Genomic DNA, 55,433 nt, shown 5'->3' on the forward strand with positions numbered 1-55,433 from the left:
GCTCGCCGGGAGACCCGGCGAGCGCGATCTGCGTCGATCCTGCGGCGGGTCAGCGCTGGGCGCTGCCCTTGACGTCGGAGGCGGCGGACTGGCCGTGGTCCTTGACCTCGGAAGCAGCCGACTGGCCGTGGTCCTTGACCTCGGCGGCGGCGCCCTGGGCGTGCTCCTTGACCTCCGCCGCGGAACCCTGCGCGTGCTCCTTGACCTCCGCCACGGCGCCCTGGGCGTCCGAGCGGACGGTGTCGGCTGCACCGCGGGCGGTCTCGGCGACGGCCTGCGCCGCCCCCTTGGCCTGCTCCTGCACCGACTCGCGCACGTCGAGGACGGTGTCCTTGACCGCGTCGAGGGCGCCGGAGTCCTGCACCTTGTGCTTGGCGGCCGCGGCGACGTCGGCCTCCTTCTGGCTGGCGGGCAGCAGGGAGGCGATGAGCCAGCCGGCGCCGAAGGCCACCAGGCCGGCGGCCAGCGGGTTGCCGCGCGTCTTGGCCGTGGCGGCCGCCCGCGCGTCGCCGACCGAACCGGCCGCGGAGCTGGTGGCCGACCCGACGCCGTCCCTGGCCGAGGAGACGCGGTCGGCCACCGAGTGGCCCGCGCCGGAGACGCCGCCGGCCACCGAGTGGCCCGCGCCGGTGACGCGGTCGGCCACGGAGTGGCCCGCGCCCGAAGCGGCGCCGGCGACGTCGTGGGCGGTGCCCATGACGCGGTCGCGGACGCTGCCGACGGCACCGACGACGCGGTCCTTGGCGTGCTCCTTGGCGCGGTCGGCGACGTTGGAGGGGCTGAGGCGGTCGGTGAGCTCGTCGAGATCGGCGCTCAGCGACGACCGGGTCTGCGCGATCTCCCCCTCGAGCTCGCGGCTGCTCAGCTGCTGGTCGGGTGCTTCACCCATTGCGCGTCCTCCTTCAGAGTCACGGTGGTCCGCTCCAGCGGAGGCGGAACCTGCTTGAGGGCCTTCTGGCCGGACTTGGCGAGCACCGCCGCCACGACGCCCCAGACGACGGTCACGATGAGCGCCGCCCAGGCGTGGCCGATGAGGTGGCCGATGGCCAGGATCGCCAGGGCGGTGAGCGAGATGAGGAACAGGTGCCCGGCGACGCCGGCGCCCGCGAGCAGCCCCGCGCCGCGACCGGCGTTCTTGGCGTCCTGGCGCAGTTCCGTCTTCGCGAGCGCGATCTCCTGGCGGACCAGCGTCGACAGCTCGGTGGTGATGCTGGAGAAGATCTCGCCGATCGAGCGCTCCTGCCGCGGGGCACCGGCGCCGGTCTCCTCCGGCCCGGCGGCGTGCGAGCCCGAGGTCGGCGCGCTCACGGGCGGGACCCGTGCGCCGGGGCGTCGGACACCGAGGGGACGTCGCTGCGCAGGTGGTGCGGCAGCAGGTCCTCCTGGGTGTTCTCGCCGTAGACGTCGACGTCGTGCTGGACGCCCTGGTCCGCGTGCTGGCCCGCGTACTGGGTCCCGGTGCGCTGGCCCACCCCGAAGTCGGTGCCGTGGGCGGCGACCCCGGTGCCGACGCCGACCGGGGGCAGCCCGGCGGTGCCGTAGGTGGGGGTCGGGGCGGTGCTGAGGGGCTCCAGCTGCCGGCCGGTGCCGGCCGGGCTGTCGCTGGTGTGCGAGCTCGCGGCGCTCACCCCGCGGGTGGCGCGGCCGGCGAGGACGCCCGCGGCCAGCGCACCCAGCAGGAACGTGCCCGGCTTGCGGCGGGCGAAGCTGCGCACCTGCTCCAGCAGGTCGGTGGTGCTGCTGGACTCCAGGGAGGAGCCCCACGACGTGGCGCGCTGGCCCGCCTGGCGCACGAGGTTCGTGGCGACGCCCGAACCCTCGCTGCTGCGGCCCATCTGCGCCAGCTCGTCACCGGCGGAGCGCAGGAAGGCGGCGAGCCGCCCGCGCTGGGCCTCGGACTGCTCGTCGACCTGCCGGCGCAGCTCGCCCAGCAGGTCCATCGCCTGCGTCCTGGCCTCGGCCACGACCTCGCCGGCCTGCTCCTTCACGCTGCCGGCGACCGCGCCGGCCTGCTCCTGGGCGTGCCCGGCGACGGCGCTCGCCTGCTCCTTGGCGTGGCCGGCGACCGCGCCGGCCTGCTGCTGGGCGTGCCCGGCGACGTTCCCGGCCTGCTCCTTCGCGTGCCCCGCGACGTCCCCGGCCTGCTCCTTGGCCGTCGAGGCTGCCTCGGCCGCGCGGCCGCCACCGGAACCACCGGTGCTGCTGCTGTACGCCATGCCGTCCTCCTTCGTCGATGATCCGTGCGCCGGGCGGGTGGACCCGCCCGCGCACGAGCGGTTCACCGTTCACCCGGGTCTTCGACCGGTCAGCGGTTCGAAAGATCACCTACCCGCCCCTCCGCTGCTCAAACGTCCGATCGGTGCGCGGGACGGGACGGGCGCCGCCGGGAGCGTGCTCCCACCCGTTCAGCGGGTGCGGGCGGACCCTCCCGGTGCCGATCCCCCTGACGAGAGCGGTCGAGCGGAAGGAGGAGACGTGTCCCACCCGTCAGCGCAGGCACCGGCCCGCGGCAGCCGTCGGCGCGCCGCGGCGCACGTGCTGCTCCTGCTGCCCCCGGCGCTGTTCGTGCTCACCACGGTGCCGGGGGTCCGCGCGCTGCTGGGCACCGCGCCCGGCTACGACCCGTTCCTGGACGGCTTCCTCAACAACGCGGCCTACCTGTGCGCCGCGGCGCTGTGCGCCGTGCGCGCCCACCGCGGGCGCCGACCGCGCCGCGGCGGGTACCTGCTGGCCGCCGGGCTGGCCGTCTACGGCACCGGCAACGTCGTCTGGTCGCTGTTCGAGCGCGGGCCGTCGGCGTCCTTCCCCTCGGCCGCCGACGCCTTCTTCCTGGCCTCCTACCCGGTGACGTTCGCGGCGCTGGTCCTGCTGGCCCAGCGCCGGGACGCCCGGCACGGGCGCGCCCTGTGGCTGGACGGGGCCGTCGGCGCCCTCGCCGTGGCCGCCGTCGCCTCCGCGGCGCTCGTCGCCCCGATCCTGTCGGTGCAGGGCTCGTGGGCGGCGGTCGCCACGACCAGCGCCTACCCGGCGCTCGACCTCGCGCTGCTCCTCGTGCTCGCCGCGGTCGTCTCGCTGTTCGGCTGGCGGCCGCCGGCCGGGCTGTGGCTGGCGGCCGGCGGTCTGCTGCTCTTCGTCGTCGCCGACGTCGCCTACCTGTTCGCGACCGCCCTGGGCACCTACGTCTCCGGCGGGCCCGGCGACGGCGTGTGGGTGCTCGGCGTCGTGCTCACCGCGTTCACCCCCGGCTGGGCCGCCACCCCCGTCGGCCCGCGGATGCCGCCCTGGGCGCGCACGGCGCTCCCGCTCGCCTGCGCCGCCAGCGCGCTCGTCCTGCTCGTCGTCGACCACGTGCACCGGCTGCACCCGGTCACCGTCGCGCTGGCCGCCGCGACCGTCGCCCTCGCGCTGGCGCGGCTGGTGGACACCTACCGGCAGGTCAGCGAGCTCGCCGAGAGCCGCGAGCTGGCGCTGACCGACGAGCTGACCGGGCTGGGCAACCGGCGGGCGCTGTACCGCCGGGTCTCCGAGCGGCTGCACCGCGCACCGGCCGAGGAGGAGGTGGCGCTCGTGCTGCTCGACCTCGACGCGTTCAAGGACGTCAACGACAGCCTCGGGCACACCACCGGCGACGCCCTGCTGCACGCCCTCGGGCAGCGCCTGCAGCACGTGGGCGGCAGCGCCGTCCCCGCGGGGGCCGGTCCGCAGCACCGCGCGCTCGTGGTGCGGCTGGGCGGCGACGAGTTCGCCGTCGCGCTGTTCGGCGACTGCGCGCGGCAGGCGCACGCGGTCGCCGAGGCCGTGCACGCCTCGCTGCTGGAACCGGTCGAGCTCGACGGCCTGCAGGTGCGCGCCCGCGCCAGCATCGGCATCGCCGTGATGCCGGCCGCGGCCGCCGAGCCGGCGGCGCTGCTGCGCCAGGCGGACGTGGCGATGTACCACGCCAAGACGCGCCGGCTGGGCACCTTCACCTACGAGCTGGCCGTCGACGAGTTCGCCTCCGGCGACCGCTTCAGCACCGCCGAACTGCTGCGCACGGCCATCGACGAGCGGGCCCTCGCGCTGCACTACCAGCCGAAGGTGGACCTGCGCACCGGCCGCGTCGACAGCGTGGAGGCGCTCGTGCGCTGGCAGCACCCCACCCGCGGCCTGCTGTTCCCGGACGTGATCCTGCCGGTCGTCGAGGCGGCGGGCCTCATGGAGGACCTCACCACGGCCGTCCTGGAGCAGGCCGTGGACCAGGCCGCCGCGTGGCTGGCCGCCGGCCGCCCGCTGGCCGTGGCGGTCAACCTGTCCGCGACCTCCCTGGACGACGCCGGGCTGCCCGAGCGCGTCGCGGCGCTGCTGGCCTCCCGCTCGCTGCCGGCGCAGCTGCTCGAGGTGGAGATCACCGAGGACTTCCTCATGGCCGACCCCGAGCGGGCGCGCGGCATCCTCGACGGCCTGCGCCGGCGCGGGGTGCGGGTGGCCGTGGACGACTACGGCACCGGCTACTCCTCGCTGGCCTACCTGCGCCAGCTGTCCTTCGACGACCTCAAGCTCGACAAGAGCTTCGTCACCGACCTCGTCGTCGACGGCGTCGAGGACCCGCGCGCGCTGGCGATCGTCAGCTCCACCACCGCGCTGGCGCACTCCCTGGGCCTGCGGCTGGTGGCCGAGGGCGTGGAGGACGCCGCCACCTGCGCGGCGCTGGCCGCGGCCGGCTGCGACCTGGTGCAGGGCTGGCACTTCGCCAAGGCGCTGCCGGTGCCGGCGCTGGAGCGGTGGCTGGCCGCCCGCGACCGCGAGCCCGCCGGCGCCGCGGCGCCGACCCCCGTGCGCGGAACAGCGCCCGCCGGCGCCGGGTTGCCGCGGGGGTGAGCACCCCGCCGGACCCCCCGCCCGACCCCGCGCCCGTGCCGCTGTCCGTGCTGGACCTGTCGCCGGTGGCGTCCGGGTCGAGCGGCCCGGCGGCGCTGCGCGCCAGCGTGGAGCTGGCACGGGCCGCCGAGCGCTGCGGCTACCACCGCTACTGGGTCGCCGAGCACCACAACGCCCCCGGCACCGCGAGCGCCTCCCCGCACGTGCTCATCGCGACGGTGGCCGCCACGACCTCGCGCATCCGGGTCGGCGCCGGCGGGGTCATGCTGCCCAACCACTCGCCGCTGGCGGTGGCCGAGACGTTCCGGGCGCTGGAGGGGCTGCACCCGGGGCGCATCGACCTCGGCCTCGGGCGGGCACCGGGCACCGACGCCCGCGCGGCGCTGGCGCTGCGGGGCTCGCGCGAGGCGCTCGCCGCCGACGACTTCGACGAGCGGTTCGCGCAGCTGCTCGGCTTCGTCGACGGCTTCCCGCCCGGCCACCCGTTCGCCTCCGTCGCGGCCGCACCGGTGGACGTGCCGCTGCCGCCGCTGTGGGTCCTCGGCTCCAGCGAGCACGGTGCGCGCACGGCCGCGGCGCTGGGCACCGGGTACGCCTACGCGGGGCACTTCGGCACCGCCGACCCCGTCGCCGCGCTGCGCGACTACCGCGAGCGCTTCCGGCCCTCCGCGCGCCGCTCGCGGCCGCACGCCCTGCTGGCCGTGGCCGCGGTCGTGGCCGACAGCGACGAGCGCGCCCGGCAGCTGGCGGCGGCGAGCCTGCTGGCGACGGCCCGGCTGCGGCAGGGGCGCCCCGGGCCGCTGCCCAGCCCGCGGGAGGCGGCCGAGCACCGCTGGACGCTGCTGGAGCGCAACCTCGCCGCGCAGGCGCGCGAGCAGCTGGTCGCCGGCACCCCGGCGGAGGTGGCGACCCGGCTGCGGGAGCTGGTGCGGCGCACGGGAGCCGACGAGCTGGTGGTGGTCACGGCGGCGCACGACCCGGCCGAGCGGGTGCGCTCCTACGAGCTGCTGGCGCGCGCCTGGGGGCCGGCGGTCACGCCGGGTGCGGTCGACGACCCGGCGTCAAGCCGTCCGGGTGGAACCGTGCTCCGAACGGGTGAACACCTGTAACGCGCTCAGCCACCCGCGGTGAGCGGCCGATCTTCTAGACATGATCAGCCTCTCGAGCAGCGGGTGGGGCTCCCTGCAGGTCGTGCGGCCCGCCGAGGCCGCGCCCCGCGAACGCCCGTCCTCCGACGCGGAGGACCGGTCGCAGGACCAGCACGAGCGCGACGAGCGGGCCCGCCGCGCCCGCCCCGCCGCGGTGCGGCGCGCCGCCGCGGTGGACGGGCCGACCGGGGCCCCGGCACCGCCCGGGCGCCTGGACATCTACCTCTGAGACGCGCCCGGCTGCGAGGGGCGGCCGGCTCCGGGGCCCGCCGGCGGGGCAGCGCGGCGGGCGGGCGCGCGGAGCGGCAGGTGGTGGAGCTCCACCTCGTGCAGCCGGCCACCCGCGGCGATCGCCGTGAGGTAGGTGCACGTCGGCATCCGCCGGCGGTCCGTCGGCGAGCCGGGGTTGAGCAGCCGCAGCCCGGAGGGCGTCGTGGAGTCCCACGGGACGTGGCTGTGCCCGAAGACCAGCACGTCGCAGCGCTGCGCGTACAGGGCGTCGCAGCGGCGTTCGCGGCCGGGCGCCCCGCCGGTCTCGTGGACCACGCCGAAGCGCACCCCGCCCGCCTCGAACCGCGCGAACTCCTCCAGGTGCCGGCGCACGGGCGGGCCGTCGTTGTTGCCGGCGACGCCCACGAGGCGGCGGGAGCGCTCGCGCAGCGCGAGCACCGTCGCCTCGTCGCACCAGTCCCCCGCGTGCACGACGACGTCGGCGGCGTCCACGGCAGCCCACACCGGCGCCGGCAGGTCCTTGGCCCGCCGCGGCAGGTGCGTGTCGGAGACGAGCAGCAACCGCACGCCGCCCGCCCGCTCCGGCGACCGCTCCGGCGACTGGTCCACGGGGCCCCTCAGCTGAGCTGGCGCACCCGGACGGTCTCCGGCAGCTCCTGCAGCCGGCGCCCGACCTCGTCGGCGGCCGGGGCCGCGATGTCGGTGACGACGTAGCCGAGGTCGCCGCGGGTGGCCAGCTGCTGGGACTCGATGTTCACGCCCGCCCCGGCCAGCACCCCGTTGATGGCCGCCAGCACCCCGGGCACGTTGCGGTGCAGGTGGGCCAGCCGCACCCTGCCCGGCGAGGTCTCCGTCGCCAGCGCCGGCAGGTTCACCGACAGCGTCGTGGCGCCGTGCAGCGCGTAGTCGCGCAGCTTCGCGGCGACGAAGCGGCCGATGTCCTCCTGGGCCTCCTCGGTCGAGCCCCCCACGTGCGGGGTGAGGATGACGTTGGGCAGGCCGCGCAGCTCGGAGTCGAAGGACTGCCCGCTGCCCTTGGGCTCGCTGGGGAAGACGTCGATCGCGGCGCCGGCGATGTGGCCGGACTCCACGTGCCGGCGCAGCGCGCCGTGGTCGACGACGAAGCCGCGGGAGAGGTTCAGGAAGATCGAGCCCGGCCGCATGCGGGAGAACTCCTCCTGGCCGAAGAAGCCGCTGTTGGAGCTGCGGCCGTCCACGTGCAGCGTCACGACGTCGGCGATCTCCAGGACCTCGCCCAGGCTGCCGCAGCGGCGCGCGTTGCCCAGCGCCAGCTTGTCGGTGGTGTCGTAGAAGAAGACGCTCATGCCCAGCGCCTCGGCGACCACCGACAGCTGCGAGCCGATGTTGCCGTAGCCGACGATGCCCAGCCGGCGCCCGCGCACCTCGTGCGAGCCGGTGGCGGACTTGTCCCACACGCCCTCGTGCATGGCGCGGTCCTTGACCGTCAGCCGGCGCGTCAGCGCGATGATCTCCGCCAGCGCCAGCTCCACGACGCTGCGGGTGTTGCTGTAGGGGGCGTTGAAGACCGCCACGCCGTGCGCGGCCGCGGCGAACAGGTCGATCTGGTTGGTGCCGATGCAGAAGGCGCCGACCGCCCGCAGGTCCGGCGAGGCCTCGAGGACCCTCGCGCTCACCTGGGTCTGCGAGCGGATGCCCAGCAGGGACACCCCGGCCAGCCGCTCGACGAGCTCCGCCTCGTCGAGGGCGCCGGACGCCGTCTCGACCTCCCAGCCGGCCTCGGACAGCAGCGCCTCGGCGTCGGCGTGGATGTTCTCCAGCAGCAGCGCACGGCCCTTGCGGGTCGGCGCGGTGTCGGGGGCGGGCACGGCTCCTCCTGCTTCCAGCGGACGGGTTCTCGCGGGGCCAGTCTGGCGCACCGCGGACGTGGCGCGGACCACGCCCGCCGCCACCGCTCAGGCGGCGGCGACGGCCTCGTCCACCGGGCGCTCGCCGCCGACGAGCTCCAGCACGCGCGCGGGCGCCGGCCCGGCGTGCAGCCGGTCGAGCAGGCCGGCGCACACGGCCGCCACGTCGGCGCGCGGCACCGCACCGCGGGGCACCGACGGCGCCAGCAGCACGCGGCCGGTGGGCTCGTCGTCGGTGAGCGCCCCCGGCCGCAGCACCGAGACCAGCAGCCCCTCGCGGGCCAGCAGGTCCTCCTCGGCGGCGAGCTTGGCGCGCAGGTAGGCCGCGAACACCTCGTCGACCCCCTGGGGGGTGGCGCCCGCGCGCACCGCGTCGACGCCGTACGAGGAGACGAGCAGGTACGCCGGCACCCCGGCCGCCTGCGCCGCGTCGGCCAGCAGCACGGCCGCGGCGCGGTCGACGGTGTCCTTGCGGGCCGCGCCGCTGCCCGGGCCGGCGCCGGCGGCGAAGACGACGGCGTCCGCCCCGCGCAGGTCGCCGGCGAGGTCGCCCGCCGCGACGGCCTCCAGGTCGCGCACCAGCGGGGAGACCCCGGCGGCGGTGAGCTCCTGCACGTGGGCGGGGTTGCGGACCAGTCCGAGGACCTCGTCCCCGCGGCCGGTGAGGCGGGCCGCCAGCAGTCGGGCGATCTGGCCGTGGGCTCCGGCGATGGCGATGCGCATGCGGCGACCGTAGGGCCGCGCGCCCGCGCGCGCACCGGCGGCCGGTGCGGCTAGAGCTCCTCGTCGACCAGGGTGGCGGCGTCGGGCAGGGCCTCCAGGCGCTCCTCGGGGATGGGCTTGCCGGAGACCACGGAGATGCCGTAGGTGCCCTCGTCGATGCGCCGCAGGGCGTCCTCCACGCTGTTCAGGCGGCGGCGCACGCCGTCGAGCAGCCCCTCCTCCTCCGCGGCCTGCTGCTCGTGCGCGCCGCGGTCGCCGAAGTCGGCCCCGCCCGCGGGGTCGTCGGAGTAGACGCCCCGCTCCAGCCGCGCGGTGATCCCCTCGATGCTGGCCCGCAGCTCCTGCTGCAGCGCCAGCAACCGCTCGCGCGCGACCTCGGTGTCCATGTGCGTGTCTCCTCGTCTAGGGGCCCCCGTGCGGGGCTCGTCCGTTCCTACCCTGCGGCTGCCGGTCCGGCACCACGGGGGCAGGGTGGCAGATCGTGCGCACCACCCCGGGCACCCTGGCCCGCCGACCGGTCGGCGAACCCGTCCCCGAGGACTCCGCCCCGGGCGTGCCGGGGATGACCGCGCGGGTCGGCCTGCTGCGGGGGGCCAGCACGGGGAAGACGGTGGCGCGCGCGGGCTCGCGCTGAACGCGGGCGGCGTGGCGGCGACCGGGTCCGCGGTCCATGCTGGTGCGGTGATCTCCGTCGATCTCGCGCTGCAGCTCAAGGACGCCGGCCTGGAGTGGCACCCGGCCTCCGGCGACCGCTTCGTCATCCCGCACCGGGACATGGACGACGACGTGTTCACGCTCAGCGACATGACCGTGGAGGTCCACGACCACCCCGGCGGGCGCATCATCGGCTTCAACGGCACCACCGAGTGGGCGCTGGACTCCGTGGACCAGCCGGAGGCCTGCTGGCTGCCGGCCGAGCACCAGCTGCGCGAGCTGCTCGGGGAGCGCTTCACCCGGCTGGAGCGGCGCGACGTCGGCGAGGCCGTGGTGCACCGGGTGCTGCTGCTCGACGAGCACGGCGCAGACGCCTTCGAGGCCGAGGACCCCTCCGACGCCTACGCGCGCGCCCTGCTGCACCACCTCTCCGGCGCCCGCGGCGGCACCAGCGGCAGCGCAGGGGCCACGACCGGCGCCTGAGCCGGAACCCGGACCGGGCCCCGGCTCGAGCGCCGCGCGTCAGGGCGTGCCCGGGTCCTCCTCGCGGCCGGCCAGGAAGCGCTCGAACTCCTCCCCCAGCTCGTCGGCCGTGGGCAGGAAGGCGCTGCCGGCCTCCGTCCCCCGGCCGGCGTCACCGGAGGCGTCGTACTGCTCCTCGAGGGCGCGCACCACCGCCGCGGCCTCCGGGGAGTCCGCCACCTGGGCGTCGACCTCCACGCGCGTGCGCGAGGCGGCCTCCAGCAGCTCCTGCACCGAGGCCGCGACGCCGGTGGCCCCGGAGAGGGTGCGCACGAGCACGGCAGCGGCGTCGGGGTACTCGTTGCCGGCGAGGTAGTGCGGCACGTGGGCGAGCACCGAGAGGACGTCGCGGCCCGCCTGCGCGCCGCGCAGCGCCAGCAGCGCCGCGGCGTGCCCGGGCACCTGGGCCTCGACGTCCCAGGTGCGGTACCCCTCGAGCAGCTCGGGCCGGCTCGCGCTGGCGGTCACCCCGCTGGGACGGGTGTGCGGCACGGCCGTCGGAGCCGCGTTGAGCACGATCGTCAGCCCGACGCCGAGGTCGTCCGCCAGCTGCCACACGGCGGCGGTGAAGCGCTCCCACTGCACGTCCGGTTCGGGGCCGGTGAGCAGCAGCAGCGAGGACCCCTCCTCGTCGTGCAGGCGGTGCAGCTGCAGGCGGGGGGCCTCGTAGTCGGTCCAGCTGGTGCCGCCGAAGGTCATGGTGGGGCGGCGGGCGCGGTAGTCGTGCAGCTGGTCGACGTCGAAGGTGGCCACGACCTCGTGGTCGCGGGTGCCCAGCAGGTGCTCCACCGCCAGGCGGACCGCGCTGCCGGCGTCGACGAAGCCGGACAGCGCGACCACGAGCGGCGGTTCCACGAGCACCGGGCGCTCACCCTCGTAGGAGTACAGGGATGCGGGATCCAGCATGGGGACATCATCCCCGCCCCCGGCGCGCCCGGCGGCCCGAGCAGGCGGCCGGTGGCGCGTCAGCCGCGGGCGGGCAGCGGCCGGTCGCCCTCGGCGAGCGCTGCGAGGGCGGCCTCGCGCTCGGTGCGCAGCCGCTCGATGGCCTTCTCGAAGTCGTCCAGGGAGTCGAACGCCTGGTAGACGGAGGCGAAGCGCAGGTAGGCCACCTCGTCGAGCTCCTGCAGGAACGGCAGCGTCGCCAGCCCCACCTGGTGAGCGTCGATCTCGGCGGCGCCCTGGGCGCGCACGGCCTCCTCGACGCGGTGCGCCAGCAGGGCGATGTCGTCCTCGCTCACCGGCCGCCCCTGGCACGCCTTGCGGACCCCGCTGGCGATCTTGGCGCGGCTGAAGGGCTCGGAGGCGCCCGAGCGCTTGGTGACCGTCAGGCTGGCCGTCTCCACCGTGGTGAACCGCTTGGAGCAGTTCGGGCACTGGCGCCGGCGCCGGATGGAGCTCCCGTCGTCGGTCGTGCGCGAGTCGACCACGCGCGAGTCCTCGTGCCGACAGAACGGGCAGTGCACCCCGACGTCCTCCCCCGGATCCGGCAGACAGGTGTGGTCCAGAGTGGACGGTACGTCGAGAGCGACACGCCGGGCAAGCGACACGCCGTCGGGCGCGTCACCGCACCCGCCCCCGGGCGGCGCGGGCGGGGGCGGGCCGGGGGGCACGAGCGGCTCAGCCGCGTGCCGGCAGGGTCAGCCGCTGACCGGCGCGCACCACCATCGTGGGCAGGTCGTTGACGTCGGCGATGCGCGTGGCGACCTCGCGCCAGTCCTCGTGCGGGGAGACGTCGGCGGCGATCTCCGAGAGCGTCTGCCCCGGCAGCACCGTGACCACGGTGGGCGTGGCCACCGGCTGCGCGTCGGCCGCGGCGCCGCCCAGGGCGCCCGCCACCGCCACGACCGCCGTCGTCACGAGCGTGGCGGCGGTGCAGGAGACCACCAGCCGCCCGCGGCGGGTCAGGCGCAGCGGCCGGCGGTCGGGGACGGGCGTGGCGAGCGGTGCCGCGAGCGCCTCGCAGCCGCCGCGGCGCCGGGCCGCGGCGGGACCGCCGCCGGCCCGTGCGGACCGGGCACCCCCGGCGACCAGGGCGAGCGGGCGCGACGCGGAGCGGGCGCGCGAGGGGGGCGCACCCCGGCGCGGGCGGGGCAGGCGCACGGCGTCGAGAGCGGGCTCGCACGGGACGAGGGTGAGGGCGGTGGTGCTCACGGGCAGGGACCTCCAGCTCGGGCGCCGCTTCGAACGGGTGTTCGAAGCGGCGGGCCTGTTCTACCACCGCCACGGCGGTGGTGCACGCCCCCGGCGGCTCTCGGCCGCTCCGGGGACAGGCAGCGCACGCTGCCACCGACCACCGACACGTGCGCCGACCTGCGACGACGCCGCGCAGCCCCCGCCGGCCCGCGCGAGCCGGGCCCCCGGCCGACCTCAGGAGGCGAAGCGGCGAGCGCTGCGCTCGCGGGCGCGCGCCGCCTCCACCTCCCGGTCCCTGGGCGGCGCGGCGGTCACGAGCTCGCCGAGCAGCTCGCGCGTCGCCGCCGCGACGGCCTCCACGGCGCGCTCGAAGGCGGCCTGGTTGCGCGCCGACGGCCGGGTGGTCCCGGCCACCTTGCGCACGTACTGCAGCGCCGCGGCGCGCACCTCCTCCTCCGTCGCGGCGGGCTCGAAGTTGTGCAGCTGGCGGATGTTCCGGCACATGGCGGGCACGCTACGCAGCCGGTGCGACACGCCACCTTCGAACAGGTGTTTGATCCTCCGGGGCGGGGTGGCTACCGTGACCGGGACCGGGCGCCGGGACGGAGCCCGGCGGACGAGCGAGCAGGGAGCAGACGTGGCCGACGTGCTGGACGGGACCGACGACGCCGCCGACGCGGACGGGACCGCGCCCACCGCCGCCGTCGCCTCGGTGCACCAGTTCCCCGACACCCCCTTCGGCCCCGACGGGCTGACCGCCCGCCAGCGCCGGGTCCTCGCCGCCATCACGGAGTGCGTCGAGGCGCGCGGCTACCCGCCGAGCATGCGGGAGATCGGCCAGGCGGTCGGCCTGACCAGCCCCAGCAGCGTGGCGCACCAGGTGAAGACCCTCGAGCGGCTGGGCTACCTGCGCAAGGACCCGCGCCGGCCGCGGACCCTGGAGGTCGTCGCGCCGCCGCAGCCGCTGGGAACCTCCGACGACGGCGGCGCGCAGGACGAGCGTCCCGCCCCGCGCTACGTGCCCCTGGTCGGGCGCATCGCCGCCGGCGGGCCGATCCTGGCCGAGCAGCTCGTGGAGGAGGTCTTCCCGCTGCCGGCCCAGCTGGTGGGCACGGGTGAGCACTTCATGCTGCGCGTGGTCGGCGAGTCGATGATCGAAGCGGCCATCTGCGACGGCGACTGGGTCGTCGTGCGCCAGCAGCCGACGGCCGAGAACGGTGACGTGGTGGCCGCGATGATCGACGGGGAGGCCACCGTGAAGGTCCTCCAGCGCAAGGACGGGCACGTCAGGCTGATGCCGCGCAACCCGCTGTTCGAGCCCATCGACGGCGACGAGGCGACGATCCTGGGCCGCGTCACGGCGGTGCTGCGCAGCCTCTGAGGCCGCGCCCCCGGCGGGTCAGCGCCCGGCGGGGACCACCGGCACCACCGCCTCGACCGCGGCCTCCACAGCCAGCCGCGGCGAGGTGAGCACCGGCACGTGCAGGTCGCGCAGCAGCGGCGCCGCGTCGAGCATGCTGGCCTGCGCCAGGACGACGACGTCCACGGCCGGCTGCAGGGAGGCGACCGCTCGGCGGACGGCCTCGGCGACTCCCGTGGTGTAGGTGAGCAGGTCCCCGGACTCGAAAGCCGTCCACGTGTCGGTGCAGCGCACGTCGAGCAGCTGCACGTCGCGGCCGGTGTCGCGAGCGCACTCGCGCAGCAGCGGGAGCAGGGTGTCGGCGGCCTCGCCCAGCGAGGTCACCACCGCGATCCGCCGGCCCGCGAGCACGGCGGCCTCGGCCATCGGCCGGTCCACGCGCACGACGCGCACGCCCGTCCGGGCCCCGACCTCCTCGGCCAGCGCACCCGTCGTCGAGCAGGTGCACACGACCACCTCGGCACCCTCGGCGACCAGCCGGCGCAGGCGGTCGGCCATCGCCGGCCGCGCGGCCTGCAGCCCGTGCGAGCGGGCGGTCGCCAGCATGCCGGTGTCGACCAGGTGCCGGGCGGCGACAGAGTCGTCGCGCTCGGCGAGCAGGTCGCTGAAGGAGCGCACGTGCGCGTGCGCGGAGTGCAGGAAGCCCACGGTGGCCACGCGCCGAGGATGCCACCTCCCACCCGTCCCGTCAGCACCCTCGCGGGAGTCCGGCGGGGGAACGCCCCGGGAACGACCCGGTCGGCTCAACCGGCGCTGCTCGTCAGCCGTCGCAGCGCTTCCAGGGCGACCTCCGCGGAGGTCGTCGGCCAGAAGCCCGGCAGGCTCTCGCGCAGGAACCCGCCGTAGCGGGCGGTGGCCAGCCGGGAGTCCAGGACCGCCACCACGCCGCGGTCGCCCGCGGCCCGCACGAGGCGGCCCGCGCCCTGGGCCAGCCGCACGGCCGCGTGCGCGGCCGACACGGTGAGGAAGCCGTTGCCGCCCGCGGCGTCGACCGCCCGGGCGCGCGCCGACATCAGCGGGTCGTCCGGTCGCGGGAAGGGGATGCGGTCGATGACCACCAGCGAGCAGCTGGGGCCGGGCACGTCGACGCCCTGCCACAGCGAGAGGGTGCCGAACAGCGACGTGGCCGGGTCGTCGGCGAAGGCGCGCACCAGCTTGGGCAGCCGGTCGTCGCCCTGGCACAGCACCGTGCGCCCGGTGCGCGAGCGCACGGCGGCCGCCGCTTCCTCGGCCGCGCGCCGGGAGGAGAACAGCCCGAGCGTGCGGCCGCCGGCGGCCTCCACGAGCGCGGCCAGCTCCTCCAGGACGAGCTCGCCCGCCCCCGCCCGCCCCGGCGCCGGCAGGTGCCGGGCCACGTAGAGGATGCCCTGCTTGGCGTAGTCGAAGGGGCTGCCGACGTCCACGCCCGTCCAGGCCGTGCCGCCGCGCCCCCCGGCCGCGCCGTCGCTGCGGGCGCGCGCCAGGCCGAAGGCACCGGCGACCGCGTCGAAGGAGCCGCCGAGGCTGAGCGTCGCCGACGTCGCGACGACCGTGCGGTCGGTGAAGACCCGCTCGCGCAGCAGCCCGGCGACCGACAGCGGGGCGATGTGCAGCGACGGCGGCCGCGCGGCCGGGCCGGAGCCCGCCGTCACCCACGCCACGTCGTGACCGTCCGCGCCCTCTCGGCCGGCGTCCTCGGCCAGCCGCTCGGCCACGGAGAAGACCTCCTGCACGGCGGCGCGCGCCAGGTGCCGCGCGCCGCGGCCCTCGACGTCCTCCTTGTCCGCGCCGTCGGCGGCCTCCTTGAGGTCGCTCAGCGCGGTGCGCGCGGCGTCGCGCACGGCGACGACCGCGGCGGCCAGGGCGCCCGGCCAGCGGTCCAGGCGGCCCGGCGGCGCGGTCTCCAGCGCGCTCTCCAGGGCGACGGCGGCGTCGTCGAGCGCCTCGGAGACGATCCCGGCGGAGCGGCGCAGCCGGCGCGAGGCCGCCGAGAGCACGGTCGCGGACAGCTCCGCCGTCGCCACGGCCGTCACGCGGTCGGCCAGCTCGTGGGCCTCGTCGACGACCAGGACGTCGTGCTCGGGCAGCAGCTGGCCGCCCTCGAGGGCGTCGATGGCCGTCATGGCGTGGTTGGTGACGACGACGTCGACCGTGCGCGCCCGCGCCCGGACCCGCTCGGAGAAGCACTCGGCCGCCACGGGGCAGCGCTGCGCGCCCAGGCACTCGCGCGCGGAGACGGACACCTGGCGCCAGGCCCGGTCGCTGACCCCGGGGTCGAGCTCGTCGCGGTCGCCGGTGCGCGTGGTCGCCGCCCAATCGCGCAGCCGCACGACCTCGCGGCCCAGGCGCCCGCCGTCGGCACCGCCGGCCTCCGCGGTGGGTGCCGACACGTCGAAGAGGGCCGCCTCGTCGGCCGGGAAGCCGCCGTCGAGCTTGTTGCGGCACAGGTAGTTGGCCCGCCCCTTGAGCAGCTCCCAGGTGGGTTCGCGGTGCAGCACCGGCGCCAGCGCACCCGCCAGCCGCGGCAGGTCGCGGTCCACCACCTGCGCCTGCAGCGCCAGCGTCGCCGTGCTCACCACGACCGCCCGCTCGGCGTGCACGGCGTGCGCGACCGCCGGCACCAGGTACGCCATCGACTTGCCCGTCCCGGTGCCCGCCTGCACCAGCAGGTGGCGGCGGGTGCGGATGGCGTCGGTGACCGCCCCCGCCATCCGCGCCTGCCCGTCGCGGCGCTGACCGCCGAGGGCGTCCACCACGCGCTCGAGCAGCTGCGCGGCCTCGTGGCCGTCGACCTCCGCCTGCTCGACGACGTCCTCGGTGCTCGGTGCGCTCACGGGTCCATCCTCTCGCGCGGCACCGACACGACCCGCCGCACGGAAGCAGCCCCCCACCGCTGCGGCAGCGGTGGGGGGCTGTGGGGACGGCGCCGACGGCCCGGCGGGACCGGGCCGGCGCCGCCTCAGGCCGTGCGCGCGGAGCGGTACTGGTCCAGCTCGGCGGCCAGCCGCGGGCGCACGCGGGCCAGCATCCGGGTGCCCGCCGCGGTGTGCTCCTCGGAGAGCACCTGACCGGTGGTGTGCACCCGGTGGACCAGCTCGCCGCGGTCGTAGGGCACGCACACGTCCATCTCGACGTCCGGCACCGGCAGCATCTCGGCGATGCGCGCCAGCAGCTCCTCGACGCCCTGGCCCGTGCGGGCCGAGACGGCGACGGCACCGCGCTCGCGGCGCAGCAGCCGGTCGACGACCTCCGGGTCGGCGACGTCGGCCTTGTTGACCGCCACCAGCTCCGGCACGTCCTGGGCCCCGACGTCGGCCAGGACGGCGCGCACGGCGGCCAGCTGCCCCTCGGGGTCGGGGTGCGAGCCGTCGACGACGTGCAGGACGACGTCGGACTCGGCCACCTCCTCCAGAGTGGAGCGGAAGGCCTCCACGAGCTGGTGCGGCAGCGAGCGGACGAACCCGACCGTGTCGGCCAGCGTGTAGGGGCGCCCCTCGGGTGTCTGCGCGCGCCGGACCGTCGGGTCCAGCGTCGCGAAGAGGGCGTTCTCCACGAGGACGCCCGCACCCGTGAGCCGGTTGAGCAGCGAGGACTTGCCCGCGTTGGTGTACCCGGCGATCGAGACCGCCGGCACCGCGCGCGCCACCCGCAGCGAGCGCTTGGCGTCGCGGGCGGTGCCCATGCCGCGGATCTCGCGACGCAGCTTGGCCATCCGCGTGCGGATGCGGCGGCGGTCCAGCTCGATCTTCGTCTCACCGGGACCGCGCGAGCCGATCCCCGCACCGCCGGCGACGCGACCACCGGCCTGGCGGGACATCGACTCGCCCCAGCCGCGCAGGCGCGGCAGCAGGTACTCCAGCTGCGCCAGCTCGACCTGCGCCTTGCCCTCCCGGCTCTTGGCGTGCTGGGCGAAGATGTCCAGGATCACGGCCGTCCGGTCGACGACCTTCACCTTGACGATGTCCTCCAGGCCGCGGCGCTGCGAGGCCGACAGCTCGCCGTCGCAGACGACGGTGTCGGCGCCCTCGGCGGCGACGAGGTCGGCCAGCGCCGCCGCCTTGCCGGCCCCCAGGTAGGTGGCGGGGTCGGGGGTGGAGCGCCGCTGCAGGACGCCGGCGAGGACGTCGGAGCCCGCGGTGGCGGCCAGGGCGGACAGCTCCTGCAGGGAGACCTCGGCCTCCTCGCGGCTGGAGTCGGCGCTGGACCACACCCCCGCCAGGACGACGCGCTCGAGGCGCAGCTGCCGGTACTCGACCTCGGTGACGTCGGTCAGCTCGGTCGACAGGCCGGCGGCCCGGCGCAGGGCGCGGCGGTCGGCGAGGTCGAGCTGGTCGCCGTCGAGGTCGGTGTGCCCGTCCTGCCGCCCGTCCGCGCGGCCGGGACCCTCGTGCTCGTGGTCCAGGGCGTCGGCGCCGTGCCCGCGCAGGATGCGCTCGACGGCTCGGTCGAACTCGCGGTCACGCTCGGTGCGGGTCGCGGCGCTGTCCTGGTCGGCGACGACGTCGCGGTCGTGCTGGAGCTCCGCGGACTGCGGTGTCGCGGGAGCGGGGCGGTGGTTCATGGACCTCCTCGGTCGTGCCGGCCGGTCGATCTGACAGGTCCAGCATCCCTTCCAACGACGTGCGGGGCGACGGTATTTCGCCACCGGTGCCCGCGTGTCGCCGCCGGGCGGGCGTCGGGCCGTACCCTGCGGGCGTGGTCCAGACCGACGGTGAGCACTACTTCACGGCCCGGCCCGCGACCGCCGACGAGCGGCGCGAGGTGCCGGTGCAGCTGGCCGGGCGCACGGTGACCGTCCAGACGGCGCGCGGCGTCTTCAGCGGCGAGCGGCTGGACCCGGGGACCTCCGTGCTGCTGCCGCTGATCACCGACGGCGACGCGCCGGGGGACGTCCTGGACCTGGGCTGCGGCTGGGGCCCGATCGCCCTCACGCTGGCGCTGCGCCGCCCGCACCAGCGCGTGCACGCCGTGGACGTCAACGAGCGGGCGCTGGACCTGGTGCGGCGCAACGCCGAGCGGCTGGGGGTGGCCGTGCGGGCGCAGCTGCCCGACGAGGTCGACGAGGGCCTGCGCTTCACCGAGATCTGGTCCAACCCGCCCATCCGGATCGGCAAGCCCGCCCTGCACGCCCTGCTGCAGCGCTGGCTGCCGCGGCTGGCCCCGGGCGGCACGGCGCACCTGGTGGTGCAGAAGAACCTGGGCGCCGACTCGCTGCACCGCTGGCTGGAGCAGGGCGCGGTGCCCGGTACGAGCACGACGCGGACGGCGACGGCGAAGGGGTTCCGCGTGCTGTCGGTCAGCCGGCCGGCGTGAGGCGCGGGGCCAGCAGCGCCGGGGCGATCGTCCCCGAGGCCACGAGCACGGCCGGGCCGGTGAGGTGCACCGTGCCCGCGACGGCGCTGGAACCCTCCCCCACCGTCACGAGGAGCTGACCGCCGGGGACCTCCACCCGCCACACGTCCGGGGCTCCCGCCCCGGCCCAGGCCCGGGTCGCCAGCGCGGCCGCGCAGGCGCCCGTGCCGCACGAGCGCGTCTCGCCCGAGCCGCGCTCGTGCACGCGCATCCGCACGTCGCCCACGTCGGCGACGGAGTTCCCGGTCGTGTCCACCCCGAACTCCGGCACCACGAGCTCCACGTTCGTGCCGGCGGGCGGCACGGGCTCGACGGAGGGCGCGCGCGTGAGGTCGGCCTGCTCCAGCTCGCCGTCGTCGGGCAGCGCCACGACGGTGTGCGGGTTGCCGAGGTCCACCGACAGCGCGGGGCGCGCGACGCCGTCCAGGCCGGGCACGTGCACGAGGGCGTCCGAGCCGGCGCGCAGCGCGGCCTCGCCGCCGACCAGGCGCCAGGCGCCCATGTCGGCGGTCCAGCGCCCGTCGGCCTCGCGGCGCACCCGCTTCAGGCCGGCGCGGGTGCCCACGGGCACCCACCGGCCGTCGCCCGCCTCGGCGGGCAGGTGACCGCCGGCGAGGAGGAACTCGGCGAAGACCCGCACGCCGTTGCCGCACATCTCGGCCAGCGAGCCGTCGGCGTTGCGGTAGTCCATGAACCACTCGGCCCGGCCGGCCAGCGCGGCACCCTCGGCGATCGCAGCGGTGCGCACCGCGCGGACCAGCCCGTCGGCGCCGATGCCCGCACGGCGGTCGCAGACCGCGGCGACCTGCGCGGGGTCGGGGTCCCAGGAGCCGTCCGGGTCGGCGACGAGGACGAAGTCGTTCTCGGTGCCGTGGCCCTTGACGAAGGCGACGCCCTCGGTCGCGGCGGCGGCGGACGGCTGGGTGCTCACGCGGGCGATGCTACGGGCAGCGCCGCCAGCACCCGGCGCGCCAGGTCGGCGGGGTCGGCGCCGTCGGGCGCCTCGATCCAGCGCACCCGCGGGTCGCGGCGGAACCAGGACTCCTGCTTGCGCGCGAAGCGGCGCGTCAGGCGGGCCGTGAGCTCGACGGCCTCCGCCGGCGTGCAGCGCCCGTCGAGGGCGTCCAGCGCCTGCGCGTACCCCAGCGCGCGCGAGGCGGTGCGGCCCTCGCGCAGGCCCCGGCCCTGGAGCCGCTCGACCTCCTCGAGCAGGCCGCCGGCGAACATGCGCTCCACCCGGGCGTCGATGCGCGCGTCGAGCTGCTCGCGCGGCACCGCGAGGGCGACCTGGACGGCCGGCCGCACGTAGCGCTGCTCGGGCAGCGACGCGGCGAAGGGCCGTCCGGTGATCTCACCGACCTCCAGCGCGCGCACGACGCGCCGCCCGTTGGTGGGCAGGATCCGCGCCGCCGCCTCGGGGTCGCGCGCGGCCAGCTCGGCGTGCAGCGCCGGGGCCCCCCGCTCGGCCAGCGCCGCCTCCCACCGGGCCCGCACCCGCGGGTCGGTGCCCGGGAAGCGCAGGTCGTCCAGTGCCGCGCGCACGTACAGCCCGGAGCCGCCGACGAGGACGGGCACGCCGCCGCGGGCGGTGACCTCCTCGAAGGCGGCGCGCGCCGCGCGCTGGTAGGTGGCCACGTCGGCGGGTTCGGTGACGTCGAGGACGTCGAGCAGGTGGTGCGCCACCCCCTGCCGCTCGGGCGGCGTCAGCTTCGCCGTGCCGACGTCCATCCCGCGGTAGAGCTGCATGGCGTCGGCGTTGACGACCTCGCCGGCGCGGCCGGTCCGCTCGGCCAGCAGCCGGGCCAGGGCGACGCCCACGTCGGACTTGCCGGTGGCGGTGGGGCCGACGATCGCGAGGAGAGGTTCCGGGTGGCCCACGCACGCATGGTGGCAGACAGTGGTGCGCACCCGTTCGCCCCTCGCCCGCCGCTCGTGGCGCTCGCGCGGGGGTGGAGCGCACCGGCGCGGGCTGGTAGGACGGGCGGCAGCAGCAGCGACCAGGGAAGGAAGCACTCGTGGGCACCATGCAGTTCTTGAAGGGCAAGCTGACCGAGGCCGCCGGCCAGGCGTGGGAGGTGGCCGACCAGGCCCGCGGCCGCGTCGGCTCGTTCGCCGCCGAGCACTCCTCGACCGCGGGCGGGGCGATCGACAAGGCGGCCTCGTTCGTCAACGCGCGCACCGAGGGCAGGTACGCCGACAAGGTCGTGCGGGTCGGCGAGTTCGCCCGCAAGGGCGTCGACCTGGTGGCCGAGCAGGCCAAGTCCTCGCCGTGGGCCGGTGGCGGCACGCCGATGCGCGGTGGTGCGGGTGGCGACGGCACACCGATGAGCGGCCCGCGCCGCTGAGGCGCCCCCGCCCGCAGCACCCGCCCGCACGCAGCGCAGCACCGACCCGGAGGTGATGGCATGACCATCCCGACCCCGCCGCCCACGCCGCCCACGCCGCTCCCGCCGAGCCCGGTCCCCCAGCCGGGGACGCCGGGCGAGCCGCTGCCCGACCCGGGCCCGGTGCCCGGCCCGGAGCCGGTGCCGCAGCCGGCGACACCGCCGGCCAAGTAGCACCTGCGGGGGCCGGGTCCTCCTGCTGCGCGCAGGAGGACCCGGTGGTGCCCTCAGCGCACCCGGATCGCGGGCAGCCCCAGGCTGACCGGCCGCGGACCCGCCTCGGCGGCGGGCTCGGGCCGGGCCTGGCGCGCCTGCCAGGCGTCGCCGGCGCGGGTGCGGCGCACCGCGAAGGCGCTGGTGTCGTCGGCCTCGAGGTAGTGCGGCGCCCCGCGGGTGATCGTGACGGTCGCCACGTCGCCCGGGCGGGGCACCTGCGCGCCCTGCGGCACCGCGAAGTGCACGAGGCGGTTGTCGGGGGCCCGGCCGGAGAGCCGCTGCGTGCTGGCGTCCTTGCGCCCCTCGCCCTCGGCCACGAGCACCTCGAGGGTGCGGCCCGCCTGCGCCTGGTTCTCCTCCAGGGTGATGCGGTCCTGCAGCGCGGTGAGCCGCTCGTAGCGCTCCTGCACGACGGCCTTGGGCACCTGCTCGCCCATGGTGGCGGCCGGGGTGCCGGGGCGCGGGGAGTACTGGAAGGTGAACGCGGAGGCGAAGCGGGCCTGCTCGACGACGTCGAGGGTCTGCTGGAAGTCCTCCTCGGTCTCCCCGGGGAAGCCGACGATGATGTCGGTGGTGATCGCGGCGTCCGGGATGCTCGCGCGGACCCGGTCGATGATCCCCAGGAAGCGCGTGCTGCGGTACGAGCGGCGCATCGCCTTCAGCACGCGGTCCGAGCCGGACTGCAGCGGCATGTGCAGGCTGGGCATCACGTTCGGCGTCTCGGCCATGGCGTCGACGACGTCGTCGGTGAAGCTGGAGGGGTGCGGGCTGGTGAAGCGCACGCGCTCCAGCCCCTCGACGCCGCCGGTGGCGCGCAGCAGCTTGCCGAAGGCGAGCTTGTCGCCGAACTCCACGCCGTAGGTGTTGACGTTCTGCCCGAGCAGGGTGACCTCGAGGACGCCCTCGCCCACGAGCGCCTCCACCTCGGCCAGCACGTCGCCGGGGCGGCGGTCCTTCTCCTTGCCCCGCAGGCTCGGCACGATGCAGAACGTGCAGGTGTTGTTGCAGCCGACGGAGATGCTCACCCAGGCCGCGTAGGGCGACTCCCGGCGGGTGGGCAGCGTGGAGGGGAACGTCTCCAGCGACTCCAGGATCTCCACCTGCGCCTGGGCGTTGTGGCGGGCGCGCTCGAGCAGCACCGGCAGCGACCCGACGTTGTGGGTGCCGAAGACGACGTCGACCCAGGGGGCCTTGCGGACGATCTCGCCGCGGTCCTTCTGGGCCAGGCAGCCGCCGACGGCGATCTGCATGCCGGGCCGGCGCTCCTTGACGGGGGCGAGGTGGCCGAGGTTGCCGTACAGCTTGTTGTCGGCGTTCTCGCGCACCGCGCAGGTGTTGAAGACCACCACGTCGGGTTCGACGGGAGCGCCGGCGCCGCCGGCCTCGTCGAAGCGGACGTAGCCGGCGTCCTCCAGCAGCCCGGACAGCCGCTCGGAGTCGTGGACGTTCATCTGGCAGCCGAAGGTGCGCACCTGGTAGGTGCGCGGCTGCTCGGCCGACGGCGCGCTGGTGGCGGTGGTCGGCCCGGTGGCGGTCGGCGTGCTCATCGCCCTCCAGGGTAGGTCACCGCGGGAGGCGTCGACCGTGGTCACTCTTGGGTCACGATCTGCCCACCTCTCCGGAGGTCCTGTGGGCAACGTGCGCAGACCATGTACGGTCCGGGCCATGAGCGACCCCGTGCAGGCCCCGCACCCCGGGCGGACCGCGACGCGCCGCCCGCTCGTGGTGCTGGAGGGCGTGCAGAAGCACTTCGGAGCGCTGCACGTGCTGAAGTCGATCGACCTGACGATCGCCGAGGGCGAGGTCGTCGTGGTGATCGGCCCCTCCGGGTCCGGCAAGTCGACGCTGTGCCGGGCGATCAACCGCCTGGAGACCATCGACGGCGGGCGCATCACCATCGACGGCAAGGACCTGCCCGCCGAGGGCAAGGACCTGGCGCGGCTGCGCGCCGACGTCGGGATGGTCTTCCAGAGCTTCAACCTCTTCGCCCACAAGACGGTGAAGCAGAACGTGACCCTCGGCCCGGTGAAGGTCCGCGGCACCTCCGCCGCGGAGGCCGGCCGCCGCGCCGACGAGCTGCTGCAGCGGGTCGGGGTCGCCTCGCAGGCCGCCAAGTACCCCGCGCAGCTGTCCGGCGGCCAGCAGCAGCGCGTGGCGATCGCGCGGGCGCTGGCGATGGACCCCAAGGTCATGCTCTTCGACGAGCCGACGTCCGCGCTGGACCCGGAGATGATCAACGAGGTCCTCGACGTCATGACGGGCCTGGCCCGCAGCGGCATGACGATGGTCGTCGTCACCCACGAGATGGGCTTCGCCCGCCGCGCCGCCGACCGCGTCGTCTTCATGGCGGAGGGCGAGGTCCTCGAGGACGCCGTGCCGGAGAAGTTCTTCACCGACCCCGAGCACCCCCGGGCCAAGGACTTCCTGTCCAAGATCCTCACCCACTGACCGATCCGCCCGCCGGACCCACAGGAACCACCCCAGGAGGCACGACCCCCATGAGGACCATCCGCAGCAGGCACCGCGTCAGCGCGCTGGCCGGCGTGGCGACCGCCCTGCTCGCCCTGAGCGCCTGCGGCCAGGAGGGCTCCCCGGAGACCGCCGGCGGCGGCACCGAGAGCCCGGGCAGCAGCTCGGCGGCGCCCACCTACGCCGTGGCCTCCGACGTGGCCATCACCGGCAGCCCGACGTTCGACAAGATCACGTCGGCCGGCAAGGTCGTCATCGGCGTCAAGGCCGACCAGCCGGGCATCGGGCAGAAGGACCCCGGCAGCGGCGAGTACGCCGGCTTCGACATCGAGATGGCCAAGCTCATGGCCGCCAAGCTCGGGCTCACCCCGGACGAGATCGAATTCGTCGAGACCGTCTCCGCCAACCGCGAGCCCTTCCTGCAGCAGGGCACGGTCGACATGGTCATCGCCTCCTACACGATCAACGACAAGCGCAAGGAGGTCGTCGACTTCGCCGGCCCGTACTACGTGGCGGGCCAGGACCTGCTCGTGCGCGCCGACGACGACTCGATCACCGGGCCGGACTCCCTGGCCGGCAAGAAGGTGTGCTCGGTGGAGGGTTCCACACCGGCGACCCGCATCCGCGACGAGCACCCGGAGGCGACGCTGGTGACCTTCGACGCGTACTCCAAGTGCGTGCAGCAGCTGACGAGCAACGCCGTGGACGCCGTCACCACCGACGACGCCATCCTGCGCGGCTACGCGGCCCAGCAGCCGGACGCCCTCAAGGTCGTCGGCGAGCCGTTCAGCGAGGAGCCGTACGGCATCGGCCTGCCCAAGGGCGACACCGTGCTGCGCAACACCCTCAACGACGCCATCGAGGCGGCGGTGAGCGACGGCGACTGGAAGAAGGCGTACGACTTCACCCTCGGTGGCAGCGGCACCGACCCCGAGCCCCCGACGGTCGACCGCTACTGAGAGCCGCGCCCGGGCACCCCGACGACGTGGTGCCCGGGCGCCCGCACGTCCACCCCCGTTCCACGACCCCCTAGGAGGCGACGTGCAGGTCATCGTCGACAACCTCGACGCCTTCGGGCGCGGTGCCTGGGGCACGATCGTCCTGTTCTTCTGGTCGACGCTCGGCTCCCTGGTGCTCGGCACGGTCCTGGCCGTGTTCCGCGTCTCCCCCAGCCCGGCGCTGCGGGCCGTCGGGGCGACCTACGTCAACCTGTTCCGCAACACGCCGCTGACGCTGATCATGGTGTTCTGCGTGCTGTGCCTGCCCATCCTGCAGATCACCTTCACCGAGGACTCCGGGCGGCAGTACCGCGCCTACGCGGTCCTGGCGCTGGTGGCGTACACCTCCTCCTTCGTCTGCGAGGCGATCCGCTCCGGCATCAACACCGTGCCGGTCGGGCAGGCCGAGGCCGCGCGCGCCATCGGGCTGCCGTTCACCAAGGTGCTGAGCCTGGTGGTGCTGCCGCAGGCGTTCCGCGCCGTGGTGCCCCCGCTGGGCAGCATCCTCAACGCGCTGCTGAAGAACACCTCGGTCGCCTCGGCGGCCAACAACTTCGAGCTGATCTCCGCGATGCGCGGCCTGGTGGAGCAGAACGGCAACGCGGTCATCGCCGTCCTCATCGGCACCACGGTGACCTACGTGGTCCTCGCGCTGCTGCTCTTCGCCGGCGTCGAGGCGCTGGAGCGGGCGCTCGACCGCGACCGGAAGGGGGCACGGGCATGAGCTCGCGCATCGAGGCCGTCCTCTACGACGCACCCGGCCCGCGCGCCCGCCGGCTCAACGCCGTCCTCACCGTCGTCGGCGTGCTCGTCTTCGCGGCGGTCGTCGGCTGGGTGGTCTGGAAGCTGCACGCGGCCGGGCAGTTCAGCGCCTCGCTGTGGAGCCCGTTCAGCTACACCGACATCCAGACCCAGCTGGCGGCGGCCTGGTGGGAGACCATGAAGGTGGCGCTGACGGCGATCGTCCTCTCGATCGTCCTCGGCGCGGTCCTGGCGGCCGGGCGGCTGTCGACCTCCGCGGCGCTGCGGCGCGTGGCCGCGACCCTGGTGACGCTGTTCCGCACGCCGCCGGTGCTGCTGCTGATGTTCTGGTTCTTCTACGGCGCCAGGGGGCAGATCCCGCTGTTCTGGTGCGCCGTGCTGGGCCTGACCATCTACAACGGCGCCTTCCTCGCGGAGATCCTGCGCGCCGGCGTCCAGGCGCTGCCGAAGGGGCAGGCGGAGGCGGGCCTGGCGATCGGGCTCACCCCCGGTCAGGTGCTGTGGACGGTGCAGCTGCCGCAGGCGGTCCGCTCCATGCTGCCCTCGCTGGTGTCCCAGGTCGTCGTCATCCTCAAGGACACCGCGCTGGCGTACATCATCGGCTACAGCGAACTGCTGCGCTGGGGTCAGCAGGCGGGGTCCTTCTACTTCAACCTCATCCCGGCGTTCATCGTCATCGCGGTCGTGTACGTGGGCACCAACATGGTGATCTCCGGCCTGGCCAAGCTCCTGGAGCGCCGGATGAGCACGCACACCGCGGCGCGCACCAGCCCGCAGGTCGCGGGCGCCCAGGCCGGCGCCGCCTCCGCCTGAGGTTGCGCACGCCCGGGGTGCAGGCGCACCGACGCCGAGGGCCGGTCACCGCCACGGTGACCGGCCCTCGGCGTTGCCGCACGTCCGTGGTGCCGCGGGCGTCGGACGTCGGCGCGTCAGACGTCGGCGCGGGGCGCGTACCGGGTGAGCTTCGGCGGGGCGGCGACGAGCGTGCCCAGCTGCGAGGCGCCCTCCGGGGTGGCGCGCCAGGCGCGGTAGGCGTCGTCGTGCTCGAGGGACTCCCAGCGCTCCAGCAGCACGACACGGGTCTCGTCGTCGGTGTCGACGAGGACGTCGACCCCGAGGCACCCCTCGAAGGCGCGGGTCGCCTGCAGCGTCTGCGTGATGATCGCAGGCGCGTCGGCGACGGCCTCGGGCTTGAGGGTGAGTTCCAGGACGGAGGTGATGCTCACGGGTGCTCCTGACTGCCGACGGTGGTGCCAGGAGGCTACGCGTGCCGAGCGCGCCGCCGACGACGGGTTCACCCCAGGGGCTCGGCGTCGTCCACGGTCTCGTCCGCGTCGGCCGCCAGCTCCTCGCGGACCAGGCGCATGACCAGGCCGGGCGGGAAGCCTCGTCGGGCGAGTACCCCCGCCAGCCGGCGCTGCCGCTTCACCGGGTCCATGCCCCGCGTGGCCGCGAGCGGTCTGCGCAGGAGCGTGCGGGCGGCCTGCTCCTCGATGGAGTCGTCGACCTCCTCGAGGGCCTCCTGGGCGGTCTCGTCGGCGATGCCCTTGCGGCGCAGCTCCAGAGCGAGCGCACGGCGGCCGCGGTGACCCTGCCGCGAGTGCACCCAGGTCTGCGCGAAGGAACGGTCGTCGACGAGCCCGACCTCCTCGAAGCGGTCGAGGACGTCCTGGGCGACCTGCTCCGGCACGTCCTTGGCCGCCATCTTCTGCGCCAGCTGCGCACGGCTGCGAGGAGCCATCGTCAGCTGGCGCAGGGCGATGGTGCGAGCGACCTCGTGCGGGTCCGCCTCCCGGTCCGGGTTCTCCTCCGGACCGGGAGGGACGTCACGGCGCCGCCGCGGGCGGTCGGGACGACTCAGAACTCGACCTTGTCCTCGACCTCGGCCGGTGCGTCGATGCGGGCACCGATGCCGAGCTTCTCCTTGATGCGCTTCTCGATCTCGTCACCGAGGTCGGGGTTGTCGCGCAGGAAGGCGCGGGCGTTCTCCTTGCCCTGCCCGAGCTGGTCGCCCTCGTAGGTGTACCAGGCGCCCGACTTGCGCACGAAGCCGTGCTCGACGCCGAGGTCGATGAGCCCACCTTCGCGGGAGATGCCCTGGCCGTAGAGGATGTCGAACTCGGCCTGCTTGAACGGCGGGCTGACCTTGTTCTTGACGACCTTGACGCGGGTGCGGTTGCCGACGGGGTTGGTGCCGTCCTTGAGCGTCTCGATGCGGCGCACGTCCAGGCGCACGGAGGCGTAGAACTTCAGCGCCTTGCCGCCCGTGGTCGTCTCGGGCGAGCCGAACATGACGCCGATCTTCTCGCGCAGCTGGTTGATGAAGATCGCCGTGGTGCCGGAGTGGTTGAGGGCACCGGTGATCTTGCGCAGGGCCTGCGACATGAGGCGGGCCTGCAGGCCGACGTGGCTGTCGCCCATCTCGCCCTCGATCTCGGCCTTGGGCACCAGGGCCGCGACCGAGTCGATGACGATGATGTCGAGGGCGCCGGAGCGGATGAGCATGTCGGCGATCTCCAGCGCCTGCTCACCGGTGTCCGGCTGGGAGACCAGCAGGGCGTCGGTGTCCACGCCCAGCTTGGCGGCGTAGTCCGGGTCCAGGGCGTGCTCGGCGTCGATGAAGGCGGCGATGCCGCCCTTCTTCTGCGCGTTGGCGACGGCGTGCAGGGCGACGGTGGTCTTGCCGGAGGACTCCGGGCCGTAGATCTCGACGACGCGGCCGCGGGGCAGGCCGCCGATGCCGAGCGCGACGTCCAGGGAGATGGCACCGGTGGGGATGACCTCGATGGGCGGGCGGACCTCGTCGCCGAGACGCATCACCGAGCCCTTGCCGAAGTTCTTGTCGATGGCTGCGAGCGCGGCGTCGAGGGCCTTCTCGCGGTCCGCAGGAGCGGGCATGTCCTCACCTTTGGGTCGGGTCGGCCGGCTCCTCGTCAGAGCGCGGGCCTTCGGTCGAGCTGACGCGGGTCACGCTACGACCCGCCTCCGACACGACCCCCGGACGAACCGGGGCGGTGGGTGGCGGGGCGCTGCGCGGCCCCTGTGGACACGCCGATCGTATCCGTACAGGTGTTCGACCGGCGCACCCGCCTCGGCGTGTCGGCCCCTGCCGCGCCGCCCGCGCGCCCCCTACAGTGCCGCGCGTGACGTCGACGTCCCCGGCCCCCGTGCCGCACTCCGCCCCCAGCGTCCTCGACCCGCGCGGCTCGGCGCTGCTCGAGCCCGGCGCGCGCCTGGAGCACCTGGGCACCGCCAGCACCTGGGCCGAGGGCCCGCTGTGGCTGCCCGCCGAGCAGGCGCTGCTCGTCAGCGACATCCCCGGCGACCGGGTCCTGCGTTGGAGCGAGGCCGAGGGGCTCGTCGTGCACCGCGAGGGCGTGGAGTTCACCAACGGCCGCACCCTGGACCACCAGGGCCGGGTCGTCACCTGCTCGCACGGCCGGCGCGCGGTGGAGCGCACCGCGCCCGACGGCACGACCGAGGTCCTCGTCGACTCCTACGCCGGCGCCCGGCTGAACTCACCCAACGACGTCGTCGTCGCCTCCGACGGCGCGGTCTGGTTCACCGACCCGCCGTACGGCATCTCCGTGGAGGTGGAGGGGCACGAGGGGCACCGCGAGTACGGCGACAACTTCGTCTTCCGCTTCGAGGAGTCCACCGGCGAGCTGCGGGTCGTCGTCACCGACGTCGAGGAGCCCAACGGGCTGGCCTTCTCCCCCGACGAGTCGCTGCTCTACGTCGCCGACACCTCGGCGGCCGGCACGCCCGGCAACGGCGACCACCGGCTCATCCGCGTCTACGACGTGCTCACCGGCGTGCGCGGCGGCCGCGGCCCGCAGGCGCGCCCCGGCGGTCCCGTCGCCAAGAACGGGCGCGTCTTCGCGACGATGGACCGCGGCCTGGCCGACGGCTTCCGCGTGGACCGCGAGGGCAACGTGTGGACCTCCAACGGCGACGCGGTCACCGTCTTCGCCCCGGACGGCACGCGGTTGCTGGAGGTCGTCGTCGGCGAGGTCGTGGCCAACCTCTGCTTCGGCGGTCCGCAGGGCCGCGACGTCTACGTGGCCGCGTCCACGAGCGTGTACCGGCTGCGCACCCGCGCCGTCGGCGCCGGGCTGTGGTGGCTGTGAGCGGGCCCGCGGACGGCGCCGGGGGCGCGGCGGCGGGCGGGCGCGGCTGGACCGCTCCGCCACCGCCGGAGCGCGTGGAACCGGCGGGCACCGCCGACGAGCGCACGCTCCTGGCGGCCTACCTCGACTACCACCGCGCCACCTTCGCCCGGAAGGTCGCCGGCCTGAGCGCCGAGCAGCTGCGCCGGCGCGCCGTGGAGCCGTCGTCGCTGAGCCTGCTGGGCCTGGCCCGCCACCTGGCCGAGGTGGAGCGCTCCTGGTGGCGCCGGCGCGTCGACGGCCAGGACGTCGAGCCGCTGACCTACGACGGGGCCAACCCCGACGGGGACTTCGACGACGTCGAGGACGCGGACGCCGCGGCGGACCTGGCGTGGCTGGCCCGGGAGCAGCAGCTCGCGCGCGACGTGCTGGCCCGCCACTCCCTCGACGACACCTTCGAGCACGCGCGGCAGGGCACGCTGTCGGTGCGCTGGGTGCTGGCCCACCTCGTCGAGGAGTACGCCCGGCACAACGGCCACGCCGACCTGCTGCGCGAGCGGATCGACGGCGAGGTCGGCGAGTAGCGCCCGCGGGGCCCTCAGCGCTTGGGCGCGCGGTCCCTGCCCAGCCGCCGCGCCTGCGGGACGTCCATCGCCTCGCACAGCGCGAGCCAGATCTCCTTGGGCTCGACACCGGCGTCCAGCGCCTGCTGGGCGGTGCGGTCGTCGAGGGCCAGCAGGACCTGGTCGGCGGCCAGCGACCGGCCGTAGGCGGTGCCGAACTCGTCCTCCACCAGGGTCCAGAACTCGCTGACGCGCATGGCGCAAGCCTGCCACGCGGGGGCGGGGCCGGCCGCTGGAGGGCGGGTGTCGGAGGCCGGTGGTCGAATGACGTCCATGAGCACCGCCAGCACCGAGGTCCCCGCCGCCGACGAGGTGCTCCAGCGGTTCTCGGCCGCCACGCGCGCGTGGTTCACCCGCGCCTTCGAGGCGCCCACCCCCGCCCAGCTGGGCGCCTGGGACGCCGTCAGCCGGGGCCGGCACGCGCTCGTCGTCGCCCCCACGGGGTCGGGCAAGACGCTCTCGGCGTTCCTGTGGGCCCTGGACGGCCTGGCGGCCGAGCCCGTGCCCGAGGACAAGGACCACCGCTGCCGGGTGCTGTACGTCTCCCCGCTGAAGGCCCTGGCCGTCGACGTCGAGCGCAACCTGCGCTCCCCGCTGACCGGCATCCGCCAGGAGGCGCAGCGGCTCGGGCTGCCGGTGCCCGAGGTGCGCGTGGGCGTCCGCTCCGGCGACACCCCCGCCGAGGAGCGCCGCGGCTTCACCCGCACCCCGCCGGACGTGCTCATCACCACCCCCGAGTCGCTGTTCCTGCTGCTGACCTCCAAGGCGCGCGAGCAGCTGCGCGGGGTGCGCACCGTCGTCCTCGACGAGGTGCACGCCATGGCGGGCTCCAAGCGGGGAGCCCACCTGGCGCTGTCGCTGGAGCGCCTGGACGCGCTTGTGACCGCGGCGGGGGGCGAGCCCACCCAGCGGGTGGGCCTGTCGGCCACCGTGCGCCCGGTGCAGGCCGTGGCCGAGTGGGTCTCCGGCGGGCGGCCGGTGACGGTCGTGCAGCCGCCGTCCACCAAGGAGTTCGACCTGCGCGTCGTCGTCCCGGTGGAGGACATGAGCGACCTCGACGCCTCCGGCCGCGGCGCCGAGGACCCCGACGACCTCACCGGCCAGGCGGCGGGCGACCCTCGGCGGGCCAGCATCTGGCCGCACGTGGAGGAGCGCATCGTCGACCTCGTCGCCGAGCACCGCTCCACGCTCGTCTTCGCCAACTCGCGGCGGCTGTCCGAGCGGCTGACCGCCCGCCTCAACGAGGTCTGGGACGAGCGGCTGCACCCGGAGGAGGACGCGGCCCCCGACCCGTGGGACACCGGGCGCCCCGTCCCCCCGCCCCCCGCCGAGGCTCCCGGGGCCTCCGGGCTCTCGGAGGGCAAGCCGCCGGTGCTGGCCCGCGCGCACCACGGCTCGGTCTCCAAGGAGCAGCGCTCCCTCATCGAGGAGGACCTCAAGGCCGGCCGGCTGCCCGCCGTCGTGGCGACCTCCAGCCTGGAGCTGGGCATCGACATGGGCGCCGTCGACCTCGTCGTGCAGGTGGAGTCCCCGCCGAGCGTGGCCAGCGGCCTGCAGCGCGTCGGGCGCGCGGGGCACCAGGTCGGCGCCGTCTCCCGCGGCGTGCTGTTCCCGAAGTTCCGCGGGGACCTGCTGCAGACGGCCGTCGTCGTCGAGCGCATGCGCGAGGGGCGCATCGAGGAGCTGCACGTCCCCGCCAACCCCCTGGACGTGCTGGCCCAGCAGGTCGTGGCCATGGTCGCCATGGACGAGTGGACCGTGCCCGACCTGCACGCGCTCGCCCGGCGCGCGGCCCCGTTCGCCACCCTCTCGCGCGCCGTGCTCGACGCCGTCCTGGACATGCTGTCCGGGCGCTACCCCAGCGACGAGTTCGCCGAGCTGCGCCCGCGCCTGGTCTGGGACCGCGTCACCGACACCCTCACCGGGCGTCCCGGCGCGCAGCGCCTCGCCGTCACCAGCGGCGGCACCATCCCCGACCGCGGCCTGTTCGGGGTGTTCCTGGCCTCCGGCGAGGGGCCGGGGCGGCGGGTGGGCGAGCTGGACGAGGAGATGGTCTACGAGTCCCGGGTCGGCGACGTCATCACGCTCGGCTCCTCGGCCTGGCGCGTGGAGGACATCACCCACGACCGCGTCCTGGTGACCCCGGCGCCGGGGCAGCCCGGCCGGTTGCCCTTCTGGCACGGGGAGGCCCTGGGCCGCCCGGCCGAGCTCGGCCGCGCCCTCGGGGAGTTCGTCCGCGAGCTCGGCGGCCTGCCCGGCGGCTTCGCCGGTGAGGCCGCCGGCGAGCGGGTGCGCGCGGCCGGCCTGGACGACTGGGCCGCGGGCAACCTGCTCGCCTACCTCGGCGAGCAGCAGGAGGCCACCCGCCACGTGCCCGACGACCGCACGATCGTCGTGGAGCGCTTCCGCGACGAGCTCGGCGACTGGCGCGTGTGCGTGCACTCCCCCTTCGGCGGGCAGGTGCACTCCCCGTGGGCGCTGGCCCTGGGTGCGCGCATGCGCGAGCGGTTCGGCGTCGACGTGCAGGCCATGCCCGCCGACGACGGCATCGTGCTGCGCCTGCCCGACCTGGACCTGCCCGAGGGGCAGGCCCCCGACGTGGCCGACCTCGTCGTCCTGGAGGCCTCCGAGGTCGCGGAGCTGGTGACCGCCGAGCTCGGCGGGTCGGCGCTGTTCGCCTCCCGCTTCCGCGAGTGCGCCGCGCGGGCGCTGCTGCTGCCGCGCCGGCAGCCGGGGCGGCGCCAGCCGCTGTGGCAGCAGCGGCAGCGGGCGGCCTCGCTGCTGCAGGTGGCCAGCCGGTTCGCGAGCTTCCCCATCGTGCTGGAGACGGTGCGCGAGTGCCTGTCCGACGTCTTCGACGTCACCGGGCTGGAACGCCTCATGGGCGAGCTCGCGGCGCGCACGGTGCGCGTGGTGGAGGTGGAGTCCCAGCAGCCGTCGCCGTTCGCCCGGGGGCTGATGTTCGGCTACGTCGCGCAGTTCCTCTACGAGGGCGACTCCCCGCTGGCCGAGCGCCGCGCGGCGGCGCTGGCCCTGGACCCGAGCCTGCTCGCCGAGCTGCTGGGGCGCGGGGAGGGCGCGGCGCTGCGCGACCTGCTCGACCCGGAGGCGGTGACCCGCACCGAGGCCGAGCTGCAGCGCCTGGTGCCCGAGCGCCGCTGCGCCGACGCCGAGGACGTCGCCGACCTGCTGCGGGTGCTGGGGCCGCTGACCACCGCCGAGGTGGTGGCCCGCAGCGGCCGCAGCCTCGACGAGGTGCCCGTCGTGCTCGGCGAGGACGACGTCACCGGCTGGCTGGTCTCGCTGGAGGGGGCGCGCCGGGTGATCCGGGTGCGCGTGGCCGGCGGCGAGCACTGGGCGGCGATCGAGGACGCCGGCAGGCTGCGCGACGGGCTGGGCACCGCGCTGCCCGTGGGCATCCCCGAGGCGTTCACCGAACCCGTGGCGGACCCGCTGGGCGAGCTGTTCGGCCGCTACGCGCGCACCCGCGGTCCCTTCACCGTCGCCGAGGCCGCCGCCCGCTTCGGCGTGGGCCGGGCCGTGGCGCACGACGCGCTGCGGCGCCTGCAGGCCTCCGGCCGGCTGGTGGAGGGCGAGCTGCGCCCCGGCGGCACGGGCACGGAGTTCTGCGACGCCGACGTCCTGCGCGCCCTGCGCCGGCGCTCGCTGGCGGCGCTGCGCGCCGACGTCGAGCCCGTCGCCCCGCGCGACCTCGCCCGGTTCCTGCCCGCCTGGCAGGGCGTCGGCACGGGCATCCGCTCGCGCCTGCGCGGGGTGGACGGGGTGCTGCGGGCCGTCGAGCAGCTGGCCGGCGCCGTCGTGCCCGCCAGCGCGCTGGAACCGCTCGTGCTCGCAGCGCGGGTCGAGGGGTACTCCCCGGCGATGCTCGACGAGCTCACTGCGGCCGGGGAGGTCGTCTGGTCCGGTCACGGCAGCCTGCCCGGCGACGACGGCTGGGTCTCGCTGCACCCGGCGGACCTGGCGCCGCTGACGCTGCCGGACCCGGCCGAGTCGGAGGTCGCGGTCGACACCGACCTGCACCGCGCGGTGCTGGCGGCGCTCGGCGGTGGCGGCGCGTACTTCTTCCGCGCGCTCTCCGACGCCGTCGGCTCCACCGACGACGCGGGGCTGGCCAGCGCGCTGTGGGACCTGGTGTGGGCCGGTCGGCTCACCAACGACACGCTCGCCCCGCTGCGCAACCGCCTCGGCGGCCGCGGGGCGCACAAGGCGCGCGCGGGTGCACCGCGCTCGCGCTACGCCCGCCCCGGGCGGCCGGGCCGGGGCCTGCGCGGCACCCGCGTGGAGCTGCCCTCGCGCAGCGGTCCCCCGTCGGCGGCCGGTCGCTGGTCGATGCTGCCGCAGGTGGAGGCCGACGCCACCGTGCGCGCGCACGCCACCGCGGAGGTGCTGCTGGACCGGCACGGGGTGCTCACCCGCGGAGCGGTCGGCAGCGAGCGGGTGCCGGGCGGCTTCGCGGCGGTCTACCGGGTGCTGGCCGCCTTCGAGGAGGCGGGCCGCGCGCGGCGCGGGTACTTCGTCGAGGGGCTGGGAGCCTCCCAGTTCGCCACGACCGGCGCCGTGGACCGGTTGCGCGACAGCGCCCGCCCGCTGGGCGGAGCCAGCCCCTCGCAGGCCCGGCAGGAGCGGCGGGGACGCGGGGACTCCGGGCCGGGGGCGGTCGTGCTGGCGGCCACCGACCCGGCCAACCCGTACGGGGCGGCGCTGGGGTGGCCGGAGCGGCCCGAGAGCACCGCGGGGGCCAGCGGGCACCGCCCCGGGCGCAAGGCCGGCGCCCTGGTCGTCCTCGTCGACGGCGAGCTCGTGCTCTACGTCGAGCGCGGCGGGCGCTCGGTGCTGTCGTGGACCGCGGAGGCCGAGGCCCTGCAGCCCGCCGCCGACGCGCTGGCGCTGGCCGTGCGCGAGGGGGTCCTGGGCAAGCTGACGGTGGAGAAGGCCGACGGCAGCGAAGTGCTGGCGGCGGGCTCGCCGCTGGGCGCGGCGCTGGAGGCGGCGGGCTTCCACGCGACCCCGCGCGGTCTGCGCATCCGCTCGTGACGCGCCTCGCGGGATCGGGCGCCGGGGTGCTCGCGGACGTGCTCGCGGACGTGCTCGCGGAGCGGTCCGCCGGGGGCGCGCGTGCCCGAGGGTGACGTCGTCTGGCGCACCGCGCACCGGCTGCACCGGGCGCTGGCCGGGCGCGAGCTGCTGGCCGCCGACCTGCGCTGGCCGAGCCTGGCGACCGCGGACCTGGCGGGGCGGCGGGTGCTGGAGGTGGTGAGCGCCGGCAAGCACCTGCTCACCCGCCTGGCCGCGCACGGCGACGAGCCCGCGCTGACGCTGCACAGCCACCTGCGGATGGAGGGCTCGTGGTACGTCGAGCGCACCGGCGACCAGCGCGGGCGGCGCTCGGCCTCCGGCATCCGCGCGGTGCTGGCGACGCGGGAGTGGACCGCCGTCGGCCACAAGCTGGGGATGCTCGACCTGGTCCCCACCGCGCGCGAGGACGGCCTCGTCGGACACCTCGGGCCGGACCTGCTGGGGCCGGGCTGGGACGCGGAACAGGCCCGGCGGCGGTTGCTGCGGCAGCCGGAGCGCGAGCTCGGCGCGGCCCTGCTGGACCAGCGGGTGCTGGCCGGGGTGGGCACGTTCTACATGGCGGAGGCGTGCTTCCTCGCACGCCTGACGCCGTGGTCGCCGGTGCGGGCCGTGGCGGACCTGCCCGCCTTCGTCGACCTGCTGCACCGGCTCCTCGAGGTCAACAAGGAGCGCGTCGAGCAGGTGACCACCGGCGACCTGCGCCACGGCCGGCACAACTACGTGCACGGCCGCTCGGGGCTGGCCTGCCTGCGCTGCGGGAGCACCGTGCGGGTGGCGATGATCGGCGAGGCGCCGCAGGAGCGGACGGCCTTCTACTGCCCGGGCTGCCAGCGCGGGCCGGCCCCCACCGACGACGGCCGGCCGCAACGCCCCCTCGGGCACGTGGACCGGGCCCGGACGACGCGCACGTCGTACCGGACCCGGAGGTGAGCGGGCGGCCGTGACCCCGTGGCCGCGCCCGGGGCTGCGGTGCCTGGGGTCGCGGTGCTCCGGGCCGCGGACTCAGGCGGCCGAGACGAGCCGGCGGCGCAGGACGAGCTCGAGCTCGTCGGGCAGCCCGTCGAGCTGGACGGCGAACTCCTGGCTGGTCTCGGCGGACAGGTCCGCCAGGGCCGAGTCGACGATGGAGTCGACGGCCTGGTCGACGGCGGACTCGACGCTCCGGTCGAGGTCCTCGTCGCGGGCGACGACGGGCACCACCGCGGGCGCGTCGCCGGTGAGCGTCACGAGCGGGGTGGGCTCGGCCGCCCGCGCCGGGGCGGCCGGTGCCGGGACGATGCCCTCGGCCGCGTAGGGGCGGCGGGCGACGTCGCGCACACCCTCCTCGTCGGCGATGCGGCGGGTCACCTCGCCGAGCACCTGGGACAGGGGGACGTCGAGGGCGGTGCAGATCGAGGCCAGCAGCTCGCTGGAGGCCTCCTTCTGACCGCGCTCGACCTCGCTGAGGTACCCCAGCGAGACGCGGGCGGTCGACGACACCTCGCGGAGGGTCCGGTGCTGGCCACGGCGTTCGTCGCGCAGCACGTCACCGATGGTCCGGCGGAGCACGACCATGCGACGGCCTCCCTCGGGGAGTCGAGGCGGCAGCCCACGCAACGTCGGACGGGCGTTCGGCGCTGCGCCGTGGCTGCCAGTAGTGGAACCACCACCGTACCCCGGCCGGGGCATCGGAGGCGTGGTGGGAGCAGGGTTGCGCACGACAGGCTCAACTCCCCGCAGGGCCGCCGTGTTCCGCGACGTGCTCGGGGGCGAGCTGGGTGACGAGGGCGGCGAGCTCGGCGATCGCCGCGTCGACGGCCGCGGCCCGCACCTGCGCCCGCTCCCCCGCCAGCGCCAGCCGGACGTGGCGGGCACCGCCGTCCAGCCGGTCGGCCGCCACCCCGACGAAGACCGTGCCGGGCGGGCAGCCGTCGGCGGGACCGGGACCGGCGACCCCCGTGGTGGAGACCCCCACGTCGGCGCCGAGGCGCTCGCGCACACCGCGGGCCATCTGCTCGGCGACGAGCCCGTCGACCGGGCCGGTGCGCGCCAGCCGGCCGGCGTCCACGCCGAGCACCGACGCCTTCAGCTCGGTGGCGTAGGCGACGACGCCACCGCGCACGACGGCCGAGGCGCCCGGCACGTCGACCAGCCGCGCGCACACCAGGCCGCCGGTCAGCGACTCCGCGGTGGCCACCGTCAGGGCGGCCGCGCGCAGCGCCGCGACGAGCTCCGGGGCGCCGGCGGGGCTCACGCGACCGGCCGCAGCAGCCGGTAGCCGGTCACGACGTAGGCCCACGCGCTCCACAGCGTCAGCACGACCGCGACACCCATGACGGCCAGGCAGAGCGGGTCCAGCGCCGCCGGCAGCGGCAGCACGAACAGGCCGACCGCGACGGTCTGCACGACGGTCTTGACCTTGCCGCCCTTGGCGGCGGGGATGACGCCGCGGCGGATGACGACGAAGCGCAGCAGCGTGACGGCCAGCTCGCGGGCCAGGATCACCACGGTCATCCACCACCACAGCCGCCCCTGCAGCGAGAGCACCACGAGACCGGCGCCGATGAGGGCCTTGTCGGCGATGGGGTCGGCGATCTTGCCGAAGTCGCTGACGACCTGCCAGCGGCGGGCCAGGTGCCCGTCGTAGCGGTCGGTGATGCTGGCGGCGACGAAGACCGCACTGGCGGCGGTGCGCCAGCGCCAGTCCGTGCCGCCGTCCTCGGCCAGGAACCACACGAAGACGGGGACGAAGAGCAGGCGCAGGACGGTCAGCGCGTTCGGCAGGTGCAGCCGGTGCGCGGTGCGCCACTCGAACCCGGTGCGGGTGCTCACGGGCGCTCCAGCGGCTGCGCGAGCAGGTCGGCGCCCGACACGCCGGTCACCCGGGCGGCGACGAGGTCCCCCACGGCCACGGCCGCCCCCGGGGGCAGGTCCAGCTCGGTCTCGCCGTCCACGTCGGGCCCCTGGTGGGCGGCGCGGCCCACGACGTGCCGGTCGCCGTCCTCGTCGACCACGGACTCCACGAGGACCTCGACGACCTCGCCGAGGCGCTCCTCGGCGCGCTGCGCCACGAGCTCCTCCACGAGGCGGCTGACGCGGTCGGCGCGGGCGGCCACGACGTCCGCGGGCAGCTGCCCGTCGAGGCCGGCGGCCTCGGTGCCGTCCTCGTCGGAGTAGCCGAAGACGCCGACGACGTCCAGGCGGGCGCGCTCGAGGAAGGAGCACAGCTCCTCGACGTCGTCCTCGGTCTCGCCAGGGAAGCCGACGATGACGTTGGAGCGGATCCCGGCCAGGGGCGCGCGCCGGCGCACCTGCTCCAGCAGCGCCAGGAAGGGCTCGCTGCCGCCGAAGCGGCGCATGCGCCGCAGCACGGCCGGGGCGGAGTGCTGGAAGGACAGGTCGAAGTAGGGCACGACGCCGGGCGTGGCGGTCAGGGCGTCCAGCAGCCCGGGCCGGACCTCGGCGGGCTGCAGGTAGGACACCCGCACGCGCTCGATGCCGTCGACGGCGGCCACCCGCGGCAGCAGGGCCTCCAGGGCGCGCAGGTCGCCGAGGTCCTTGCCGTAGGAGGTGGTGTTCTCGCTGACGAGGAAGACCTCCTTGACGCCCTGCTCGGCCAGCCAGCGGGTCTCGGCCAGCACCTCGTCGGCGGGCCGGGAGACGAAGGAGCCGCGGAAGGCGGGGATGGCGCAGAAGGAGCAGCGGCGGTCGCACCCGGCGGCGATCTTGACCGGCGCCCACGGCCCGGAGCCCAGGCGGCGGCGCACCACGCGGGGACCGCTGGCGGGGGCGAGCCCCTCGGGCAGGTCGCTCAGCTGCACGGGCGCGCGGGCGGCGGCGGCCGCCTGCCGCTCGGCCGGGGCCAGCGGCAGCAGGGAGCGGCGGTCGCGGGGCACGTGGGGCGCGGGCGCCTCGCCGTGCAGGATCGCGTCCAGGTGGCCGGCGAGGTCGGCGTAGGAGTCGAAGCCGAGGACGGCGTCGGCCTCGGGCAGCGACTCGGCGAGGTCCTTGCCGTAGCGCTCGGCGAGGCAGCCGACGGCCACGACGGCGCCGGTGCGGCCGGCGTCCTTGAGGTCGGCGGCGGCCAGGACGGTGTCGATGGAGTCCTTCTTGGCCTGCTCGACGAAGCCGCAGGTGTTGACGACCGCGACGTCCGCGCCGTCGGCGTCGTCGACGAGGGTCCACCCGGCGTCCGCGAGCCGGCCCGCGAGCTCCTCGGAGTCGACGTCGTTGCGTGCGCAGCCGAGGGTCACGAGCGCGACGGACCGCTGCGGGGTGGGAGTGGTGGACACGTCGTTCAGGGTACGCACCGCGCGGGGTGCGGGCGTCCGAGCCGCTCCCGCGCCGGTGGCGTCAGCCGGTGCGCACCCGCTGGACCTGCGGCACCGGCACGCGGCTGACCTCGCCCACCTCGGGCGCCAGCGCGTGCGGGGCCTCCGGGGACCCCGGTGGACCCGGCGAGCCGGGCGTGGTGCCCGCGGCAGCGTCGGCCACCGGGTGCTCCACGGGACCGGAGTCGTCCAGCAGCGCGCGCATGGGGCGGGTGGGGCGGAACCAGCCGCCGTCGGGCGGCAGCGCGGTGAGCCGGGTGCGCCCCAGGGAGACCTGGAAGGCGCCGGGGACGTCCTCCAGGTCGACGAACTCGATGAGCGGGGACTCCTGCGCGTAGCCGGCGACCTCGGCGAAGGAGAGCACGACGACCCGCACGCCCGCGCGGTGCAGCTCCTCCAGCGGTTGCAGGAAGTTGCGGCCGTCCCCGCTGGCGACGACGAGGCGCCGCAGCCGGTGGCTGGCCCGGCGGGCGGCGATGTGGCGCAGCATGGCGTCGTCGACGTCGTCCTCGGGCTGCACCTTGGGCCGGGCGAAGACGGCGTAGCCGAAGCTGCGCAGCGCCTCGATCCAGCCGCGCAGCGACACCGCGCTCGTGGGGTGCACGTTGGTGAACACGCAGCCCTCGACCTCGTGGTCGGCGGCCTCGGACAGGAACCAGCGCGCGATGGCGTCGAAGCGCGGCCGGTCGGAGGAGGCCGGGCGCGAGCCGAGGATCGACGACAGGGTCATGTCGATGTTGGGCGCGTCCCAGACCAGCAGGTCGAGGTCCTTGCGCTCCGTGACCGGCACGGGCTGTTCCCGCCGGGCCGGGTCGTGGGGGCGGGGCGAGTCCATGCGTTCAAATTACACGGAGAGTCACCATTTTGCGACGCTCTGTTTGCAATGCGTGACGTGTCGCTCAGCGGCGGTCGAGGAGCTCCCAGGCGTCCTCGTCCCCGCCGGCCGACTCCACGACCTCGACCTCGTCACCGCCCGCGGGTTCCAGCGCCCGCGGCGGCTCCTCGCCGCGCATGAGCGCCAGCGTGCCGGGCAGGTCCTCGGGGCGCACGAGCACGTCGCGGGCCTTGGAGCCCTCGCTGGGGCCGACGACCCCGCGCGACTCCAGCAGGTCCATCAGACGGCCGGCCTTGGCGAAGCCGACGCGCAGCTTGCGCTGCAGCATCGACGTCGAGCCGAACTGGGTGGTCACCACCAGCTCGGCCGCCTGCAGCAGCACCTCCAGGTCGTCGCCGATCTCCTCGTCGACCTGCTTCTTCTGCGCCGTCGCCACGACGTCGTCGCGGTAGGTCGGCTGCAGCTGCGACTTCACGTGCGAGACGACGGCCTCGATCTCGCTCTCGGTGACCCAGGCCCCCTGCACGCGCATCGGCTTGGAGGAGCCCATCGGCAGGAAGAGCGCGTCACCCTGCCCGACGAGCTTCTCCGCCCCCGGCTGGTCCAGCACGACGCGCGAGTCGGCCAGCGAGCTCGTCGCGAACGCCAGCCGGCTGGGGACGTTGGCCTTGATGAGACCGGTGACCACGTCCACGCTCGGGCGCTGGGTCGCCAGCACCAGGTGGATGCCGGCCGCGCGCGCCAGCTGCGTGATGCGCTGGATGGAGGCCTCCACGTCGCGCGGGGCGACCATCATGAGGTCGGCGAGCTCGTCGACGATCACCAGCAGGTACGGGTAGGGGTGCAGCACCCGCTGGGAGCCCTCCGGCGGGGTGACCCGGCCGGCCTTGACGGCCTTGTTGAAGTCGTCGATGTGCTTGAACCCGAAGGCCGCGAGGTCGTCGTAGCGCACGTCCATCTCGCGCACGACCCAGTCCAGCGCCTCGGCGGCCTTCTTCGGGTTGGTGATGATCGGCGTGATCAGGTGCGGGATGCCCTCGTAGATCGTCAGCTCGACGCGCTTGGGGTCCACGAGCACCATCCGGACCTCGTCGGGCGTGGCCCGCATGAGGATCGAGGTGATCATCGAGTTGACGAAGCTCGACTTGCCGGCGCCGGTGGCGCCCGCCACGAGCAGGTGCGGCATCTTCGCCAGGTTGGCGATGACGTACCCGCCCTCGACGTCCTTGCCGACGCCCATGACCATCGGGTGCTCGGTGCGGGTGGCGACGGCGCTGCGCAGCACGTCGCCGAGCGAGACGGTCTCGCGGTCGGTGTTCGGGATCTCGATGCCGATGGCCGACTTGCCCGGGATCGGCGACAGGATCCGCACGTCCGCGCTGGCGACCGCGTAGGCGATGTTCTTCGACAGCTGCGTGACCCGCTCGACCTTCGTGCCGGGCCCGAGCTCCACCTCGTAGCGGGTGACCGTCGGGCCGCGGGAGAAGCCGGTGACGCGCGCGTCGATGTCGAACTGCTCCAGCACGCCCGACAGGGCCTCCACGACGCGGTCGTTGGCCGCGCTGCGCTCCTTCGGCGGCGTGCCGGGCGTCAGCGCCGCCGGCTCGGGCAGCGTGTAGGTGACGTCGCCGGCCAGCGCCAGCTGCTCGATGCGCGGCGGCACCGGGGTGTGCGCCGGGGCAGGCAGGTCCTTGGGCGCGCTCGCCGGCACGCGAGCGGCGTCGACGACGGGACGCGCGGGCGCGGGAGCGTCCTCGGCCTCCTCGCGCACGGGGGCCTGCTCGGCGGCCACCGGGCGCCGCTCGCCCGGGCGGGGCCGGCGGCCGGCGCCGGCCGGGGCGGCCTGCGCGGCCCGCTCCTCGGCGTCGCTGAGCACGGGCGTCTCGAAGGCCTCGTCGCCGGCGCGCGCGGCGGCCTCGGCCTCGGCGAGCTCCCTGCGGCGCCGGCGCGCGGACCTGCCGGCGCTCTCCTCGGCGGGCTCCTCCCCGGCCGGGGCCGCCTCCAGCGCGGCGCGGCGCTGGCGGGCGAGGGCCTTGGCGGGCAGGTCGCGGGGCGCCTGCGGCTCGGGGCGGTGCGGGTGGTGGGTGAGGCGCTCGTAGCCCTCCCGCAGCCGCGCGGGGATGGCGTGCACGGGGGTCGCGGTGAGCACCAGGACGCCGAAGAACCCCAGCAGCACGAGGATCGGCACCATGACCCACGGCGTGAGCGCGGTGGTCAGGGGGCCGGCGACGAGGAAGCCGACCATGCCGCCGGCGTCGGTGACGACGCTGGCGCCCTCCGGCCCGGTGGGTGCGGGGGCGCCGCTGGCCAGGTGCACCAGGCCGGCGGCGGACAGCGTCAGGGCCATCGCGCCGACGACCGCCCGGGTGGTGGTCTGGGTGTGGTCGGGGTGGCGCAGCAGGTGCACCGCCAGGCCGACGAGGACGAGGGGCAGCGCCAGGGCGACCTCGCCGAACGTGCCGGCGGCCACGGTGTGGACCACGGCCCCCGCCCGGCCGGGCAACCCCCACCACTCGCGCGCGGCGACGACGATGGCCAGGGCCAGCAGGGCGAACCCGGCGCCGTCGCGGCGCAGCTCGGGGTCGAGGTCGCGGGCACCGGTGCCGACGCGGCGGGCGGCGCCGCCGACGAGGTGCGCGCACCCCATCCAGACCGCGGAGACGGCGCGCACCGGCCACGACGGGCCGCTGGGGGCGGGGCGCTTGGCGGGTGCGCGCTTGGCGCCGCCGGTGGACCGGCCGCCACCGCGGGCGCCGGACGAGCGCGCGGGTGCCTTCGACCCGCTGCGGGCCCCGGACGTCGCCACCTTCGCGGCTCCTCCCCTGCTGGACGTGCCTGCCGACCTGGAGCCGGTCGTGCGTGCGTTCGTCCGGGTGGCCATGCGGTCACCGTACCGACCGCGCTCGCACGGGCACGATCGCGGACACGACTGCTCCGGCCGGGCGCGCGCCCGGCCGTCGACCAGCGTGCCCCGGCGGCGCGGCGCGCACCGGCAGGACACGCCGAGGCCGGGGCCCGTCGGCGCCGGCGGCGGCCGCAGCGGACACACTGGCGCCGTGAGCGCCCTCGACGCGTCGGCGCGCCGGCGGACCACGAGCACCCGCATCGCCGGTGTCGACCTGGCCCGCGCCGCGGCCATCGCGGGGATGATGGCCGTCCACGTCCTGCCCCCGGGGGCGGCGGGGGCCGCCGGCACGCTGTACGAGGTCGCCCACGGGCGCGCCTCGGGGCTGTTCGCCGTCCTGGCGGGGCTCTCGCTGGGGCTGACGACCCGCTCGGCGGGCGGCTCCGCGCGGGCGCGGGCCGGGGCGCGCCTGGAGGTGGTGGTGCGCGGGGCGCTCGTCGCCGTGCTGGGGCTGGCGCTGGTGAGCGCCGGCAGCCGGATCGCGGTCATCCTGCCGTACTACGGGCTCGCCTTCGTGGCCGTGCTGCCGTTCCTGTGGTGGCCGGCGCGCCGGCTGGCGGTGGTCGCGGTCGGCTGGCTGCTGCTGGCCCCGGTGGCCTCCTACGCGCTGCGCGCCGTCCACGCGCTGCCCGCGCGCACCGAGCAGCCGGTGCTGACGGACCTGCCCCGGCCCGGGGAGCTGCTGCAGACGCTGCTGCTGACCGGCTACTACCCCGTGCTGGGCTGGACCGGCTACCTGCTGCTGGGCCTGGCCGTCTCGCGGCTGGACCTGCGGGCACCGCGCCAGGCGGTGCAGGTCGCCGGTGCGGGGGCGCTGCTGGCCGGTGCGGCGTGGATCGCCAGCGGCCTGCTGCTGGGGCCGGCGGGCGGCGGCGCCCGCCTGCGGGCGCTGGCCGGGCCGTCCGCCCTGCAGCTGCAGGAGTTCTACGGCACCGTCCCGACGACGTCGCGGTGGTGGCTGGCGGTGGTGGCCCCGCACTCGGGCACCCCGCCGGACCTGCTGCACACGGCCGGCACCGCGCTGCTGGTCATCGGCCTGCTGTGCCTGCTGCCGCCGCTGCTGACCCGGTTCCTGCAGCCGCTCAGCGCGTTCGGCGGCATGCCGCTGAGCGTCTACACCGCCCACGTGCTCGCGCTGGCGGCCTACCCGGGGGACACCGCGACGCTGCTGGCCCTGCACGTGCTGGTCGGGATCGTGCTGGCCACCGCGTGGCGGGCGGCCGCGGGCCGCGGGCCGCTGGAGACGCTCGTGGGCACGGCGGCCGGCGGCGCCGGGGCGCTCATCGCCCCGCGTCGGCCGGCGCGGGGCTGACCGGGGCCTGCCGGGGCCGACCGGGCCGGTGCACCCGCACGCGGCGCAGCGCCCCGCGCGACCGTGGTCGCCCGGGGCGCTGCGCCGGTGCCGGCCTGCGCTCAGGCGGCGACGACGACCGGGACGATCATCGGCCGGCGGCGGTGCGTCTGGGAGACCCAGGTGCCCACCGTGCGCCGCACGATCTGCTGCAGCTGGTAGACGTCGACCGCTCCGGTCGTGGCCTCGTTGAGGGCGTTCTCCACCCGCTTCTTCACGCCGGCGAAGCGGTCCTCGCCCTCGCCGATGAAGCCGCGGGCGTTGAACTCGGGCCCGGAGACGACCTTGCCGGTGACGGAGTCGACCGCGACGAAGATGGAGATGAACCCCTCCTCGCCGAGGATGCGGCGGTCCTTGAGGTCGGCCTCGGTGATCTCGCCGACGCTGGAGCCGTCGACGTAGACGTAGCCGACGGGCACGGCGCCGGTGATGCTGGCCTTGCCGTCGACGAGGTCGACGACCACGCCGTCCTCGGCGATGACCACGCGCTCGCGCGGGACGCCCGTCTTCACCGCCAGGTCGCCGTTGGCGATGAGGTGGCGGTACTCCCCGTGCACCGGCATGACGTTGCGGGGCTTGAGGATGTTGTAGCAGTAGAGCAGCTCCCCGGCGCTGGCGTGGCCGGAGACGTGGATCTTCGCGCTCTGCTGGTGCACGACCGTCGCGCCCAGGCGCACGAGGCCGTTGACCACCCGGAACACCGCGTTCTCGTTGCCGGGGATGAGCGAGCTGGCGAGGATGACGGTGTCGCCGCTGTCGATGGCGATGCGGTGGTCGCGGTTGGCCATCCGGCTCAGCGCCGCCATCGGCTCGCCCTGCGAGCCGGTGCACATGAGCACGACCCGGTCGTCGGGCAGGTCCTCGACCTGCTTGAGGTCGATGAGGACGTTCTTGGGCACCTGCAGGTAGCCCAGGTCGGCGGCGATGCCCATGTTGCGCACCATCGACCGGCCCACCAGGGCCACCTTGCGCCCGTGGGCGTCGGCGGCGTTGAGGACCTGCTGGACGCGGTGCACGTGGCTGGAGAAGGAGGCCACGATGATGCGCCGCTCGGCGCGGCCGAACAGCTGCTCCAGCACTGGGCCGATCTCGCGCTCGGGCGAGGTGAAGCCGGGGACCTCGGCGTTGGTGGAGTCGACGCAGAACAGGTCCACGCCCTCGTCGCCCAGGCGCGCGAAGGCGTTGAGGTCGGTGATGCGGTTGTCCAGCGGCAGCTGGTCCATCTTGAAGTCGCCGGTGTGCAGGACGAGCCCGGCGTCGGTGCGGATGGCGACGGCGAGCGCGTCCGGGATCGAGTGGTTCACCGCGACGAACTCGCACTCGAACGGGCCGAGCTGCTCGACCTGGCCCTCGCGCACGCCGAGGGTGTACGGCTTGATGCGGTGCTCCTTGAGCTTGGCCTCGACGAGGGCGAGGGTCAGCTGGGAGCCGAGCAGCGGGATGTCGGGGCGACGGCGCAGCAGGTACGGCACGGCGCCGATGTGGTCCTCGTGGCCGTGCGTGAGCACCAGCGCCACGACGTCGTCGAGGCGGTCGGCGATGGGGCCGAAGTCGGGGAGGATCAGGTCCACCCCCGGCTGGTGCTCCTCGGGGAAGAGCACACCGCAGTCGACGATCAGCAGCTTGCCGCGGTGCTCGAACACCGTCATGTTGCGCCCGACCTCGCCCAGCCCGCCGAGCCCGAAGACGCGCAGGGCGCCGTCGGGCAGCGGGGGCGGGCTGGACAGCTCGGGGTGCGGGTGGCTCATGCGGCTCCTCCTGCGGCCTGGGCGGCCGCGACCGTGGGACGGGGTCCAGCGTGCGTGGGGGTGGCGGGCAGCAGCCCGGCCAGGGCGAGGTCGGCGGCGACGGCGCCGACCTCCTCCTCGGTGGCGGCCAGCAGGGGCGCGCGCACGGAGCGCCCGCCGAGGGCACCGGTGAGCTCCAGCGCGGCCTTGACGGCCACGACGCCCTGCGTGCGGGTCATGATCCCGCGCACCGCGGGCAGCAGGCGGGTGTGCACCTCGCGGGCGGTGGCCAGGTCGCCGGCGTCGACGGCGGCCACCATGCGGGCGTACTCGCGCCCCGCGACGTGGCTGACGACCGAGACGATCCCGCTCGCGCCGAGGGTCAGCAGCGGCAGGTTGAGCGCGTCCTCGCCGGAGTACCAGGCCAGGTCGGTGCGGGCCAGGACCCACGAGGTGGCGTACAGGTCGCCCTTGGCGTCCTTGACCGCCACGACGCGCTCGTGCTCGGCGACGCGCACGAGGGTCTCGACCTCGACGGGCACGCCCGAGCGGCCGGGGATGTCGTAGAGCATCACCGGCAGCGCGGTGGCGTCGGCGACCGTGCGGAAGTGGTGCAGCAGCGCGGCCTGCGGGGGCTTGCTGTAGTACGGCGTGACGACCAGCAGCCCGTGGGCGCCGGCCTTCTCGGCCGCGCGGGCGAGCTCGACGGTGTGCGCGGTGTCGTTGGTGCCCACGCCCGCGACGACGTGCGCGCGCTCGCCGACGGCCTCGAGCACCGCGCGCAGCAGCCGGTCCTTCTCCTCGTCGGAGGTGGTCGGCGACTCGCCGGTGGTCCCGCTCACGACGAGCCCGTCGTGGCCCTCGCCGACCAGGCGCTCGGCCAGGGCGGCGGCGGCGTCGAGGTCGAGGGTCCCCGCGGGGTCGAAGGGGGTGACCATCGCGGACAGCACCGTCCCGAAGGGGCGTGGTGGCTGCGCGGCGGTGGCGGTGGGCATGGAGCGAGGTTACCGCCGCGCGCACCCCGCTCGACGGCGCACGGGTGGCGCGGGGTGGCGCGGGGTGGCGCGGACGTGACGGGACCCGGTCGCTGCCCGCTCGGGGGTCCGGGCAGCGACCGGGTCCCGGGGAGTCCATCGCCCGCACCCCGCGCGGCGTTACACGCGACCGGCGCGGCGTGGCGCCCCCCGCGCGCTCACGCCTCGTGCGGGGCCCGCTCCAGGACCTCCACCCGCACGCCGCCGGCGACCGGGCTCATCCGCACCTGCGACAGCAGCGCCACGACGGCGTCGGCCTCGAGCGGACCCTCGGGGTGGGTGGTGCGCACGGCCAGGGTCGCGCAGCCCGCGGCGCGGGCGGCGGCCAGGCCGGCGGGGGCGTCCTCGACGACGAGGCAGTCGGCGGGGTCGACGCCCAGGCGCCGCGCGCCGAGCAGGAAGCACTCGGGGTCCGGCTTGCCGCGGCTGACGTCGTCGAAGGTCACCAGCCGCGGCGGCGTCGGCAGGCCCGCGGCGCCCATGCGGGCGGCCGCCAGCGGCGCCGAGCAGGAGGTGACGACGGCCCAGCGGTCGGCGGGCAGGCCCGCCAGCAGGTCCGGCACCCCCGGCAGCTGCACGATGTCGTCGACGTCGGCGACCTCCAGCTCGGCGATGCGGGCGGCGGCCTGCTCGGCGCGCTCGGCGCCGACGAGGTCGGCGGCGATCTCGGGGGCGGGCCGCCCGTGCCCGGCGGCCGCCGCGAGCTGCTCGCCGGTGACGCCGTGCTCGACCGCCCAGGTGGTCCAGCAGCGCGCGATGGCCGCCGTGGAGTCGACGAGGGTGCCGTCCATGTCGAAGAGGACGGCGGCGTACACGGCGCTGGACTGCTCCCGGAGGGTCACCCGGGCACCCTACGAGCACCGTCCGTGCCAGGCTGGCCCCGCACCGGTCGGGGGGCCGGGACGATCCGCGGAGGGGGACCATGGCGCAGCTGCGCACGTCGATCGCGACGGTCAGCCTGGCCGGCACGCTGCCGGAGAAGCTGCGGGCGGCCGCGGCGGCGGGCTTCGACGCGGTGGAGGTCTTCGAGCCCGACCTGCTCTCGTGCCCGCTGACCCCGGCGCAGGTGCGCGAGCTGGCCGCCGAGCGCGGGTTGGGGATCTCGCTGTTCCAGCCGTTCCGCGACCCCGACGACGTCGACCCCGCCGCCGTGCGCCGCACGGTGCACCGCCTGCACCGCAAGTGCGAGGTCGCCCGCGAGCTGGGCACCGACCTGCTGCTGGTGTGCTCCTCGGTGCACCCGGGGGCCGTGCGCGAGGACGGCCGCCTCGCCGAGCAGCTGCGGGCGCTGGCCGAGGTCGCCGCCGGGCACGGGGTGCGGCTGGCCTACGAGGCGCTCGCGTGGGGGGCGCACGTGCGCGACTACCGCCACGCGGCGCGCGTGGTGGCGGCCGCGGACCACCCCGCGCTGGGCAACGGCGTGGACTCCTTCCACGTGCTCTCCCGCGGTGACGACCCGGCGGACATCGCCCGGATCGGCGCGGACAAGCTGTTCTTCTACCAGGTGGCCGACGCGCCGCGGCTGCCGATGGACGTCCTGCCGCTGAGCCGGCACCACCGCTGCTTCCCCGGCCAGGGGGGTTTCGACCTGGCGGGCTTCCACCGCGCCGTCCTGGCCAGCGGGTACTCCGGCCCGGTGTCGCTGGAGGTGTTCAACGACCTGTTCCGCCAGTCCGACCCGGCGGCGACGGCCGTGGACGGGATGCGCTCGCTGCGCCACCTGGCCGAGCTCACCTCCCCCGACGCGCTGCCGGCCGCGCCCCGCCCCGGCGGCTGGGCGTTCGCGGAGGTGTCGGCGGCGCCGGGGCCCGCCCGCGACGTCGAACGGCTGCTGGGGGCGCTGGGGTTCACCCGCACCGGGGTCCACCGGCGCGGGGACGTCGACCTGTGGAGCGGCGGCGGGGCGCGCATCGTGCTGAACCGCCGGCGCCCGGACGTGCGGGCGCAGCTGTCCTCGCTGGGGCTACGCACGCCGGCCCCGCACGCGCTGGCAGAGCGGGCGCGCGAACTGCTCGCCCCGCTGGTGCACCGGCCCGTCGGCCCGGGCGAGGCCGACATCCCCTCGCTCGTGGCGCCGGACGGCACCTGGGTGCAGTTCTGCGAGGACACCCCCACCGGCGGCTGGCTGGACGACTTCGTCGCGGTGGCGGACGAGCGGCCCGCGGCGCGGGGCGGCGCGGTGGTGGAGATCGACCACGTGGCGCTCCCCCAGCCGTTCGCGGGGTTCGACACCGCCTCGCTGTTCCTCACCGCGGTGCTCGGCCTGCGCGCGCACGAGGTCGCCGAGGTGGCGGCGCCGGACGGCCTGGTGCGCAGCCGCGCGCACACCAGCGAGGACTCCTCCATCCGGATCGCGCTGAACGTCGGGCCGACCGCCGCGCAGCTGCGGGGACGGCCGCTGGCCTCCGGGCACGTCGCCTTCCGCACCGAGGACGCCGTCGGCGCGGCGCGGGCCTTCCGCCGCGCCGGCGGGCAGCCGCTGGCGGTCCCCGCGAACTACTACGCCGACCTGGAGGCCCGCTACGGCCTCGACCGGGAGCTCCTCGCGACGCTGGCCGAGCTCGGCCTGCTCTACGACCGCGACGAGCACGGCGAGCTGCTGCACTTCTTCACCCGCTCGGTGAGCCGGGAGTTCTTCGTCGAGGTCCTCGAACGGCGCGGGGGCTACCGGGGTTTCGGCGCCGCGAACACCCCGGTCCGGCTGGCGGCGCAGCGCCGGGCACCCGGTGCGGAGGCGGAAGCGCTGCCGCGCAACGGGTGAGGTGCGCCTGGCCCGAGGACGGCCCGCACACCACCGCGGTTCAGGCGAGGGCCGCCCGCAGGCCGAGCTCGGCCAGCAGCCGGTCGGTCGCCTCCTTGGTGCCGGCGTTGATGGCCTCCACGGCCTCGCCGAGGCGGAAGCGGTCGACGCCGAGGCGTTCGGGGCGCTGCCCGGCCGGGGCCTCGACGAGCCCGGCGATCGCGTCGGCGACCTCGCGGGGGTCCGGCGGCACGGGGGCGGCGAAGGCGGAGCCGATGCCGCGCACGACCGCCTGGGCCATCTCGAGGGCCGCGGCGTAGTCGGGGACGACGCCGGTGTCGGCACCCTGCACCTGGGAGGCGGCGAGGTTGGTGGGGAACGCCCCCGGCTGCACGATCGAGACGTCGATGCCCAGCGGACGCAGTTCGTAGCGGTAGGCCTGGGCGAGCGCCTCGACGCCGAACTTGCTGGCGGAGTAGGCGCCCATGGCGGGCAGCGCGAGCCGCCCGGCGCCGCTGGAGAGGAACACCAGCAGCCCGCTGCGCCGGCTGCGCAGGTGCGGGAGCACGGCGCGCGCGACGCGCTGCGGCCCGACGACGTTGGTGTCCAGCAGGTCCAGCAGCTGGCCGCTCGTCACGCTCTCGCCGACCCCGGTGAGGGCGTAGGCGGCGTTGTTGACGACGGCGTCCAGGTGGCCCACCCGCTCCAGGGCCGCTGCGACACCGGCGTCGACGGAGGCGTCGGAGCGCACGTCGAGGCCGACGACGACGACGCGGCCGGGGCCCGGGGTCGCGGTGAGCTCGGCCGCGGCGGGCCGGTCCCTGCCCTGCGGGTCGCGCAGGGTGGCGACGACGGTGTGGCCGCGCTCGGCCAGCACCTGCGCGGTGCGGCGGCCCAGGCCGCTCGAGGTTCCGGTCACCAGGACGGTGCTGGTCATGCGTCCTCCTTCGGGAGCTTTTCGGTCAACAGATGTATACCCAAGTCGGCGCCTCTCGGTCAACACCTGTGTACCGAAGGGGCGGGCTCCGTATGCTCCGTGCCATGACCTCCAGCGGCACCCCTGCCGGGCGGCGCGAGCGCGCCGCCGCGACCAGGGCGGCGATCCTGTCCGCGGCCCGCGAGGCGTTCTCCGAGCGCAGCTACGACGACGTCGGCCTGCGCGAGGTCGCCGGCCGGGCCGGGGTGACCGCCGCGATGGTCAACCGCTACTTCGGCACCAAGCAGGAGCTGTTCCGCGAGGCCGTCGGCACCGAGGACCCCACCCCGCCGCAGCTGAGCAGCACCCCCCGCGAGGAGTTCGGGCGCGAGCTCGCGGCGCTGCTGGTGCGCGGCGGGCACGCTCCCCGGCCCGGCGGCCCGGACGCGGCGCCCCACGACCCGCTGGTGCTGCTGCTGCGCTCGGCCGGCTCCGCCACCGCCCGCCCCGTCCTGCGCGAGTACGTCGAGCGCAGCGTCGTCCCGCCGCTGACCGCCTGCTTCGGCGCCGACGACGACGCCGCGCGGGAGCGGGCCGTGCTCGTGCTGGCGCTGCTGCTGGGGACCGACGTGCTGGGCCGCATGCTCGGCGTGGCGCCCCTGGACCCCGCGAGCGCCGCGGGCTCCCCCGCGCTCGAGCGCGTGCTGGCCGGGGTGCTGCAGGCCGCCGCCGACTCCTGAGGCGGTGCCTCAGGGCAGCAGGACGATCCGGCCCTGGGCGTGCGGGCGCTCGGCCATCGCGAAGGCGTCCTGCACCCGCTCCAGCGGGAACGTGCCCGCGATCGGCACGTGCAGGCGCCCGTCGGCGACGAGGCCGGCGAGCTCGGCGAGGACGTCGGAGCGGTCCTCGGGCGCGCAGCGCGCGGGCCGGCCGAACTCCAGGTCCGCCTCCCAGCCCACGGTGGCCGCGCACCGGGACTCCTCGGCCCCCAGCGCCGCGGCCAGCGGCTCGACCTCGGTGCCGGTGGTGTCCACGACGACGTCGACGCGGGCGGCGCGGCGGCGCACCGCCGCGGCGAGGTCGGCCAGCGGCGCCGCCGCGACGGCGTCCGCGCCGTGGGCGTGCAGCCAGTCGTGGTGGGCCGGGTCGGCGACGCCGATCACCTCGGCCCCGCACAACCGCGCCAGCTGCACCACGAGGGTGCCGACGTCGGAGCTGGCGCCGAGCACCACGACGACGTCGCCGTCGGCGACCCGCACGGCCTCCACGCACGCGTAGGCGGTGAGCCCGGCCACGGCCAGGGCGCCCGCGACCTCCCAGCTCAGCCCGGCCGGCTTGGCGACGACGGCCTCCTCGGTCACGACGACGCTCTCCGCGTGCCCGGCACCCTGCTGGCTCCAGCCGAGGACCTCCTCGCCCACGGCCACGCGCTGCACACCGGGGCCGACGGCGGTGACCACACCGGCGAACTCGGCGCCCGTGCTCGCCGGGAAGGCCATCGGGTACAGCTGCGCGAGGGCCCCCTCGCGGGCCGCGGACTCCCCGGCGGTGATGCCGCTGGCGCGGACCGTCACGCGCACCTCGCCGGCGCCGGGGTCGCGCTGGGGCACGTCGACGACGTGCAGCACGTCCGGTCCGCCCCAGCGGTCGAAGCGCACCAGTCTGCCCACCCGAGCCTCCCGATCCCCGCTCGTCGTCCGCCGTGTGGGGCGCAGCCTGTCCTGGATGGGCGCCGCGGGCAAGCCCGGGCGCGGGCGGCACCCTCAGCCGGGCTCGCGCAGGTGGGCGGTGAGCAGGTCCGCGCACGCCGCGATCGCGCCCCGGTGCACGACCTCGTAGCCGTGGGTGCTCAGCGTGGGCAGGCACAGCAGCCCGGCACGGGCGGTCTGCCCGGACGCCTTGGCGTTGGAGGCGTCGGACTCGAAGCTGCTGAAGACCGCGGGCGTCGGGGGCGTGCCCAGCCGCCGCCCGAGGGCGAGCAGGCGGTCGGCCAGGGCCGCGTCGTAGACGACGGCCGCATCGCGGTAGGCGACGATCGGCGCGGGCCCGACGGTGGTGGCGTACTCCGGTTCGGCCGGCCCGACCTCCAGGGAGATCGTCGTCTCCGCCGGCAGCGTCCGGGCCGCGTAGGCGGCGCCGATGCCGCCCATCTCCTCGGTGCTGCTGAACAGCAGGTGCACGTCGCCCGCCGGGCGCGGGCCGGCGGCCAGCTCCCGCGCCGTGCGCAGCAGGGCCGCCACGGCCGCGCGGTCGTCGAGGAAGTAGCAGCCCAGGTGCTCGCCGAACTCCACGAGGGTGCGCTTGCTGCGGTGCACGCACACCCGCGTGCCCGCGTGCACGCCGGCCTCGGCCAGCTGCTCGGGCGAGCAGCCGGTGAAGACGGAGACGTGGTCCCAGTCCAGCGCCCGGTCCCCGCCGTCGGGCTTGGTCTCCCAGATGCGCGCGCTCTCCCGCGTCGTGTGCTCCGAACCGAGCGCCAGCACCGCGGTCAGCTCCCGGTGGTCGCCGAGCACGGCGACCGGCCCGAGGCCGAAGTTGCCCGGGTACATGGTGCCCAGCTGCTCCACGTGCAGGCGGCCGTCCGGTTCCACCCGCTTGACGATCATGGACAGCTCGTCGAGGTGCGCGGTCACCGTGGTGGCCGGCGCCCGCCCCGCGCCGTCGACGCGGGCGACGAGGTTGCCGGCGGGGTCGGTCCACAGCGCGTCCACCACGCCCTCGAGCTCGCGGGCGCACACGGCCCGCACGGCCTCCTCCCGCCCGCACGGGCCGTAGGTGGCCAGCAGCTCCTGCAGCAGTCCCACGTCCAGCGGGGAGTCGCGCGCGGTGTCCACGCCCCACACCCACCGCGTGCGGGTCCGCCCCGCTCCCCCGAGACTCGGGGCGACCCCGACCGCGCTCCGGGACGCGACCGCCACGAGGAGGCACCGCCGTGCAGATCGGCTACAAGCTCGCCACCGAGGCCTTCGGGCCCAAGGAGATCATCCGGCAGGCCGTCGCGGCCGAGGAGGCCGGCTACGACTTCGTCGAGATGAGCGACCACTTCCACCCCTGGCTCGACGTGCAGGGGCACTCGGGGTTCACCTGGAGCCTGCTGGCGGCGATCGCGGCCAAGACCGAGCGGATCGGCCTGGTCACCGGCGTCACGTGCCCGTCGGTGCGCTACCACCCGGCGATCATCGCGCAGGCCGCGGCGACCCTGGCGATCGTCTCCGACGGCCGCTTCACCCTCGGCGTGGGCGCCGGGGAGCGGCTCAACGAGCACGTCGTCGGCCGCGGCTTCCCCGGTGTCGCCGAGCGCCACGAGCGCTTCCGCGAGGCGCTGGAGATCATCCACCTGCTGTGGCAGGGCGGGTACCGCAGCTACGAGGGCAAGCACCTGCGCCTGGAGGACGCCCGGGTGTTCGACCTGCCGGAGCAGCTGCCCGTCGTCGCCGTCGCCGCCAGCGGGAAGGCCTCGGCGAGGATCGCCGCCGAGCTGGGCAGCGGGTTGTTCGCCACCGAGCCCAAGACCGCGATGGTGCAGGCGTGGAAGGGCTTCGGCGGCTCCGGCCCGGCCTACGCGGAGGTGCCGATGGCCTGGGCGCCCGACGAGGGCTCGGCGGTGGAGGCGGTGCTGGAGAAGAGCCGCTGGGCGGTCACCGGCTGGAAGGTGATGTCGGAGCTGCCGAACCCGGCCAACTTCGACGCCGCCACGCGGACGGTGGGCGAGGAGCACGTCAGGGCGCAGTTCGCGGTCGGGCCGGACCTGGCCGCGTACCTGCCCGTCGCCCAGCAGTACGTCGACGCCGGGTTCGACCACCTGGTCACCCAGAACGCCGGTCCCGACCCGGACGGGTTCCTCGACTTCGCCGCCACGCGGCTCATCGCCGCGCTGCGGGAGCTGACGCCCTCGGCGTGAGCGGGACGCCGGCCGCGGGCGGCGGGCGGGTCAGCGCCGACCCGCCCGCCGGCGCAGCCGGGCGGTCACCACGACGAGGTCGAGCAGGGCCAGCACCGCCAGGGCGAGCAGCACCCAGCCCGGGGCGCTCGAGCCGCCGGGCGGCGGG

At 76.1% G+C, this 55,433-nt stretch carries 54 protein-coding genes and 1 pseudogene (1 of these 55 running past the window's edge); 21 read left to right on the forward strand and 34 right to left on the reverse strand.

From position 1 onward, the window contains the following. Window positions 1-49: 49 nt before the first annotated feature. Genes ACRYM2_RS03770 through ACRYM2_RS03780 form a run of 3 tightly spaced genes read right to left on the reverse strand, consistent with a single transcriptional unit; the run spans window position 50 to window position 2,216 of the window. Window positions 50-889: a DUF3618 domain-containing protein gene (locus ACRYM2_RS03770; protein ID WP_432519994.1), complete on the reverse strand. Its 840-nt coding sequence runs from the start codon at window positions 887-889 to the stop codon at window positions 50-52. After that, the gene (locus ACRYM2_RS03775) at window positions 862-1,308 is read right to left on the reverse strand and encodes a phage holin family protein (RefSeq protein ID WP_432519995.1); all 447 of its coding nucleotides are present in this window, start codon (window positions 1,306-1,308) and stop codon (window positions 862-864) included. Before ACRYM2_RS03775 ends, ACRYM2_RS03770 begins: the two co-directional genes overlap by 28 nt. After that, window positions 1,305-2,216, reverse strand: a complete 912-nt coding sequence (locus ACRYM2_RS03780) for an ATP synthase subunit B family protein (RefSeq protein WP_432519997.1) — start codon at window positions 2,214-2,216, stop codon at window positions 1,305-1,307. Before ACRYM2_RS03780 ends, ACRYM2_RS03775 begins: the two co-directional genes overlap by 4 nt. A 259-nt stretch (window positions 2,217-2,475) precedes the next feature. Here ACRYM2_RS03780 and ACRYM2_RS03785 point away from each other — a divergent pair, with 259 nt between their 5' ends. From ACRYM2_RS03785 to ACRYM2_RS03795, 3 genes are read left to right on the forward strand one after another with little or no spacing between them, the layout of a single operon-like run. Next, complete coding sequence (locus ACRYM2_RS03785; protein ID WP_432519998.1) at window positions 2,476-4,857, forward strand: putative bifunctional diguanylate cyclase/phosphodiesterase; 2,382 nt, start codon at window positions 2,476-2,478, stop codon at window positions 4,855-4,857. Next, the gene (locus tag ACRYM2_RS03790; protein ID WP_432519999.1) at window positions 4,854-5,966 is read left to right on the forward strand and encodes an LLM class flavin-dependent oxidoreductase; all 1,113 of its coding nucleotides are present in this window, start codon (window positions 4,854-4,856) and stop codon (window positions 5,964-5,966) included. The genes ACRYM2_RS03785 and ACRYM2_RS03790 overlap by 4 nt, the downstream gene beginning before the upstream one ends. Before the next feature lie 40 nt (window positions 5,967-6,006). Further along, window positions 6,007-6,234 (forward strand): hypothetical protein, encoded by a 228-nt coding sequence (locus tag ACRYM2_RS03795; RefSeq protein WP_432520000.1) that lies wholly within the window; start codon window positions 6,007-6,009, stop codon window positions 6,232-6,234. On the opposite strand, the gene ACRYM2_RS03800 is transcribed toward ACRYM2_RS03795, so the two are convergent. The 4 genes from ACRYM2_RS03800 to ACRYM2_RS03815 form a co-directional block, all read right to left on the reverse strand. Further along, window positions 6,225-6,803: a metallophosphoesterase family protein gene (locus ACRYM2_RS03800; RefSeq protein ID WP_432520090.1), complete on the reverse strand. Its 579-nt coding sequence runs from the start codon at window positions 6,801-6,803 to the stop codon at window positions 6,225-6,227. The two genes, ACRYM2_RS03795 and ACRYM2_RS03800, sit on opposite strands and share 10 nt — an antisense overlap. 50 nt (window positions 6,804-6,853) lie before the next feature. Then, window positions 6,854-8,083 carry a phosphoglycerate dehydrogenase gene (serA, locus tag ACRYM2_RS03805; protein WP_432520001.1) on the reverse strand — a complete coding sequence of 410 codons (1,230 nt, stop codon included), beginning with the start codon at window positions 8,081-8,083 and terminating at the stop codon, window positions 6,854-6,856. A gap of 87 nt (window positions 8,084-8,170) precedes the next feature. Beyond that, on the reverse strand, window positions 8,171-8,845 hold the full coding sequence (locus tag ACRYM2_RS03810) for an SDR family oxidoreductase (RefSeq protein ID WP_432520002.1): 675 nt from the start codon (window positions 8,843-8,845) through the stop codon (window positions 8,171-8,173). A gap of 50 nt (window positions 8,846-8,895) precedes the next feature. Further along, a complete protein-coding gene (locus tag ACRYM2_RS03815) occupies window positions 8,896-9,231 on the reverse strand; it encodes a TraR/DksA family transcriptional regulator (RefSeq protein WP_432520004.1) in 336 nt (111 codons plus the stop codon). A 95-nt stretch (window positions 9,232-9,326) separates the two neighbouring features. On the opposite strand from ACRYM2_RS03815, the gene ACRYM2_RS03820 reads away from it, so the two are divergent. After that, window positions 9,327-9,479 (forward strand): hypothetical protein, encoded by a 153-nt coding sequence (locus ACRYM2_RS03820; RefSeq protein WP_432520006.1) that lies wholly within the window; start codon window positions 9,327-9,329, stop codon window positions 9,477-9,479. Window positions 9,480-9,526: 47 nt separating this feature from the next. Continuing rightward, complete coding sequence (locus ACRYM2_RS03825; protein WP_432520007.1) at window positions 9,527-9,982, forward strand: pilus assembly protein CpaE; 456 nt, start codon at window positions 9,527-9,529, stop codon at window positions 9,980-9,982. Between the two features lie 39 nt (window positions 9,983-10,021). Here ACRYM2_RS03825 and ACRYM2_RS03830 read toward each other — a convergent pair whose 3' ends face one another. The 4 genes from ACRYM2_RS03830 to ACRYM2_RS03845 all read right to left on the reverse strand — a co-directional run bounded on the left by ACRYM2_RS03830 (window position 10,022) and on the right by ACRYM2_RS03845 (window position 12,661). Next, window positions 10,022-10,927 carry a proteasome assembly chaperone family protein gene (locus tag ACRYM2_RS03830; RefSeq protein WP_432520009.1) on the reverse strand — a complete coding sequence of 302 codons (906 nt, stop codon included), beginning with the start codon at window positions 10,925-10,927 and terminating at the stop codon, window positions 10,022-10,024. A 59-nt stretch (window positions 10,928-10,986) separates the two neighbouring features. Next, on the reverse strand, window positions 10,987-11,487 hold the full coding sequence (gene nrdR / locus ACRYM2_RS03835; RefSeq protein WP_432520010.1) for a transcriptional regulator NrdR: 501 nt from the start codon (window positions 11,485-11,487) through the stop codon (window positions 10,987-10,989). Window positions 11,488-11,641: 154 nt separating this feature from the next. After that, window positions 11,642-12,175 (reverse strand): hypothetical protein, encoded by a 534-nt coding sequence (locus ACRYM2_RS03840; RefSeq protein WP_432520012.1) that lies wholly within the window; start codon window positions 12,173-12,175, stop codon window positions 11,642-11,644. 216 nt (window positions 12,176-12,391) lie between these two features. Beyond that, the gene (locus tag ACRYM2_RS03845) at window positions 12,392-12,661 is read right to left on the reverse strand and encodes a DUF2277 domain-containing protein (RefSeq protein WP_432520015.1); all 270 of its coding nucleotides are present in this window, start codon (window positions 12,659-12,661) and stop codon (window positions 12,392-12,394) included. Between the two features lie 133 nt (window positions 12,662-12,794). Here ACRYM2_RS03845 and lexA point away from each other — a divergent pair, with 133 nt between their 5' ends. Continuing rightward, the gene (gene lexA, locus ACRYM2_RS03850; protein WP_432520016.1) at window positions 12,795-13,538 is read left to right on the forward strand and encodes a transcriptional repressor LexA; all 744 of its coding nucleotides are present in this window, start codon (window positions 12,795-12,797) and stop codon (window positions 13,536-13,538) included. An 18-nt stretch (window positions 13,539-13,556) separates the two neighbouring features. Here the strand turns inward: lexA and ACRYM2_RS03855 are convergent, their stop codons facing one another. The 3 genes from ACRYM2_RS03855 to hflX all read right to left on the reverse strand — a co-directional run bounded on the left by ACRYM2_RS03855 (window position 13,557) and on the right by hflX (window position 18,117). Further along, window positions 13,557-14,234, reverse strand: a complete 678-nt coding sequence (locus ACRYM2_RS03855; protein WP_432520018.1) for an aspartate/glutamate racemase family protein — start codon at window positions 14,232-14,234, stop codon at window positions 13,557-13,559. An 86-nt stretch (window positions 14,235-14,320) separates the two neighbouring features. Beyond that, complete coding sequence (locus ACRYM2_RS03860) at window positions 14,321-16,390, reverse strand: ATP-dependent DNA helicase (RefSeq protein ID WP_432520019.1); 2,070 nt, start codon at window positions 16,388-16,390, stop codon at window positions 14,321-14,323. 125 nt (window positions 16,391-16,515) lie between these two features. Continuing rightward, window positions 16,516-18,117 (reverse strand): GTPase HflX, encoded by a 1,602-nt coding sequence (gene hflX / locus ACRYM2_RS03865; protein ID WP_432520020.1) that lies wholly within the window; start codon window positions 18,115-18,117, stop codon window positions 16,516-16,518. Between the two features lie 134 nt (window positions 18,118-18,251). On the opposite strand from hflX, the gene ACRYM2_RS03870 reads away from it, so the two are divergent. Further along, the gene (locus ACRYM2_RS03870) at window positions 18,252-18,869 is read left to right on the forward strand and encodes a class I SAM-dependent methyltransferase (protein ID WP_432520022.1); all 618 of its coding nucleotides are present in this window, start codon (window positions 18,252-18,254) and stop codon (window positions 18,867-18,869) included. On the opposite strand, the gene dapF is transcribed toward ACRYM2_RS03870, so the two are convergent. Both dapF and miaA read right to left on the reverse strand, forming a co-directional pair. Beyond that, a complete protein-coding gene (dapF, locus tag ACRYM2_RS03875) occupies window positions 18,853-19,848 on the reverse strand; it encodes a diaminopimelate epimerase (RefSeq protein ID WP_432520091.1) in 996 nt (331 codons plus the stop codon). The two genes, ACRYM2_RS03870 and dapF, sit on opposite strands and share 17 nt — an antisense overlap. Further along, window positions 19,836-20,786 carry a tRNA (adenosine(37)-N6)-dimethylallyltransferase MiaA gene (miaA, locus tag ACRYM2_RS03880; RefSeq protein ID WP_432520024.1) on the reverse strand — a complete coding sequence of 317 codons (951 nt, stop codon included), beginning with the start codon at window positions 20,784-20,786 and terminating at the stop codon, window positions 19,836-19,838. Before miaA ends, dapF begins: the two co-directional genes overlap by 13 nt. Window positions 20,787-20,932: 146 nt before the next feature. On the opposite strand from miaA, the gene ACRYM2_RS03885 reads away from it, so the two are divergent. After that, window positions 20,933-21,253, forward strand: a complete 321-nt coding sequence (locus ACRYM2_RS03885; protein WP_432520093.1) for an antitoxin — start codon at window positions 20,933-20,935, stop codon at window positions 21,251-21,253. A 60-nt stretch (window positions 21,254-21,313) separates the two neighbouring features. Beyond that, a complete protein-coding gene (locus ACRYM2_RS03890; protein ID WP_432520025.1) occupies window positions 21,314-21,466 on the forward strand; it encodes a hypothetical protein in 153 nt (50 codons plus the stop codon). A gap of 53 nt (window positions 21,467-21,519) precedes the next feature. Here the strand turns inward: ACRYM2_RS03890 and miaB are convergent, their stop codons facing one another. Further along, a complete protein-coding gene (gene miaB, locus ACRYM2_RS03895; protein ID WP_432520027.1) occupies window positions 21,520-23,055 on the reverse strand; it encodes a tRNA (N6-isopentenyl adenosine(37)-C2)-methylthiotransferase MiaB in 1,536 nt (511 codons plus the stop codon). A gap of 118 nt (window positions 23,056-23,173) precedes the next feature. On the opposite strand from miaB, the gene ACRYM2_RS03900 reads away from it, so the two are divergent. The 4 genes from ACRYM2_RS03900 to ACRYM2_RS03915 all read left to right on the forward strand — a co-directional run bounded on the left by ACRYM2_RS03900 (window position 23,174) and on the right by ACRYM2_RS03915 (window position 26,550). Further along, a complete protein-coding gene (locus ACRYM2_RS03900; RefSeq protein ID WP_432520028.1) occupies window positions 23,174-23,956 on the forward strand; it encodes an amino acid ABC transporter ATP-binding protein in 783 nt (260 codons plus the stop codon). A 50-nt stretch (window positions 23,957-24,006) separates the two neighbouring features. Beyond that, a complete protein-coding gene (locus ACRYM2_RS03905) occupies window positions 24,007-24,936 on the forward strand; it encodes a glutamate ABC transporter substrate-binding protein (protein WP_432520030.1) in 930 nt (309 codons plus the stop codon). A gap of 82 nt (window positions 24,937-25,018) precedes the next feature. Beyond that, window positions 25,019-25,699 (forward strand): amino acid ABC transporter permease, encoded by a 681-nt coding sequence (locus ACRYM2_RS03910; RefSeq protein WP_432520031.1) that lies wholly within the window; start codon window positions 25,019-25,021, stop codon window positions 25,697-25,699. Continuing rightward, window positions 25,696-26,550: an amino acid ABC transporter permease gene (locus tag ACRYM2_RS03915; RefSeq protein ID WP_432520032.1), complete on the forward strand. Its 855-nt coding sequence runs from the start codon at window positions 25,696-25,698 to the stop codon at window positions 26,548-26,550. The genes ACRYM2_RS03910 and ACRYM2_RS03915 overlap by 4 nt, the downstream gene beginning before the upstream one ends. A 116-nt stretch (window positions 26,551-26,666) precedes the next feature. On the opposite strand, the gene ACRYM2_RS03920 is transcribed toward ACRYM2_RS03915, so the two are convergent. The 3 genes from ACRYM2_RS03920 to recA form a co-directional block, all read right to left on the reverse strand. Beyond that, on the reverse strand, window positions 26,667-26,963 hold the full coding sequence (locus ACRYM2_RS03920) for a putative quinol monooxygenase (protein ID WP_432520034.1): 297 nt from the start codon (window positions 26,961-26,963) through the stop codon (window positions 26,667-26,669). Window positions 26,964-27,031: 68 nt separating this feature from the next. Further along, window positions 27,032-27,499, reverse strand: coding sequence for a regulatory protein RecX (locus ACRYM2_RS03925; protein ID WP_432520094.1), 468 nt, complete (start codon window positions 27,497-27,499; stop codon window positions 27,032-27,034). Window positions 27,500-27,594: 95 nt separating this feature from the next. Further along, window positions 27,595-28,635, reverse strand: coding sequence for a recombinase RecA (recA, locus tag ACRYM2_RS03930; RefSeq protein ID WP_432520035.1), 1,041 nt, complete (start codon window positions 28,633-28,635; stop codon window positions 27,595-27,597). Between the two features lie 245 nt (window positions 28,636-28,880). Between recA and ACRYM2_RS03935 the strand changes: the two genes are divergently transcribed. Together ACRYM2_RS03935 and ACRYM2_RS03940 are read left to right on the forward strand one after the other, a co-directional pair. Beyond that, window positions 28,881-29,867 (forward strand): SMP-30/gluconolactonase/LRE family protein, encoded by a 987-nt coding sequence (locus ACRYM2_RS03935; protein WP_432520036.1) that lies wholly within the window; start codon window positions 28,881-28,883, stop codon window positions 29,865-29,867. Next, the gene (locus tag ACRYM2_RS03940; RefSeq protein WP_432520037.1) at window positions 29,864-30,430 is read left to right on the forward strand and encodes a DinB family protein; all 567 of its coding nucleotides are present in this window, start codon (window positions 29,864-29,866) and stop codon (window positions 30,428-30,430) included. Before ACRYM2_RS03935 ends, ACRYM2_RS03940 begins: the two co-directional genes overlap by 4 nt. Before the next feature lie 14 nt (window positions 30,431-30,444). Here ACRYM2_RS03940 and ACRYM2_RS03945 read toward each other — a convergent pair whose 3' ends face one another. Beyond that, complete coding sequence (locus tag ACRYM2_RS03945) at window positions 30,445-30,666, reverse strand: DUF3046 domain-containing protein (RefSeq protein ID WP_166614626.1); 222 nt, start codon at window positions 30,664-30,666, stop codon at window positions 30,445-30,447. Between the two features lie 76 nt (window positions 30,667-30,742). On the opposite strand from ACRYM2_RS03945, the gene ACRYM2_RS03950 reads away from it, so the two are divergent. Then, window positions 30,743-35,524: an ATP-dependent helicase gene (locus ACRYM2_RS03950; RefSeq protein ID WP_432520039.1), complete on the forward strand. Its 4,782-nt coding sequence runs from the start codon at window positions 30,743-30,745 to the stop codon at window positions 35,522-35,524. An 81-nt stretch (window positions 35,525-35,605) separates the two neighbouring features. After that, window positions 35,606-36,496: a DNA-formamidopyrimidine glycosylase family protein gene (locus ACRYM2_RS03955; protein ID WP_432520040.1), complete on the forward strand. Its 891-nt coding sequence runs from the start codon at window positions 35,606-35,608 to the stop codon at window positions 36,494-36,496. Window positions 36,497-36,748: 252 nt separating this feature from the next. Here the strand turns inward: ACRYM2_RS03955 and ACRYM2_RS03960 are convergent. From ACRYM2_RS03960 to ACRYM2_RS03985, 6 genes and pseudogenes are all read right to left on the reverse strand, one after another. Then, window positions 36,749-37,120: pseudogene (locus tag ACRYM2_RS03960) on the reverse strand (helix-turn-helix domain-containing protein); the annotation flags it as partial. A gap of 151 nt (window positions 37,121-37,271) precedes the next feature. Next, window positions 37,272-37,799 carry a CinA family protein gene (locus ACRYM2_RS03965; protein ID WP_432520042.1) on the reverse strand — a complete coding sequence of 176 codons (528 nt, stop codon included), beginning with the start codon at window positions 37,797-37,799 and terminating at the stop codon, window positions 37,272-37,274. Next, window positions 37,796-38,377: a CDP-diacylglycerol--glycerol-3-phosphate 3-phosphatidyltransferase gene (gene pgsA / locus ACRYM2_RS03970; RefSeq protein ID WP_432520044.1), complete on the reverse strand. Its 582-nt coding sequence runs from the start codon at window positions 38,375-38,377 to the stop codon at window positions 37,796-37,798. Before pgsA ends, ACRYM2_RS03965 begins: the two co-directional genes overlap by 4 nt. Continuing rightward, a complete protein-coding gene (rimO, locus tag ACRYM2_RS03975; protein WP_432520045.1) occupies window positions 38,374-39,837 on the reverse strand; it encodes a 30S ribosomal protein S12 methylthiotransferase RimO in 1,464 nt (487 codons plus the stop codon). Before rimO ends, pgsA begins: the two co-directional genes overlap by 4 nt. Window positions 39,838-39,898: 61 nt before the next feature. Further along, complete coding sequence (locus ACRYM2_RS03980; protein ID WP_432520046.1) at window positions 39,899-40,711, reverse strand: NYN domain-containing protein; 813 nt, start codon at window positions 40,709-40,711, stop codon at window positions 39,899-39,901. A gap of 64 nt (window positions 40,712-40,775) precedes the next feature. Further along, a complete protein-coding gene (locus ACRYM2_RS03985; protein ID WP_432520096.1) occupies window positions 40,776-43,358 on the reverse strand; it encodes an FtsK/SpoIIIE family DNA translocase in 2,583 nt (860 codons plus the stop codon). Window positions 43,359-43,767: 409 nt separating this feature from the next. On the opposite strand from ACRYM2_RS03985, the gene ACRYM2_RS03990 reads away from it, so the two are divergent. Next, window positions 43,768-44,928 carry a heparan-alpha-glucosaminide N-acetyltransferase domain-containing protein gene (locus ACRYM2_RS03990; protein WP_432520047.1) on the forward strand — a complete coding sequence of 387 codons (1,161 nt, stop codon included), beginning with the start codon at window positions 43,768-43,770 and terminating at the stop codon, window positions 44,926-44,928. 101 nt (window positions 44,929-45,029) lie between these two features. Here ACRYM2_RS03990 and ACRYM2_RS03995 read toward each other — a convergent pair whose 3' ends face one another. The 3 genes from ACRYM2_RS03995 to ACRYM2_RS04005 all read right to left on the reverse strand — a co-directional run bounded on the left by ACRYM2_RS03995 (window position 45,030) and on the right by ACRYM2_RS04005 (window position 48,570). After that, window positions 45,030-46,715 (reverse strand): ribonuclease J, encoded by a 1,686-nt coding sequence (locus ACRYM2_RS03995; protein ID WP_432520049.1) that lies wholly within the window; start codon window positions 46,713-46,715, stop codon window positions 45,030-45,032. Next, on the reverse strand, window positions 46,712-47,689 hold the full coding sequence (gene dapA, locus ACRYM2_RS04000; protein ID WP_432520050.1) for a 4-hydroxy-tetrahydrodipicolinate synthase: 978 nt from the start codon (window positions 47,687-47,689) through the stop codon (window positions 46,712-46,714). Before dapA ends, ACRYM2_RS03995 begins: the two co-directional genes overlap by 4 nt. Window positions 47,690-47,886: 197 nt before the next feature. After that, on the reverse strand, window positions 47,887-48,570 hold the full coding sequence (locus ACRYM2_RS04005; protein ID WP_432520052.1) for an HAD-IA family hydrolase: 684 nt from the start codon (window positions 48,568-48,570) through the stop codon (window positions 47,887-47,889). 80 nt (window positions 48,571-48,650) lie between these two features. Between ACRYM2_RS04005 and ACRYM2_RS04010 the strand changes: the two genes are divergently transcribed. Continuing rightward, a complete protein-coding gene (locus ACRYM2_RS04010) occupies window positions 48,651-50,489 on the forward strand; it encodes a bifunctional sugar phosphate isomerase/epimerase/4-hydroxyphenylpyruvate dioxygenase family protein (RefSeq protein WP_432520053.1) in 1,839 nt (612 codons plus the stop codon). Between the two features lie 40 nt (window positions 50,490-50,529). On the opposite strand, the gene ACRYM2_RS04015 is transcribed toward ACRYM2_RS04010, so the two are convergent. Continuing rightward, window positions 50,530-51,405: an SDR family oxidoreductase gene (locus ACRYM2_RS04015; protein WP_432520054.1), complete on the reverse strand. Its 876-nt coding sequence runs from the start codon at window positions 51,403-51,405 to the stop codon at window positions 50,530-50,532. Window positions 51,406-51,509: 104 nt separating this feature from the next. Here ACRYM2_RS04015 and ACRYM2_RS04020 point away from each other — a divergent pair, with 104 nt between their 5' ends. Further along, complete coding sequence (locus ACRYM2_RS04020; RefSeq protein ID WP_432520055.1) at window positions 51,510-52,124, forward strand: TetR/AcrR family transcriptional regulator; 615 nt, start codon at window positions 51,510-51,512, stop codon at window positions 52,122-52,124. A gap of 9 nt (window positions 52,125-52,133) precedes the next feature. Here the strand turns inward: ACRYM2_RS04020 and ACRYM2_RS04025 are convergent, their stop codons facing one another. Further along, window positions 52,134-53,054, reverse strand: coding sequence for an NADP-dependent oxidoreductase (locus ACRYM2_RS04025; protein WP_432520057.1), 921 nt, complete (start codon window positions 53,052-53,054; stop codon window positions 52,134-52,136). A 93-nt stretch (window positions 53,055-53,147) separates the two neighbouring features. Further along, a complete protein-coding gene (locus ACRYM2_RS04030) occupies window positions 53,148-54,218 on the reverse strand; it encodes a M42 family metallopeptidase (protein ID WP_432520058.1) in 1,071 nt (356 codons plus the stop codon). A gap of 98 nt (window positions 54,219-54,316) precedes the next feature. Here ACRYM2_RS04030 and ACRYM2_RS04035 point away from each other — a divergent pair, with 98 nt between their 5' ends. Continuing rightward, window positions 54,317-55,285 (forward strand): TIGR03557 family F420-dependent LLM class oxidoreductase, encoded by a 969-nt coding sequence (locus ACRYM2_RS04035; protein ID WP_432520061.1) that lies wholly within the window; start codon window positions 54,317-54,319, stop codon window positions 55,283-55,285. Between the two features lie 30 nt (window positions 55,286-55,315). Here the strand turns inward: ACRYM2_RS04035 and ACRYM2_RS04040 are convergent, their stop codons facing one another. Continuing rightward, on the reverse strand, window positions 55,316-55,433 hold the final stretch of the coding sequence (locus tag ACRYM2_RS04040; protein ID WP_432520062.1) for a DUF6343 family protein. It continues 233 nt past the right edge of the window; 118 of the gene's 351 nt are visible here — the last part of the coding sequence; its start codon lies beyond the right edge, outside the window; the stop codon is at window positions 55,316-55,318.

Source organism: Kineococcus aridisoli, assembly GCF_050871885.1.
Taxonomy (GTDB): domain Bacteria; phylum Actinomycetota; class Actinomycetes; order Actinomycetales; family Kineococcaceae; genus Kineococcus.

Excerpts from the sequence above, each read along its gene's own strand:
- ACRYM2_RS03815 (WP_432520004.1), bottom strand. The coding sequence starts at position 9,231 with ATGGACACCGAGGTCGCGCGCGAGCGGTTGCTGGCGCTGCAGCAGGAG.
- ACRYM2_RS03795 (WP_432520000.1), top strand. The coding sequence starts at position 6,007 with ATGATCAGCCTCTCGAGCAGCGGGTGGGGCTCCCTGCAGGTCGTGCGG.
- ACRYM2_RS03900 (WP_432520028.1), top strand. The coding sequence starts at position 23,174 with ATGAGCGACCCCGTGCAGGCCCCGCACCCCGGGCGGACCGCGACGCGC.
- ACRYM2_RS03985 (WP_432520096.1), bottom strand. The coding sequence starts at position 43,358 with ATGGGGTGCGCGCACCTCGTCGGCGGCGCCGCCCGCCGCGTCGGCACC.
- ACRYM2_RS03905 (WP_432520030.1), top strand. The coding sequence starts at position 24,007 with ATGAGGACCATCCGCAGCAGGCACCGCGTCAGCGCGCTGGCCGGCGTG.
- ACRYM2_RS03830 (WP_432520009.1), bottom strand. The coding sequence starts at position 10,927 with ATGCTGGATCCCGCATCCCTGTACTCCTACGAGGGTGAGCGCCCGGTG.
- miaB (WP_432520027.1), bottom strand. The coding sequence starts at position 23,055 with ATGAGCACGCCGACCGCCACCGGGCCGACCACCGCCACCAGCGCGCCG.
- ACRYM2_RS03845 (WP_432520015.1), bottom strand. The coding sequence starts at position 12,661 with ATGTGCCGGAACATCCGCCAGCTGCACAACTTCGAGCCCGCCGCGACG.
- ACRYM2_RS03770 (WP_432519994.1), bottom strand. The coding sequence starts at position 889 with ATGGGTGAAGCACCCGACCAGCAGCTGAGCAGCCGCGAGCTCGAGGGG.
- ACRYM2_RS03915 (WP_432520032.1), top strand. The coding sequence starts at position 25,696 with ATGAGCTCGCGCATCGAGGCCGTCCTCTACGACGCACCCGGCCCGCGC.
- ACRYM2_RS03995 (WP_432520049.1), bottom strand. The coding sequence starts at position 46,715 with ATGAGCCACCCGCACCCCGAGCTGTCCAGCCCGCCCCCGCTGCCCGAC.
- ACRYM2_RS04010 (WP_432520053.1), top strand. The coding sequence starts at position 48,651 with ATGGCGCAGCTGCGCACGTCGATCGCGACGGTCAGCCTGGCCGGCACG.
- hflX (WP_432520020.1), bottom strand. The coding sequence starts at position 18,117 with ATGAACCACCGCCCCGCTCCCGCGACACCGCAGTCCGCGGAGCTCCAG.
- ACRYM2_RS03950 (WP_432520039.1), top strand. The coding sequence starts at position 30,743 with ATGAGCACCGCCAGCACCGAGGTCCCCGCCGCCGACGAGGTGCTCCAG.
- ACRYM2_RS03885 (WP_432520093.1), top strand. The coding sequence starts at position 20,933 with ATGCAGTTCTTGAAGGGCAAGCTGACCGAGGCCGCCGGCCAGGCGTGG.
- ACRYM2_RS03945 (WP_166614626.1), bottom strand. The coding sequence starts at position 30,666 with ATGCGCGTCAGCGAGTTCTGGACCCTGGTGGAGGACGAGTTCGGCACC.
- recA (WP_432520035.1), bottom strand. The coding sequence starts at position 28,635 with ATGCCCGCTCCTGCGGACCGCGAGAAGGCCCTCGACGCCGCGCTCGCA.
- dapA (WP_432520050.1), bottom strand. The coding sequence starts at position 47,689 with ATGCCCACCGCCACCGCCGCGCAGCCACCACGCCCCTTCGGGACGGTG.
- ACRYM2_RS04015 (WP_432520054.1), bottom strand. The coding sequence starts at position 51,405 with ATGACCAGCACCGTCCTGGTGACCGGAACCTCGAGCGGCCTGGGCCGC.
- ACRYM2_RS03810 (WP_432520002.1), bottom strand. The coding sequence starts at position 8,845 with ATGCGCATCGCCATCGCCGGAGCCCACGGCCAGATCGCCCGACTGCTG.
- ACRYM2_RS03890 (WP_432520025.1), top strand. The coding sequence starts at position 21,314 with ATGACCATCCCGACCCCGCCGCCCACGCCGCCCACGCCGCTCCCGCCG.
- ACRYM2_RS04020 (WP_432520055.1), top strand. The coding sequence starts at position 51,510 with ATGACCTCCAGCGGCACCCCTGCCGGGCGGCGCGAGCGCGCCGCCGCG.
- ACRYM2_RS03780 (WP_432519997.1), bottom strand. The coding sequence starts at position 2,216 with ATGGCGTACAGCAGCAGCACCGGTGGTTCCGGTGGCGGCCGCGCGGCC.
- ACRYM2_RS03980 (WP_432520046.1), bottom strand. The coding sequence starts at position 40,711 with ATGGACTCGCCCCGCCCCCACGACCCGGCCCGGCGGGAACAGCCCGTG.